Raw genomic sequence first — 56,398 nt, 5'->3', positions numbered from 1 at the left:
GGCGGACTGAAAGGCGCGCCATCGTCCGATCAGTTCGCCGAACTTGCCGCTCTGCTGCCGGAGATGACCGTGCTCGATGCGGTCGGCTCCGATCTGCCCTCGTTGGGCGCGAGCCGTCATCGGCGGCAGTTCGGCAATGCCATCGTGACCCGTTTGCCGGTTCGTCAGGTGCTGCGCCATTCTCTGCCGTGGCCCGCGGACCCCGCCAAGCCGTCGATGCTGCGCGTCGCGCTCGAAGCGGTGCTCGAAGCCGACGTCGGTCCGCTTCGTGTCATCACCACGCACCTCGAGTTCTATTCGGAGAAACAGCGGCTCGCACAAGTGGCGAGACTGCGCGAGTTGCATCAGGAGGCGTGCGCTCACGCGCGCGCTCCCGCGCGTGGCGAGAAGCCGGACAGTCCGTTTGCCGATACGGCGCGCCCGGTCAGCGCGATTTTGTGCGGAGACTTCAACAGCGCATTCGAAGACACCGCCTTTTGCCGAATGCTCGAACCGATCACCAACGCTCCGGCGTTCGTCGATGCGTGGGCCCGCGCGCACCCCGGCGAGCCGCGTGCCGCGACGGTCGGCCTATACGATCACGAGCAATGGCCCGACGGAGCATTCGCGTGCGATTTCGTTTTCGTCACGGCAGACCTGAGCGCACGCATTGCATCGTGCGATGTCGATCAGCACAGCCGCTCGTCCGATCATCAGCCGATGTGGCTGGAACTGCGTTGAAGGGACTCGGAGTTACCGCCCCGTCACTGGCGCAGGAAAATCTGACCGCGTGATTCGGCGGGATGCTTAAGGTGCTGTTAAGGGTTGCTCTGCGATGGTTGAGCCTATGTTCAAGCCATGAGAATAGTGAGCACGTCACATGAATAGCAACCCGTCGCAAACTCGCGCGCATGCACTCAGTAAAGTCCCGCAGATCACGCTGGGCTTCTGGATCATCAAAATCGCCGCCACGACGCTTGGCGAAACGGGCGGCGATTGGGTGACCATGTCGCTCAAATTGGGTTATCTGATCGGCACCGCGATTTTTGCGGTTATTTTTATTGGGCTGGTCGCAGGGCAGATCAGGGCGGAGCGGTTCAATGCCTCGCTCTATTGGGCGACCATCGTTGCAACGACCACGCTCGGTACCACGCTGGCCGACTTCTTCGATCGTTCGGTGGGAGTCGGCTATCCGGGCGGTGTAGTCATCGTCTTCGCGCTTCTGCTTGCGAGCCTGGGCGTCTGGTACAAATCGGAAGGTACGGTGGCGGTGCGGAGCGTAACCACGCCCAAAGCCGAGTGGTTCTATTGGGTGACGATCCTCTTTTCGCAGACACTGGGTACGGCCTTGGGCGATTGGGTGGCGGGATCGGACGAAGGCGGTCTGGGGCTTGGCTATGAGTACGGCGCTTTGATCTTCGGTGGGGGGCTGCTGATCGTCGGTGCGCTTTATTACTGGTCGCGGCTGTCACGGACCGCTATATTCTGGGCGGCGTTCATCCTGACGCGTCCGCTCGGCGCGACCTTGGGGGACCTGCTCGACAAACCCATTTCTCAAGGTGGGCTCGAGATCAGCCGACTCTATGCGTCGGTGATTCTGGTTTCGTTCATGGCGCTCTGCGTGATTTTCTTACCGCAACGTCCTGCTGGGCGAGCGATGCGGTAGATGGCGCGAAGAGGCTACGAATGTTCGGGAATAGCCATTGCGTGCCCGCTTCTCGGGTGGCGCCGCGTTGTTTGCCGTGTCTGCTCCTTCGATTACGGCAGCGACGAGTTTGACGCAACGCATTGGCACAGTGCCAGTTCATCCTCGCGAAGCTCGGCCTCGGGAATTTCGCTGCGCGCTCAAACTGGATGCGGTCCTGTCAACTCGGCCAAAACGGAAAAACGAAGGAGCGCGACAGTCGCGCTCCGTTCATTCATGGGTTACAGCAGGCAGGCTTACTTGATCGCAGTCAGGTAAGAGCCGGACAGGAAGCGTTGCGAACGCGGAATGGTCGCCGTGTAGGCCTGAATCGCGGCTGCCAGCTGCGGACGAATCAGGTTACGGTTGTAGTCGTAGATCGAATAGCCGTCGCCTTCGCCATTGCTCGGATCGCCGTTGCGCACGACATACCAGAACGCCTTTGCCACCGAACCGTTGTTCATCAGAACCTTCAACTGGTTGAATGCGGCCGTTTGTCCGGCGTCCGTACCGTTGGTGCCATTGTTGGTCTCGGTCAGCCAGATCGGCTTCGCGCCACTGCTGACGAGGTTCGACACCGTGGTCATGAATGCCTGCACCATCATGTCGTATTCGGCGCTGCCGAAGTAGGGGTGAACGTCGACGACATCGATCGTGGTGTTCAACGGGCTGGAAGCACTCTTGGTGTTGTTACCCATTGCCTTGATGTAGTCGGTCGCCTGGATCAGCTCGCTGCCCGCGGGCGGTTTCCAGCCGTTATTCGGGTACGCCGAGTTGTAGAAGTACGAGATGCCCTGAGTGTGCAGAACCGTTTTGTAGCCCGACTGGCTTTTCGTGTTCAGGATCTGCCTGGCTTCCGAATAGAGCGTCTTGCTGCGATTCAGAATGTATCCGGAGATACCGTTCGGATCGCCGTAAGACGGGTCCGAAGCGGAGAACGACCAGTTGGTCTCATTGAACAGTTCGATGTCAGCCGTAAAGGGCAGAACGACGTCCATGAGCGAGCCGAGATACTTCGTGAACGTCGCGTCGCAGAAGTCGAGTCGCGGTGACGATGCGGTCGGCGGATTTTTGGTGGCCGGGCATTGGTATGCACTAGACGGCGCGTACATGCCCACCTGGAAAAGAATCTTCATGCCGCGCGTGCGTGCGGCGTTCAGAAGCGACTTCAGAAAGGCCACTTTGTTGGGATCCAGCGTGCTGCCGTCGGCCAGCGTCATGAAGTCCCACGAAACGCCGAGGCGAACCGTACCCACGCCCAATCCGGCAATCAGATCCAGGTCCTTTGAGCATTCGCTCAGCGCCGTCTGATCCGCACTCCAGAGATTGCAGTTCACGTCCATTGCAAAACGGTCGTTTCCGCTTCCGGTGGGCGGCGGCTGCAGCGCCGCGAGTTGCTGGGCGGTGGCGGCGGTCGAACTCGTCTGGGAGAACGCTGGCATCGATTGCCCGCACAACAGGGCTAAAACGGCGAATAGTGAGTAGAGTCTGAGTTTCATGGCTTAGCTATAAATTGCTACTGACCGGGGATGGGCCGAGAACGTTGGAATTACGTTTGCCGATGACCATCAGTTCCTGAAGCGATGGCATACGTAACGCAAACACGTCAAACGCGTGAGTCAACGGTCGCTGACATCACGATTGAAAATGCTCTTGCACGGGATATGCTGGTTTCGTATCGATCGTCGCGAAACGGTTCAATCGCCTTGTCCCGCCCGTTGCACCAGGGCGCGGTTATAAGGCTGACCGTTCGCCTGAACCGGCGGAGAGCCATTGTCGGGGGGCACTACGCCGTTGCTGTACGGATCTGTAGCCGCGTTCGCGGCTGTGTCGGCAGGGAGGGAGTTGGCGGTCACGGACGCGGTGCTGCCATCATCGCTTGTTTCACCGCCACAACCTGCAAGGCTTAGTACGCCTGCGATAAATGCAAGCGCCGAAGCAGTTTTTGCGATCTGGGGAAGCCGACGAAATGACGGTTTCAGTCTTGGAGAGAGTCTGCTGAAGAAGGACATCTGTCTATCAAGGCCGATGGAACCTGGCCGCTAAAACGAACAACGTTCGCGTGATAAGGACGTCGCCACGAAAAAATACGCAACAACACGAAGTACAACTGAATAATGATCGGCTTTTGTCAAGAGCCGCCCGCTGCCGCACTCGCGTGGGGCACTAATCGCGTTTAATCTTCAGATTTAATGCGACCTACTGAAAACCCGCTTTCATCATTTTCAATCGGAAGATTCGGTAATTCGTCGCAAATTGCGAAGTTTTTCCAATCGAATCAAAATCGACAAGGTTTTCCCTGAGTGATCTGATGAATACGAATGATACAGAATTGGAACAAATCTTTCGCCATCGGACGTAACTAAGCGTAACAACGAAATTTGTGCTATGTGAGCCTATCGGCAACGCGTCCCTCCTCCCTTCCAACGCTTATCCAGACGCGTTCTCACGCCCGAATTAGAGATTCACAAAACAACAAAAAAGCCGTTACAAAATTGTTACTTGTCGCTTTTAGACAGTCGCGGTGCTTTATTTCCGCCAATGTATGGTTCTTATCGGGATGGCTGGGACCTAATTAAATGCTGATTAAATGTTTCGGTATGGTTTTAGAAAGAAAATAATGCTGCCGAGGCATTTATATGGGCCGCACCGGTCGCATCAAATAAATCGCGGAATGCGAATTTTGCCATGGTTTGACTTTGGGCTTTGGAACAAGGAGACGGCCGGGAGCCAGGGGCGCGGAACCTGCATATCATCGCCAGCGAAACACGCGCAATGGCTCGCCTGGTCGCGGCGAAACTCGAAGCCGCCGGAACACCGGCGCTGCTTGCTATTCGCCACCGCGGACTTGCCATCGTGCCGATGCTGAGGCCTTGTTGGGCAACCCCTTCGTGGTAGGAGCAGGGCTTGGCAGTTCGGTAACGGTCAGCCGAGTCTCTTCGGCCAGGCCGACCTGGTCCGCCTGCCCGACGCGTCTTGCCGCCACGTTTGAGCGCGCAATCCATTTTCGCGACTTCGCCATTTCCGCCGCCTCACGACGAATCTCAGGACGACATAGGGTTTTGCTCGGGCTTTCTAAAACAACCAGTTTTTGAAGTTTCATTGTTATGTGGCCGACCTCACAAAGCGCAGCAAGTCGCGGGCCTGACGCTGTCATTTTCCGGAAAGTTCTCTGCTACGCTCCCGAATGCCGTTGATTCGCAATTAGAAAGCGAACGTAGCCGTCGCGCGACTCGTGCGCATTATCGCGTGGGTAACACGCAATAAAAGATGGCGACGAATGGTTCTGCGAGCCATTACACGTTGCGGGAGATCATAGTCATGTTCCATCAACACGCGCCCACTCGCGCGACGTTGCGTGCGTGCGCGCCGGTCCGAAGTCCGGGACGCCGCGCGCTGCTGCGTGGCATATCGGCCGCGGCGTTAGCCGGCGTTTCTTTTCCGCTATACGCGCAGCACGCAAGCATAGGACTCGTCACGCCGCCCATTCGTCTCGACGACTTCTGGGTGGTCGATCAAAGCGGCCAGAAACAGTTGCTAACCGACCTGTTGCGTCAGAAAGTGACTGCGTTGCAGACGATTTACACAGGATGCACCTCAGTTTGTCCTTTGCAGGGTGCACTGTTCAGCACCGTTCAGCAACGGATATCGCAGTTACAGCACCGCTACCCCGTTCAGTTGGTGTCGATCGGAATCGATCCGCTTTCCGACTCGCCGCCCGCGCTGCACGCATGGCTCATGCGCTTCCAGGCCGGACCCGAATGGCGGGCGGCCACGCCGACGTTGCAGGACGTCGACCGGATGCGCCGAGCGCTTGCGGGCAGCACCCTGCCACTCGGCAACATTGCCGATCACTCGACCCAAATCTACTGCTTCGATGCGAACGCAATGTTGCGCTGGCGAAGTGACGACCTGCCTCGCGCGGATCAAATTTGCGATGTACTGGGCGCATTAGGGCGTGTGTAACCTACTGGACTGAGGCTATGTCACAAAACCGATCGTTTAGGATCCTCTCGCAATCGTTCGACGGGTGCGTGAAAGCGTTGCTGCTGATCACATTCATGGCGGCGCTTTCGATGTTCTCCACAGCTGCCGACGCGCAGACATCGAGCACGCTCACCGTCAACGGCACGACCTTGTGCGCCGACGTGAACGCTGAATCGAAGACGCCTGGCGCCTCGGTTATCGAGTGGACGTGCAATGGCGGGAATAACCAGCACTGGACACTGACGCAGAACAACGGGCTTTATCAGTTCGTCAACGTCAACAGCAACCTTTGCCTCGACATCTACGGTGTCAGCACGGACGCCGGCGCTGGGGCGGACCAGTGGACCTGCAATGGCCAGGCGAATCAAAGCTTTCAGCTGATCCCGCAAGGTGGCGGCTTTGCAATCGTCGCGTCGCAGAGTCACCTGTGTCTGGCTGCTGCCAGCCTCACGGCGCAGGGCTCGCAGATCACGCAGCAGGCTTGCAGCGGAACCGCTCTGCAGACGTGGCAGATCAGCGGCATGACCGCGAAAACATTGCCGGCAAAGTGGACTACACCCTATAACCTGTCGATCGTGCCGGCAGCTGCGGCGAATCTGCCCGATGGCACCGTGGTAGTGTGGTCCGCCGACCAGAAGCTGGACTTTACGTCTGGCGAAGTCACCCCCGGCAACACATACACCGCAATCTTTAACCCGACTACCGGCACGAGCAAACAGGTTCTCGTGTCGAATACCGGCCACGATATGTTCTGCCCGGGAATCGTCAATCTTCCGGATGGCCGTATTTACGTCACCGGTGGCTCGAGCAGCGACGCGACGAGTTTCTACACGCCTTCGACTGGAAAATGGTCGTCAGGTCCTCTAATGAATATTCCGCGCGCCTACCACGGCAGCGTAACGTTGAGCAATGGCAACGTATTCCTGGTGGGCGGCTCGTGGAACGGAGGCGAGGGCGGCAAGACCGGCGAAACCTGGTCACCGAGTACGGGTTGGCAGCTCAATAGCGCCATTCTCGCCGACTACATCCTCACGAATGACGCGGCTGGCATTTTCCGCTCCGACAATCATGCATGGCTGTTTGCGGTGGCAAATGGGCGAGTCTTCCACGCCGGCCCGAGCGTCGCCATGCACTGGTTCGATACCGCCGGCGCGGGCAACGTGACGCCTGCCGGCAACCGGGGCAGCGATACCGATGCGATGAACGGCAACGCCGTTATGTACGATATCGGCAAGATCCTGGCTGTAGGCGGTGCGCCGAGCTACGAGTATGCCAACGCGACTGCGGACGCCACGCTAATCGACATCAGCAGCGGCACCGCGGTGACTCAAACGCTTACGCCGATGAATTACCGCCGCGCCTTCAACACCAGCGTGGTCTTGCCGAACGGTCAGGTGGTAGTCCTTGGTGGAGAGGCGTACCCGATAACGTTTTCGGACGACACCGCCGTGCTGGCGCCAGAGTTGTGGGACCCTACCACCAAGACTTTCTCGGTGCTCCCGCCGCAAGCCGTGCCGCGTAACTATCACAGCATCGCACTGCTGTTGTCGGACGGTCGCGTACTGAGTGGTGGCGGTGGACTGTGCGGAACCTGCTCGACAAACCATACGAACCTCGAAATACTGACGCCGCCGTACCTGCTCAACGCGGACGGCTCGGCGGCAACACGACCGACCCTCACAGCCGCGCCCACTACGGCACAGCTCGGGACATCGATCGCCGTAACGGGCAGCAGTGGCATCAAGGCCTTTGCGTTGATGCGCATGTCTTCGTCGACCCACGCGGTCAACAACGAGCAGCGGCGGGTACCCGTGACTTTCACGGTAGGAACGGCGGGCGAATATCTGATCAATATTCCTTCCGATCCGGGTGTCGTCGTGCCTGGCTACTACATGCTGTTTGGCCTGAACGCGAAGGGCGTGCCGAGCGTTTCGCGCACGGTGCAGATCCAGTGATGGCGTTACGGTCACGGCGAACCGCGGCGCGTGCGCTGGCGCTGGCGCTGGCGAACATCACGTATGTCGCGCATGGCGCGCCGCCTTGTGAGTCGAACGATCTCGGGTGTTCGATCTTCAACGGGCAGCATTCGGTTGAGGCGCAATTGCGCGACGACGATCGTCTGTTGCCCGGCTCGACCACGCGTTGCGCGAACTGCCATTCGCAAACCGGCTCGGGCGACGCATTCGCACCACCCTTGACCGCCGGGAACCTGTTTCCTGCGAAGAGTCGAAGGGACGGTCCGGCGAGCAGTTACGATCAGGCAACGTTCTGCAGGGCGCTGAGGGAAGGCATCGACCCGGTCAACGTGATGTTGCGCAAAGCCATGCCTCACTACCGGATATCCGAGACCGAGTGTGCGGCGCTCTGGCATTTCGTGACGAAGCGCTAGCACCTTTGCGCGCGGTTGCGCGAATTCGGCGCCGTTTGCTCCACCAGCTTTTGTCCGTGTTTTCACGCTATACCGGCGCTTGTTCGAAATGATCGAAATAGCGACATCGCAATTGCGCATGACCCCGTTGGGGCGAAAAACGCGAATGTGCGGCAGCGTACGGAGGTGCGGCAAGCCGTCAGATAGGCTGCGATGACTTCTGCTATGAATAACTCGATTTCTGTTTGCTGGCGCAATACATCGGATGCGGAAAAATTAGAAGTCTGCGCCAGACCCGGCGGAAGTCTCTTTTAGACCATAAGACGATTCATTTCGAGCACGCTTGCGAGCAGGACTGACGTACTCGGCCTGTGCCTCCGATTTCAGCCGTGACAAGAAGCGAGATCTGGCAACGCCGCATCGCCTGCACATTAAATCGAGCTTCCACCCTTTTCGTACACCCGCCCTGGGGTTTCGATGAATCAGAACTCTCTGCTTACGAATGCTGCCGTGCTCCGGAATAACGATGTCAGTCTTTCGCGTTATTTCGACGTTCTAATGGCCAACCGCTGGCTGGTCGGTGGAATCGCCGGCGGCGTGCTCGCCGTGGGCGTGGCCTACGCGTTTATCGCGCCGTCGGTGTACCAGGCCGATATTCTCGTGCAGGTTGAAGACAGCATTCCGACCAACAATTCAAAAGGCCCGCTGGGCGACGTCGCCAGCATGTTCGACGTCAAAACAGAGGCGACGGCTGAAATGGAGATCCTGCAGTCGAGAATGGTGGTCGGAAAAGCGGTTGACGATCTGCACCTCGACGTCAGCGCAAAGCCGAAGCGCTTTCCATTGATCGGAGACTGGTTGGGCCGGCAAGCCCGGAGTCTTTCCGAGCCAGGTATCTTTGGATTTGGCGGATATGCATGGGGCGATGAAGCGATCAAGGTGTCCAGCTTCGACGTCCCGGAAGCATTCGAAGGCGAGAAGTTCGTTCTGACGGTTCTGGAGGGCGGACGCTACCGGCTGGAGCAGTCGGATCTCAGCGAGCCGATCGAGGGTCGCGTGGGCGAAAAGCTCGACACGAAACTGCCCGATGGCGCGATCACGCTGCAGGTCGATTCGCTGAACGCAAAGCCGGGCACGCAATTCATTCTGGAGAGACAGTCGCGCGAGAAGACGGTGGAAAGCCTGCAAAACCGGCTGACGGTCTCGCAGAAGGGTAAAGACAGCGGCATCATCGGCGCGTCGCTGATGGGCTCTGAGCGGCTGCTGACGGCCAGCACGCTCGCCGAAATCGGCAATGCGTATGTTGACCAGAATCTGAAGCGCAAGGCGGCGGAAGCCGAGAAGTCGCTTGCGTTCCTGAGCGCGCAGCTGCCGCAACTCAAGAGCGACCTGGAGCGCGCCGAGGGACGCTATAACGACATGCGCAACCGCATGGGCGTGTTCAATCTGAGCGAGCAGGGCAAGGCCTATCTGGATCAAAGCGTAGCCACGCAGCGCAGCCTGCTCGAACTGAAGCAGAAGCGCGCGGAGATGGGCGCGATCTACGCGCCGGGTCACCCCGCGATCCAGGCGATCGATCAGCAGATCGGCATGCTGAGCAGCAGGATCGGAAGCTTGTCGCAGCAGGAACAGGCGTTGCCGGACCTGGAGCAGAATGCGGTGCGCCTGACCCGTGACATGAACGTGAACAACGAGCTTTACGTCGGCATGCTGAACAACATGCAACAGCTCAGACTGGTTCGCGCCGGCAAGGTTGGAACGGTGCGGTTGATCGATAACCCGGTGGTGCCGAAAGAGCCGATCAAGCCGAACAAGCTTCTGGTGATTGTCTATGCTGCGTTGGGCGGCCTGATTCTGGGCGTGGGTGCGGCGTTCGGGCGTACGGCGCTGTATCGGGGCGTGACCGACGCGCAGGAGATCGAGGAGCAAACGGGCCTGAACGTCTATGCGAGCGTGCCGCTGTCGCAGGCGAAAGTCGCGCGAATCGGCAAGACGCCGAAGCTGCCCGCTGGCGAGAAGTTCCTGCTGGCGAGCGAGTTTCCGCGCGACCCGTCGATTGAAAGCCTGCGCCGACTCAGAACCGCGCTTCATTTTGCAATGCTGGAATCGGAATCGGGCGACAATCGCGTGCTGCTGACGGGGCCGACGGAACAGGTGGGCAAGTCGTTCCTGTCGGCGAATCTGGCGGCGGTCGTATCGGCGGCCGGCAAGCGGGTGTTGCTGATCGACGCGGACCTGCGCAAAGGCCATCTCGAGCAATACTTTGGTCTCGACTCGACACCCGGCCTGGCTGACTATCTGACGTCGGACGTGACGTCCGACCCGGTGATCATGCGTGACGTGCGTCCGGGCCTCGACTTCGTTGCGCGTGGAGCGATACCGGAGAACCCGGCCGAGCTTCTGGTGAGCGAACGCATGCAGCAATTCCTCGCGAAGACGAGCGAATACGACATCGTGCTGATCGACACGCCGCCGGTGCTCGCCGTCTCCGACGCGACCGCGCTTGCGGATAGCTGCGGCACCGTGCTGCTGGTGACCCGCTTCGAGACCACTTCCATTGCGCAGGTGCTGGAGGCGACCGCGCAGCTCAAGCAGGCGAATGCCCGGGTGAAGGGTGTGATCTTCAACGGGATCGATACGGATGTCTATCGCTATAGTCTGGGCGCGCGCGCAGACCTCTATCGCAGTGCTTCCTATCTCGATGCACTGCCCGCCAGTGGAGAGACAAAGAAAGACTAGCCTTCACGGCGCGAGGGCCGTCGTCACGAATGGCGATGAAAAATCAGCCGACTTTCGGCGTGGATGATTGGCGGATATCAAAGACTCATTCGTCAGTGTCGCTGGAGTTGTACTGAGTCAGGCGCTCAATTTCGTTTCGATTCTATTGATCGGGAAGTTCTGCGGGCTGACGGCTCTCGGGTACTTTTTATCCGCTCGTTAATCGGCTTGCGTCCGGAGGTTGCGTGCATGGCGGCGGACAACGCCCAAGCCGTGCGTGCAATGACGAGTTGCAGCGCCGTCGTCATACCGATCGGCCCCGCGCTTGGTGGCCACGATCATTTCCGCCCCTCCGATTCGATCCCGGTGATCGCCCTCGCATTCGGCGTATTTCTGCAGCAGACGCTGGGTGAAGCGCTGACCAGCTGAGCGCACGGGCACCGGCGTCTTCATCTATGGCGGGATCTTTCCGACCTCTCTGTTTGTGCCGGCCGGCGTCTGCCATTTTGATGCTGATGATATTCGTCCATCGCGACGCCGGCAGCTTCGCGCTCGCCTACTGCGTCGGCTATTTTCGTACGTCACGTTCTTCTGAACCCGCGCGCCGCCGGCGATGCAATGCGCTTGCCATTCTGAAGTTTGGCGCCGAAAGCGTGGCTAAACCCGTGGTATAGTGAGTTCGATTATTAGGTCGGCATCCATCCGCAAGCGGGACATTGCGCCCTTGTCAATCTCTGCCGGACTTTGGATCGCCTTCATCACACTGTCCGGTGCAGCTAGGGAAGATCTCAAGCCATAGCTAAGCCACCGATGACATCGTGCTGTTCAACTTCTCGAAAATTCGATGTGGTCGTAAAGGGAGTGGAAGATGGTAACTTTCTTGACGCATGCCGCCTGTCTGCTGATCGGCGTGGCGATTGGGGTCTTCGCGTGTGCGCTTTGCGTTGCGCGCGCGAGAGGATCAAAGGAGGATAATTAGTCTTATCGCCCTCTTATGATCCATCCGTCATTGCGGATGTCCGCTGCTTCCTCTTTGCAACACCATCAAGCACGCTGGAGCAGGGCAGAACAGCAAAATGACGCAGACGGCGGAGTCGGCGTTCGCGTTCATCTCATCGATTGCAATTAGACGCCTTCACTGGACCGGGGTCAGGTAGGGACCCGATAGGAATCGCTGCGCTCGCGGGATGCTCGCGGTGTAAGCCCGAATAGCGGCGGCAAGTTGCGGACAAATCAGGTTACGGTTGTAATCGTAGATCGAATAGCCGTCGCCTTCCCCGTTGCTCGGATCGCCGTTACGCACGACATACCAGAACGCCTTTGCCACCGAACCGTTGTCCATCAGCACCTTCAACTGATTGAATGCCGCGAGTTGTCCGGCGTCCGTACGGGTCGTCCCGTTGTTGGTTTCCGTGATCCAGATCGGCTTGGGACCGCTAGCGACCAGATTCGAAACGGTCGTCTTGAACGACTGCATCAGCGTTTGGTAGTCGGCGCTGCTGAAGTACGGGTGAACGTCGACGACGTCGATCTCGATGTTCAACGGGCTGGAAGCACTCTTGGTGTTGTTACCCATTGCCTTGATGTAGTCGGTCGCCTGGATCAACTCGTTTCCTGCGGGCGGTTTCCAGCCGTTATTCGGGTACGCCGAGTTGTAGAAGTACGAGATGCCCTGAGTGTGCAGAACCGTTTTGTAGCCCGACTGGCTTTTCGTGTTCAGGATCTGCCTGGCTTCCGAATAGAGCGTCTTGCTGCGATTCAGAATGTATCCGGAGATACCGTTCGGATCGCCGTAAGACGGGTCCGAAGCGGAGAACGACCAGTTGGTCTCATTGAACAGTTCGATGTCAGCCGTAAAGGGCAGAACGACGTCCATGAGCGAGCCGAGATACTTCGTGAACGTCGCGTCGCAGAAGTCGAGTCGCGGTGACGATGCGCTCGGCGGATTTTTGGTGGCCGGGCATTGGTATGCACTAGACGGCGCGTACATGCCCACCTGGAAAAGAATCTTCATGCCGCGCGTGCGTGCGGCGTTCAGAAGCGACTTCAGAAAGGCCACTTTGTTGGGGTCCAGCGTGCTGCCGTCGGCCAGCGTCATGAAGTCCCACGAAACGCCGAGGCGAACCGTACCGACGCCCAATCCGGCAATCAGATCCAGGTCCTTTGAGCATTCGCTTAGCGCCGTCTGATCCGCACTCCAGAGATTGCAGTTCACGTCCATTGCAAAACGGTCGTTTCCGCTTCCGGTGGGCGGCGGCTGCAGCGCCGCGAGTTGCTGGGCGGTGGCGGCGGTCGAACTCGTCTGGGAGAACGCTGGCATCGATTGCCCGCACAACAGGGCTAAGACGGCGAATAAAAAGAAAAGTGTGAGTTTCATTTCTCAACTATAAATGCTGTCGCGTGGAATTGGTCCGAAAACGTCAGAGTTAAGTGTGCCGATGAACATCAATTGTTGAAGCGACCGCATTGACGACACGGATATGTCGAACACGCGCATCGAATACCGTGTCGACGCCAGAGTCCCGCACTGACACTACACTTCCGAACAGAGCGACTCAATCTTCCTAAGGATGCGCCCCCCTTGTTCGGCATCAGTCCAAGCTGAAGTTTGTTGTGTGACGCAATGCCTCACTATCAGATTTCCGACGCCGGTTGCGCCACGCTTGTCGGCATATCACGAAGTTTTCGCGTCGAACTCCGCAATGAGCGAATCGTCCGATCATGTACGGGAACGCACATCGATTCGTAGTGCCGAGCCGGGATACTTGCGACTTCGATGTGCAGCGCGAGTCATCGCATAGACCTTGCCGAGGTCAGTCATTACACAAGTTGTTCCTTCATCAAATGTTCTTTTTTCCTAAAGATGAAAACTGTCGTCTCTCTTTAGACAAATTCGCAATCACGAGCTTTCGAAAGAACGGTACACCTCTGATAAAAGCATGCGTCTGACCTGAACGCTTTGTCATGATATTTACGAGTGATACCTGGCGATAAGACCAATCAAAGAACGAACCATGATTCGAATTCTGCGTATTTGATTGGCAGAAGAACTGTTGGTGCACCTGATGAAGGGCGACGTGTCTCGATCGAACTGTACGATGGCGACTTTATGCGCTATTGCTAACATTCGGTCTTTGAGTGAGATGTTACGCTCGTCGTGACTCGTCAGTGAATCAATGAAATTAGCTTCACTAAACGATTCACTTCCACACCAAAATCTGTTTTGCAAGCGCAGGGTGCCTACGGCGGCATCGTTCCCCACGAGTTTCCGAACTGAGGAGATAGTATGTTCGAATCCAACGCCACCGCGGATCCGAAACTGAAAGAGGCGTGCCTTGAGGCGAATTCAAAACAGGTCGCCCTGGATGACTCGAACCCGCAAAGCGAGAACATCTTCGTCGCAAGGTGGGGCGACGCAGTGAAGAGAACGATGGACGTTTGCGGGGCGTCGGTTCTACTGATCCTGCTCTTCCCGGTTCTTCTGATAATTGCGCTGGCAGTCATGAGAGATCACGGAAACGCCGTATATGGTCATCCAAGAATTGGCCGAGGAGGACGTACTTTCAAGTGCCTGAAGTTCCGCTCCATGGTCAAGAACTCGGATGAAGTTCTCGCCAAACTGCTCGCAACCGATCCGCAGGCTCGTGCGGAATGGGACCGCGATTTCAAGCTTAAAAACGATATTCGTGTGACGCCGGTTGGCCGCATTCTGCGCAAGACGAGCCTCGATGAGTTGCCGCAACTATGGAACGTGCTGCGCGGCGATATGAGCCTGGTGGGACCCCGTCCTATCGTGCAGAAGGAGCTGGTGCGATATGGCCGCGATGTTCGTTACTACCTCGCGCTGAAGCCTGGAATGACAGGCTTATGGCAGGTCAGCGGCCGCAACGATGTGGACTATCCGACGCGGGTTTCGCTCGATGTTAAATACGCAATGAACCGCTCGCTGACATTCGATATGACGATTCTTCTGAGAACCGTCAAAGTGGTGTTCGCGAAAGACGGTGCCTACTGAGCCGGCTGAGGTCCTTTCCCTGTCGTAGATTGCATGTCGTCCCGATCGCCGTGACCGATCGGGGATGTGTTCCGCTATTGCTGCGCAATTCACGAGAAACATGTTATGAGAGTGGTCCACGTAATCGAATCGACTGCTACAGGAACGCTTGCAGTTGTGAGCACGCTTGCGACGCGCCTCGCCAAGGAAGGTCACGAGGTGTATGTGATCTATTCAGAGCGCGAGGAAACACCGAAGAATTTGCGCGCGATGTTTCACTCTGACGTCGTCCTGCAGCATCTGCAGATGAAAGGGCCATCATTGGCACGGGTCATGCCTGTCTTGCGCCAACAACTCATCGAATTGAACCCGGATATCGTCCATCTGCACTCGTCATTCGCAGGTTTCCTGGGACGAATGTCGACCTTGTTTGCGTTGCCGTCGACGGCGCTTCTTTATAGCCCGCACTGCATCTCTTTCGTACGGCGAGACATAGGCAGGTTGAAGCGATACTGTTTCGCCGCGTTGGAGTTGCTTGCGTGTGTGAAGAACTGCACATACGTTGGCTGCTCCGAGAGTGAATGCGCCGCTATTCGCCGCTATCTTCGGCGAGATGCAGTACTGGTCGAGAACGCGATCGATCGGGCTGTCAGTGTCCAGGGCAACAATCGTTTGGAAAACGCCGGAAAAGTCGGATCGACGAAAAGGCGAAAACTTGTGACTGTCGGCGGCATTCGTGTGCAAAAGAATCCGCGATTGTTCGCGGAAATTGCACGCTCGTTTGATCGGGACGGCGTCGAGTTCGTATGGATCGGCGACGGCGACGCAGATCTCAGGAGGACGCTCGAGGACGCCGGCGTGCGTGTGACCGGTTGGCTTACGCGTGCTGACGTAATCGCGGCTGTGGCGCAAGCGGATATCTATTTGTCGACAGCTTCCTGGGAGGGAATGCCGATTTCTCTGATTGAAGCAATGACGCTCGGCACTCCCGTTGTGGCGTCAGATTGTCCGGGCAATATAGACACCATTCGTCACAATTCGACCGGCGTTCTTTATCGGACGGCTGCGGAAGCGACTTCGCTGATCCGGAAGATGATAGCCGAGGATAAATTTCGTGAAGGTTTATTGCGGCGCGCGCAGGAAGAAGCGCGCAACAGATTCAGTGAAGATCGTTTCTTCAACAACATCGCGCTGCTTTATTCGGCCCAGTTGAGAAGCATTCGCCAGGGCCGTTCGGTGCTGAGCGAGTGACTACTGCGCGATTTGCAGCAGGCCGTCGTCTGGGACCGATTGCATACAGTGCTCTTGCCGAAGTGAAGAGTAGCGGACAAAAGCCTCTTCACGCGTGTGACCATCAACTCTTCATCGATTCGCGCAGTCGGGACGGGCGAAGAACTGGCCCGAACGTGCCGATGGGGCGCGGCAAGAATCGAAGCACCACTCCGTAACCAACGTTCACGGAACGCGATCGCGACGAGACTGACTTTTGAGAAATGGTTTGCGCGTGTCATCGCGCAAACCATTTTAATTTTTAGAGCCGCGCGAGATATCGCTCCACGCCCGAGGCGGCGATTATATCTGTCCACCGCAAATGCAGCAGCGTGGAGGGGTCATTTTTCGGCACCATATCGCCGTGGAAATTGCAGATGCTAGAGAATACGTCTGGGCCCGTTACTTTACATTGAATTCCAAACTTGGCGGCGGCGTTCAGATTCGAAGGCGAGTCATTGCAGATGATTCTTTTGCCGAGCGCAGCATATTCCAGAAGCTTGGTCGGCGTCTGCACGTCGTACGGACGCTTGTACGGGATGGTTGAAATAGCAATCTCGCAGTTGCGAACCACCGCGAGGGCATCGCGTTGCGCAAGACGTCCCGTGAACAGGATGCCGGGCGATCGAAGATATGCGTCGGAGATTTCCTTTTCAACAGGCCCAATCAGAACGAGGGTATCCGAGTCGCGCTTGGCGGCCAGGAAGTCCCTGATGAAGCCGACAAAGCCGCGTTCCCGTGTTATCTCGCCCAGATAACAATACGTTCCCGACGGAAGCGCCTGGTTGCGGTCAGCATCCGTCGTGAAAATCCAATCTGGTACGCCCATCGGCAGGAAAACGGTATCTACGCCGTCGCGGAAGCCCATGACTGCACTCATTGAGTCGTTCTGAAATATTCGAAGATCGGGCCGTGGTTGAAACGTTTTCTTGATGCTGTCCTTTAGCGCACTGTTACGCCCGACAGACAGCGAGCGGTAATCGTGGATAACGTATTTTGCAGCAGGGATCCTGGGGTAAAAGCCCATGATGCACCAGAGAATGTACTCTTCCGGATTCTTGACTTTTTTGTAATCATCCAGTGTCCCTGACGTTACCTTACAGTCGTTTCTCACGAAATACTTCGTGTAGGCGTCTATCTCAGGATAATTCGCCTTGCCGGGGTGAAGAATGAATATCTGCATGTCATTACCACCGTTCAAATGTCGTCTCTTCGGCTGACTCAGTGCTACCAAGGGCAGTTCGAGTCGCATTCGTTGAAATGTCGCACCTCAATGGATTGGTCAAGCGTTGGTTAGCTTGATATCCGTCGGCAGAAATGTCGCGACGTTGGACTGCTCTATCACCCGGTCCCAAATGAGGTCTGCGAAGTCCGTCCGACGATTCGCTGTCGCACCGCGCGCGGCGTCTTCATCGATTCCGTCAAAGATGTTCGCCGTGGTGATCACACTATGGATGCCCATCTCTTCACAGCATCTGATATTCGACGGCGAGTCGTTGCACACGATTTTCTTGCCGAGCGCAGCATACTCGAGCAGCTTGGTCGGCGTTTGATAGCAGTGCGGCCGGTGATAGGGGAAATAGCACACCGCAACATCGGATTCGACCACGTGCTTCAGCGCCTCACGCTGCGGCAAGGGCCCAGTGAAAATGATATTTTTTGCATTCGAAAATCTTTCGTAGATGCGCGGGTCCGGTTTTCCCACCAGGAGGAGGGAGACGTCGCGCTTCTGAAAGTTGTTTATAAATGCTTCCAGCACGCGATCGAAGCCCCGCTCGACGCTCATTTCGCCGATATAACAGAAATCAGCTTTCTTTTCGGTCTGACCGCCATCCTGTACCTCGAAGATCCAGTTCGGCACGCCCATGGGCAGGATCACACTGGGTACGCCGTGACCGAAACCCATGATCTCCTGTTGCCGTTTGTTCTGAAAGATCCGCAGATTCGGCTGGCAATTGAAATACCGCTTCGCGACGTCTTTCATCGCCGGCCAGCCGCCAACGGAGAGAGAACGGTAGTCATGGATGACAAAGTCGGATTCAAACCGGTTCGGATAAAAACCCATGATTTCCCACAACACGAAATTTCGTTTGTTATCGAGGGCGCGGTAATCGCTGATTGTTCCGACCACCACGTCCACGCCGCGCGCTTTAAAATAGTTTTGATATGCAGTAATTTCCGGATAATTGGCGGTACCCGGAGACGTGATGAAGATTTTACGCATGCCGCCTTCCTTTTTAACCGTGGAGATAAGGAACAATAAGGCCGTTACGAATAGTGCACTGGCGGTCCGGTTGCGCCTTTGATTGACAGGTGCTCGAACGTTGACCGCTTGTTCTGCTCGAAGCCGAGATCGCGCGCGATAGTATTTGTATTAGCGAATACCTTATCGTGACGATTCGCCGCCCTGGGTTGGATGCAGCGCGGTGCACGACGGTGTCGTACGCCGCTGCGCGAGCTGTCGCGTCGGCGCTGTGCTTTCTACGCCTGGTTCAATGCACGTGGCCTGCTAAAGATGCGCTGAGCGAGGCGCCTGACGCGTCCCAGTCGCAGATAGCGCGGCACCAACGTCAGGCCCGTGAGCTGCGCGGCGAACCACGACACGGAAGAGTCATCGTCAATGTCGAACGCCTTGAGTCGGAACGGGTCGCTTCCTTCGTCATTCCAGCCCACGTCGGTCGTGCGTGCGGTCTTGTAGCCGGCGGCCTTCAGCAGCTCGACTTCGCGCGGACCATAAATGCCATAGGGATACGCGAAATGCTCGCAAGGCTTACCTACGATCCGTTCTACCTCCGACTTTGATAGCGCAAGCTCTTCAAAGCATTCGTCATCGTCACAGAAGGTTAGTGTCGGGTGATAGCGTGTGTGAGACTGAAAGTCGACATAGGGGCGCATCTCTTCAATATGGGCGGCGCTGAGGCCACTAATCGTCGCCGCTGGGTCTGGCAAGTCCTGACGAAAGCCTCGCGCGTCGAGTTCAGCCAGGCGCTCGTGGTTTTTCATGCGAATCAGCCGCTTCACACCTGCATCCCTCGCGACAGGATGCAGGAACCAGTGAGTACGATCGTGCGCCACGACACTGCTGCAGATGTAAATGGTCGGGTACACGCCGTACTTGATGAATACGGGCAGCAGATTTGCATTGCCGATATGGCCGTCGTCAAACGTGACGGCCACGCGCGGGCGACCACTACCTGGCGAATTTGCCTGCGACAACGGCACGAACTCGACCTTGTCTTTCAGGTACTCAAAATGAGCCTCGAGCGTGGCGGGCGACGGATCGTGATAGAGCAGAATCGCGGTGCGATCGCGCCAGAGAAAGGCTCGAATCGCCGCGGGGGTTCCACTGAAAAGCAGCGCGCGTGTGAATATCTCACGCATCAATTGTTTCATATGCATCCCAAGCTAACGGCGTTGAATGGGATTGTGCCGTCACGGCCACAAAAGCGATGTGCGTTAGCGTACGGAGGTGATGACCGTCTTCAGATAGTCTGGGATACTTGTTAGTGTGAAATATACGCTAATTTTCCACCGAGAAATCTACTGCGGGGAAACAGTGGTTCAGCGGAGAATTAGGCAGTCTTATCTTTGTACGGTAAGACGATTATTCTGAAGTTGGTGGCGCGCAAAGCAGAGGAATTGTTGACAGATTGCGTTGCACACCGAACTGACGCGCGCAACTCCAGCACCCAAAATGTTGCCGTCCCGTGACAAAAAGCGAGATCTGGCAACGCCGCATCGCCTGCACATTAAATCGAGCTTCCATCCTTTTCGTACACCCGCCCTGGGGTTTCGATGAATCAGAACTCTCTGCTTACGAATGCTGCCGTGCTCCGGAATAACGATGTCAGTCTTTCGCGTTATTTCGACGTTCTAATGGCGAACCGCTGGCTGGTCGGTGGAATCGCCGGCGGCGTGCTCGCCGTGGGCGTGGCCTACGCGTTTATCGCGCCGTCGGTGTACCAGGCCGATATTCTCGTCCAGGTTGAAGACAGCATTCCGACCAGCAATTCAAAAGGCCCGCTGGGCGACGTCTCCAGCATGTTCGACGTCAAAACGGAGGCGACGGCTGAAATGGAAATCCTGCAGTCGAGAATGGTGGTCGGAAAAGCCGTCGACGATCTGCACCTCGACGTCAGCGCAAAGCCGAAGCGCTTTCCCTTGATCGGAGACTGGTTGGGCCGGCAAGCCCGGAGTCTTTCCGAGCCAGGTATCTTTGGATTTGGCGGATATGCATGGGGCGATGAAGCGATCAAGGTGTCCAGCTTCGACGTCCCGGAAGCATTCGAAGGCGAGAAGTTCGTTCTGACGGTTCTGGAGGGCGGACGCTACCGGCTGGAGCAGTCGGATCTCAGCGAGCCGATCGAGGGTCGCGTGGGCGAAAAGCTCGACACGAAACTGCCCGATGGCGCGATCACGCTGCAGGTCGATTCGCTGAACGCAAAGCCGGGCACGCAATTCATTCTGGAGAGACAGTCGCGCGAGAAGACGGTGGAAAGCCTGCAAAACCGGCTGACGGTCTCGCAGAAGGGTAAAGACAGCGGCATCATCGGCGCGTCGCTGATGGGCTCTGAGCGGCTGCTGACGGCCAGCACGCTCGCCGAAATCGGCAATGCGTATGTTGACCAGAATCTGAAGCGCAAGGCGGCGGAAGCCGAGAAGTCGCTTGCGTTCCTGAGCGCGCAGCTGCCGCAACTCAAGAGCGACCTGGAGCGCGCCGAGGGACGCTATAACGACATGCGCAACCGCATGGGCGTGTTCAATCTGAGCGAGCAGGGCAAGGCCTATCTGGATCAAAGCGTAGCCACGCAGCGCAGCCTGCTCGAACTGAAGCAGAAGCGCGCGGAGATGGGCGCGATCTACGCGCCGGGTCACCCCGCGATCCAGGCGATCGATCAGCAGATCGGCATGCTGAGCAGCAGGATCGGAAGCTTGTCGCAGCAGGAACAGGCGTTGCCGGACCTGGAGCAGAATGCGGTGCGCCTGACCCGTGACATGAACGTGAACAACGAGCTTTACGTCGGCATGCTGAACAACATGCAACAGCTCAGACTGGTTCGCGCCGGCAAGGTTGGAACGGTGCGGTTGATCGATAACCCGGTGGTGCCGAAAGAGCCGATCAAGCCGAACAAGCTTCTGGTGATTGTCTATGCTGCGTTGGGCGGCCTGATTCTGGGCGTGGGTGCGGCGTTCGGGCGTACGGCGCTGTATCGGGGCGTGACCGACGCGCAGGAGATCGAGGAGCAAACGGGCCTGAACGTCTATGCGAGCGTGCCGCTGTCGCAGGCGAAAGTCGCGCGAATCGGCAAGACGCCGAAGCTGCCCGCTGGCGAGAAGTTCCTGCTGGCGAGCGAGTTTCCGCGCGACCCGTCGATTGAAAGCCTGCGCCGACTCAGAACCGCGCTTCATTTTGCAATGCTGGAATCGGAATCGGGCGACAATCGCGTGCTGCTGACGGGGCCGACGGAACAGGTGGGCAAGTCGTTCCTGTCGGCGAATCTGGCGGCGGTCGTATCGGCGGCCGGCAAGCGGGTGTTGCTGATCGACGCGGACCTGCGCAAAGGCCATCTCGAGCAATACTTTGGTCTCGACTCGACACCCGGCCTGGCTGACTATCTGACGTCGGACGTGACGTCCGACCCGGTGATCATGCGTGACGTGCGTCCGGGCCTCGACTTCGTTGCGCGTGGAGCGATACCGGAGAACCCGGCCGAGCTTCTGGTGAGCGAACGCATGCAGCAATTCCTCGCGAAGACGAGCGAATACGACATCGTGCTGATCGACACGCCGCCGGTGCTCGCCGTCTCCGACGCGACCGCGCTTGCGGATAGCTGCGGCACCGTGTTACTGGTGACCCGCTTCGAGACCACTTCCATTGCGCAGGTGGTGGAGGCCACCAAGCAGCTCAAGCAGGCGAATGCCCGGGTGAAGGGCGTGATCTTCAACGGGATCGATACGGATGTCTATCGCTATAGTCTCGGCGCGCGCGCAGGCCTCTATCGCAGTGCTTCCTATCTCGACGCATTGCCCGCCAGCGGAAAGACGCAGAAAGGCTAGCCTTCAGACGACAACCATCGTCGTGTAGAGCGATGAAAAATTCACCCGGACTTCGACGTAGATAAATTGTGAATATCAAACATTCGATCGTCAGTGTCGCTGGAGTTGTACTGAGTCAGGCGCTCAATTTCGTTTCGATTCTATTGATCGGGAAGTTCTGCGGGCCGACGGCTCTCGGGTATTTCAGCCAGCTCATGGCCGGTGGTCTTTTTATCGGGTCGGTGATCGGCTTGCGTCTGGAGGTTGCGTGCATGGCGGCGGACAAGGCCCAGGCCGTGCGCGCAATGACGAGTTCCAGTGCGGTCGCCATAGGGATCGGCGTGGCGCTCGTGGTGGCCACGGCAGCGGCCGGGCATACGGAATACATACCTGTTATCGGTCTGGCACTTGGCGTGTTCCTGCAACAGGCGTTGTGCGGAGCACTCACCACCGAAAGAAAGTACGCGCAAATCGCGACGATCCGGTTCTTCCCTAATGCTGCGTTCGCCGTCTACTTCGTCTGCATGATGATGTTTTCGAAAGGGGAGTGCACAGGCACCACCGTATTCAACATCTATAGCTGGATTTTTCTGGCCTCGACCGTTGTGCCGGCCGCGATCTGCCTTTACTCGGCGCGCCGGATGATCCCGTCGGCCTTCCTCAGGTTCTCCGCGCTTCAGATCCAGTATGCAAAATTTGGTGTGCCGACCACTACGCTGAATTCATTCGTGATCTATGCGTCCGCCATTTTGATGCCGATGATCTTCGATCATCGTGAAGCCGGCATCTTTGCGCTGGCGTATCGTGTGGGGTACTTCCCTGCGTCCCTCTTGTCGCAAAGTTTGGGCGCTGTCTTCCGCCGCGATCTGATCGATTATTTCGACGGCCACAGAAAAGACAGAGTGAATCCCTCGAAACAGTTTTTTACTATGCTGACGTTTATCAGCATTTCTCTGGTGGCAGCGTGCTATGCAGGCCTTAGCCTGATTATCCACATGAAGATGGGCGACGAATGGGAACCGTCGATGTCCGTGTACCTGATCTTTGTTCCCTATTTCATCACGATGGCGATCTATGGCTCGATGGCTCAGGTATTCATTGTCGCGAACCGGCTGAAGATCGACTTGATGATTCAAGCAGTCAATGCCGTATCGATCTTCCTGATCTTTGCGACGGCTCAATTCCTCGGCGTCGGGTTCATCCACTCGCTTCTTCTGCTCAGCGTCTGTGGAACGATCGTGGCAAGTGCGGGTACTTACCAGGCGCTCAAGATCGGCAAGGAGCCGGACGCTTATTTGAATCGCCAACCTAGTTTTGAAGCGCCGTGATCTCTGCGCTCAAAAATCAGCGACGCTGCAAGTTTAGCTCCTCCACCGCGAGGCGAGTCGCTCACTTGTTCAGGGAAAGAGAATGCGCATTGTAAAACTCCCCGGCATCATCGGCAGGAATGCGAGTCCAGGCGTGTCGGCCGTGGTCTGGTTCATTCTGGTCATCGCACTTTATGCGATCTCCGCGTTTCACGAGAGCACGTTGCCGGCGCGTTTTCTGTTGGATGAACTGGTGATCTTCGACCGGATGAAGACCGTCACGGCTTTCAGGGCGTTTGGCGACTCATTTGACAATCTCGCGTGGCTGTTCAACTTCTTCGGTCTCCAGAGTTTCTCCATTTCTTTGATAGGATTTCTCGCATCGACTATCGGCATGTTTGTCGCCGTCTGGCGTTCCGGTGTCACTTCGCTAAAACCGGCCGAGTTCTTTCTGGTTGCGTTCTGGCTCGCCAATCAGACCGTCTACATCGGCGTTCCATCGAAAGAAATCATCATTTCGGTTCTGGTTCTTCTGATGCTGTTTTACAACTCGTCGCGTGCGATATTGGTTTTGTTTGTCGTCCTGGCAGCGCTGGTAGCCGTGTACTTCAGATCGTACTGGGGCATTACACTGGCCGCAACCGTGTTTCTTTATTTCGCGCCAAACGGCTTCAGAAGGCCGGTTTCATTGATCTTTTTCGCGCTGGCCATGTTTGTGATGGTCGCCTTCGTGTTCCAGAAGGCCTATGGCGAATCACTGGATTTCGCAAGGCAGAACGCCAATGAGTGGCGGGACCCGGAGGAAGTGGGGTCGATGATCGTACAGTTCATTCCAGGCAGTGGTATGTTCATTGGCGTGGCGAACGTCGCCATCACACTGGCGACCTTCGTTTTGCCGGTGCGGTTGATTACGTCGGGTTCTCCGCTGCAAATGCTGGGCGGCATTGGCGTGTTTTTCACTTTTGCGATTGTGTTTATGCGTTATCGCTCCGCGGCGGCGCTATTTCCGGTGGGCCGATTCGAGACGCTTTGTTTTTGTTTTCTGGTCAGTTTCCTGTCAACGCAAGCTATTTTCGAGCCGGACTACGGGTCATTTCTGCGGCATCTTTCGCCGGTGTCGCCGATGATCATGTTTCTCGTCCTGCGGCTCTCGTACGATGAACACATAACGGTATCGGCGCAGAGTGCGTCGCGAGTGAACGACGGCGCCCATCGCCAGTCCACATTGTCGAAGCATCGCAGCGCCTCCTGAATCGCAATGAAGGTCCGCTGATTCAGTAGGCCGTCGATGAAGCACATGATCGTAAACATCGGGGCGAACTATCTGACGCGCATCGGTGGGCACGACGTGACGCTGCGCGCGGCGATCGACAACATCACGAATCGCCGCTACTGGATGTTCCAGTACTCGGACTACATCGCGCCGGGCGATCCGCGCATGGTCAGCGTGAACGCGAAGATCGATTTTTGACCTGAGTTGCGCGGTGTCGCGGGCCGTGGCGGGCTCACTGTGCGCCGCCGGCGCGCATGGCCCGGTATTCCCGCTGCACGATGTCCATCAGCTCCGCCACCGAAGTCAGCGCGCTCTGTTGCTCGTAGGTCACGCGGCCTCGCTGCATCAACATGATGCGATCCGCGATATCGAGCGTCTGCGCATAGTTGTGCATGATCATGATGATCGAGAGGCCGCCTTTTTCCTTCAAGCGCATCAGTAGGTCGATGATGAGTCCCGCCTCGCGCGCGCCCATCGCGGCGAGCGGTTCGTCGAGCAACAGGATTTTCGCGTTCGAATGCACGGCGCGCGCCACGGCGATCGCCTGGCGCTGGCCGCCCGAAAGACGCTCCACGGGCAAATCCACCGAAGGCACGTGCACGCCGATATCGTCGAGGCATTGCGCCGCGCGCTCGCGCATCCGTTTGTGGTCGAGCAGCCTGAACGGCCCGCGCCGCACGATTTCGCGGTTCAGGAACATGTTGTGGTAAATACTCAGCGAATTCGCGAGCGCGAGATCCTGATACACGCATTCGATGCCGAGCGAACGCGCATGATCGACCGAGCGCAACAGCGTCTCCTCGTCGTCGATGTGGAGCGTGCCGCTCGTTTGCTGATGAAAGCCCGTGAGGATCTTCACGAGCGTGGACTTGCCCGCGCCGTTGTCGCCGAGTATGCCGAGGATCTCGCCCTTGCCGAGCGTGAGCGAGACGCCATCGAGCGCCGTCACCGCGCCGAAGCGCTTGACGAGGCTGTCGCCGCGCAGCGCGAGCGGGGCGTTCGGCGCGCTGCGCGCAGCGGCCGTGGCATTGGCGCCCGCGGAGGAGGTTTGCGATTGGTCCATCATCGTCCACCCTTGCGGCGAATGCGCCCGACGTGGATGTTGAAGATCATCGCCGCCAGAATCGCGGCGCCAAGAATGATGTTGAACGTAAACGCGTTGATACCGATCAGTGTAAAGCCGTCGTTCAGAATGCCGAGCACCGCTGCGCCGATGAGTCCGCCCACGATGGTGCCCGAGCCGCCCGTGAGCGGCGTGCCGCCGATCACGGCGGCGGCCACGGCAAGGAACATGATCTGGTTGCCGCCGGCCTGCGGGTCGATCGAGGTAATGCGAAAGGCTTCGAGCATGCCGGTGAAGCCCGCCAGCACCGCGGCGAGGACGAAGTTGCCGAGGCGCAGTCGCTTCACATGTATGCCGGCCTCGCTCGCGCCGAGCGGATTCGCACCCGCGGCCTGCGTATGCAGGCCCCAGCGTGTATGTCGCAACAGCACGTGCATCGCGGCCGCGATCACCAGGGTCCAGATGATCTCGCTGTAGCCCCACGCGCCCATGAACGCGGCGAAGGTGGGCGATCCCGGCGTGGCGGCGGGCGTGCCGCGCGAGATCGTGAGCGTGATACCGTTGATCAGAAAGAGCGTGCCGAGCGTCGTAACGAACGAGGGCAGCCGCAGCCAAACCGACACCGCCCCGTTCACGAAGCCGACGATTCCCGCGGCCACGAGCCCCGCGATCACGGCGAGCCACATCGGCGCGCCCGCGTCATTCGCGAACACCATCATGAATGGCGCGAACGCGAACACCATGCCCGCCGACAGATCGATGTCGCCGCCGATCATCAACATGATTTCGCCGAACGCGATGATCGCCACCGGCGCGATGAACTGCGACAGGTTGACGAGGCTCGCGTTGGTGAGCAGGAAATCGTGGTTTGCGAATTCGAAGTAGGCGGCCAGCAGCACGGCCACGAGCAGGATGCGCAGCTCGGCCGCCCATTGAGACGCGAAGGAAACGCCCGCGCGCCGGGACGCGCGGACCGCTTTGCTGGTTTCGTTCACTGTATTCATCAGGACTTGATTGCGCCGGATCTCGGAACGATTTGCTCCTTGTCGGTCTTGCCTTCAAAGCGCGTCGAGGTATTCAGGTACGGCTCGACGTTATCCTTCGTCACGAATTTCAGGCCGGTGTTGATGTCGGCCGGGCCGACGAGGCCGCCGGAGCTGAGGAACACGAACGCCTCCATCACCGTATAGAAACCCTGGACGTAGGGCTGCTGATCGATGGTGAAGTCGAGGAAACCTTCGTGGATCAGCTGGATCGTGCTCGGCAGCAGGTCGAAGCCGCCGCCGTGCACGCCTTTGGACGGCAGGTTCGACTCTTTCATCACCTGCGCGACGCCCTGCGTGCTGCCCGCATCCACCGCGAACATGCCTTTCAGGTCCTGGTGGCCCAGGTAGAACGCCTTGATCTTCGACAGCTCCTCGTTGACGGTCGCGCCCGTGGCCACGGTCTGGATGTCGATCTTCTTGCCGGACTTCTTGATGGCGTCGCTCGCACCGTCCAGACGCGGCTGGATGTTGAGCTGCCCCGGCGTGGCGATGAACAGCCCGACCATGCCGCTGTCGATCAGACTGACGATGCGCTCGCCCATCTGGTAGCCCGACAGATACAGGTCCTGGCCGATATACGCGAGGCGCGGATTCTTCTTGCCGCGCGGCGCGTCGGCGTTGTACGCGAACACCGGAATTCCGGCGTCGAGCGCGGCCAGGATGGGCTTGTCGAAAGCGCTCGGATCGACGATCGGCACCGCGATGGCGTCGGCCTTCGCGGCAATCGCCGAGTTCACGGCGCGGACCATTTCGCCGGCATCGGACGTGGCCGAGCCGGTCCACTGATAATCCATGTCGAGCAGTGAGCAGGCATCCTGAATGCCGTACTGCGTGGGCACGAAGAACGGGTTGGTGGTGACGTGATTGACGAACACGATCCTCCACTTCTTGTGCGACGGAAAAGCCGTCTGCGCTGCCTGCGCGGTGCCGATCAGACCGCCCGCGCCGCCTAGCGCGCCCATCAGCGAAAGCGCTGCGCCGAGTCCCGCGCCCTGCATCAGCCCCCGCCGCGCCGTGCTGAAACCGTTGCCGCTGCTTTTCTGATCGTCATCCCGTTGCTGTGCCATCTGATCCTCCGGTTCTTGTCTTCATTGGTCGATGTGGTCGACGTTGCGTCGATTGCGTGCAGATGCTGGACGGCACCGGGAGTTCGCGGGGCAGCGCGAGAGTTTGGCGTGGGACGTGCAACCCCGATTCGGAAGCGCTCGATGCGAGCCGTGCGGTACCGCAAAAATGTTAGTGCAGTGCGGTAGCGACTCCTAATCCATGTATACCCGTAACCGTTCCGAAGATTGGGACGCCGGGTCAGGATGCGTGTTTACCACGAGCGGCTGATCGCGCGGATGGGTGCGCGGCGCTCAAAGCTCGCCGCCCGCCAACACCGTCGCCACGTGCTCGCGCAACGTCGGCAGCACCGCGCCCTCGAACCAGGCATTGCGCTTGAACCACGCGATATTGCGCGGCGACGGATGCGGCAGCGGCATCACATGCGGTCCAAACTCGGCCCACCTGACGAGCGTTTCGGTCGAGGTCGGGCCAAACGCGTCGCCGAGGCCAAAGCGCTGCGCGTATTGTCCGATCAGCAGCGTCAATTTCACCGAACGCATTTGCGCGAGCAATTCGCGGTGCCAACGGCCGGCGCACTCGGGCCGAGGCGGCAGGTCGCCGCTCGCGCCGCGGCCCGGAAAACAGAAGCCGATGGGCACGATGGCGAATCTGGAAGCGTCGTAGAAGGTCGTGTCGTCGACGCCGAGCCATGTCCGCAGACGCGCGCCGCTCGCGTCGCTCCACGGCACCCCCGACGCATGCACGCGCGCGCCTGGCGCTTGCCCGATGATCAGAATGCGCGCCCGCGTGGACGCGGCGAGCACGGGGCGGGGCGCGTGCGGCAGCATGGGTGCGCACAGCGTGCAGGCGCGGATGTCGCGAAGCAGCGTGTCGAGTTTCGACGGACGTTTGGTGCTAACAGCCATAAAGCGGTGCGAGGTGACTGGTGCGCAGTCGTGTCGTGAGTCGGCTCAGTTCTGCGCCTGAGCCGGATAGATCAGCGTGCCGTCGGCCTGGGGCTCGGCGCCCGGTGTCATCGTGGCGGCGTTCGTGTGATGTGCGTCCATGATGTGCAGCACGGTTTCATCGTGCATCAGCAGATAGTCCGTAATGATACGCCGGTGGCAGCGCCACCAGACCGCCTCCGAGCACATGATCGCGCAGCGCTGCCGATGACCGAGCGTCAGAAGTTGCGCCAGTCCCTCGCGGAACGCGTCGCTCATTGCATAGTCGGCATAGTTGCGAAAGGCCGGATGCGTCCAGTACGCATTCGGCGACGGCGCGTCATCCTTGCGCCTGCTGCGGCGTCCGCCGAGCGCGGCGAGATGCATGTAGTCGATATGTTCCGGTGCGAGCGAGGCGGGCAGCGTGTCGCGATTGAACTGCGGGTTGGTCCGCGAGCGCGGGATGCTGCGCACGTCGACGAGCAAGGCGATCTGCTCGCCTTTCAGTAAGTCGACGAATTCCTGCAACGGACGCGTCGAGTGGCCGATCGTGAAAAAAGGGCGTTTCGTTTCCATGCGTGCTTCGCCGGCGCCGATAGCGGCGACGATCCCTACAGACTTACAACGTGCGGCGCAGTAACGTCAACTGTGTCCCGATTCAGGGGTTGCACGTGTCATGCCTGACGAGCGCGCGTATCCACGCGCTCGCGAATCGCAAGACCCCGGGGAGACAAGCCGGGTAGCCATCATTCCGGTATCGAGTGCAACCTTGCTCCCGCGAGTCGGAGTTGCAACAATGCACCCGCGACGGCGCCCGCGCCGCACGCAGTCGCCCGCGCATTTTCTTTCGACCCGCTTGCACCATGACCGACGGCCTGCCCAATCCCCAACGTGCGTTTGCGTACATCGCGATCGCCATCGCGATGACGATGTCGGTGCTCGACACCTCGATCGTCAACGTCGCGCTGCCCACCATCAGCAACGACCTCGCGGTATCGCCCGCAAGCGCGATCTGGGTCGTCAACGCGTATCAGCTGGCGATCACGGTGTCCTTGCTGCCGCTCGCGGTGCTCGGGGACAGCCTCGGCTACAAACGGGTCTACTGCTACGGACTCGCACTTTTCACGCTGGCGTCGTTCGCCTGCGCGAATGCGCACACGCTGCTGGTGCTTGCGGTCGCTCGCGTGTTTCAGGGCTTCGGCGCGGCCGGCATCATGAGCGTGAATATCGCGCTGGTGCGCTTCGTCTTCCCGAAGGCACGGCTTGGCGTCGGCGTCGGCTATTCGTCGCTGGTGGTGGCCGTTTCGTCGGCGGCGGGGCCGAGTATCGCGTCGGCGATTCTGTCGGTCGCGCACTGGCAGTGGCTGTTCCTCGTCAACGTGCCGCTCGGCGTGCTGGCGCTGTCGATCGGCGCGCGCACGTTGCCCGCAACGCCGACCTCGGGGGCTCGCCTGAGCGGCCTGAGCGTCCTGCTCAACGCGCTCACATTCGGCCTGCTGATCTCCGGTCTCGCGGCATTCAACCAGGCGGGCGCGACGCAGCGCGGCGCCGCGATGGTCGCGATCGCACTGGTGGCCGGCGTGCTGTTCGTGCGACGCGAAAGCCGGCTCGCGACACCGATGCTGCCCATCGACCTGCTGCGCATGCCGGTGTTTTCATTGTCGATGGCGACGTCGATCTGCTCGTTCGCGGCGCAGACGATGGCGTACATCATGCTGCCGTTCTACTTCGAGCAGACGCTGAAGCTGTCGGAAACACAGACAGGCATTCTGATGACGCCGTGGCCGCTCGTGACCGCGTTGATCGCACCGGTCGCGGGCCGGCTGTCCGATCGGTGGGCGCCGGGACGCATCAGCAGCGTCGGGCTCGTCGTGTTCGGGTGCGGACTCGCGATGCTCTGCCAGCTCGGCGAGACGGCGACGCGTTTCGACATCGTGTGGCGGCTCGCGGTCTGCGGCCTCGGCTTCGGTATCTTTCAGTCGCCGAACAACCGCGTGATCATCGGCAGTGCGCCGCGGCATCGCAGCGGCGGCGCGTCCGGCCTGCAATCGATGGGTCGTCTGCTCGGCCAGTCGAGCGGCGCGGTGGCGGTGTCCATCGTGTTCGGACTCGTGCATGGCCGGCACCTCACGTTGATTGCCGGCATTGCCGCGGCGCTCGCGTTGATCGCGGCCGGCGTGAGTTCGGTGCGGCGTATGACGGAGCACAGCGACGCCCCGCCGGAACAGCAGGCTACGCCAACGCGGTCGGTCTCCGAGCGTTGACGCGGGTGCGGCGTCGTTCCGCCGCCCATACGCCTACGCGAGATTCGAAGGCGCCGCCTTCAGCACGTCGACGTGCTTCGGAATCAGGCCGAGATCGAGGAACGTATCGGCGATCTGTTGCTGCTCGCCGAGAATCGCGCGGGTAATCGGCTGCGTGCCGAACTGCTGACGCTGCACCGCCACGTCCACGACCTGCTTCGGCAGACCCCATAGCCGCGCGAGTTCGCTGGCGAGCTGATCCTTGTTCTGCTTGCCCCACTGATCGACCTTGTCGAGTTCTTCGATCAGGATCCGGACTACGTCGGGATTGTTCGCCGCATAACTCTGCGACGAGAAGTAGAATCCCCGATTGCCGACTACGCCGCTTGCATCGGCAATCACGCGAGCGCCGAGCGATTGCTCCGCCGCGGCGAAGAAAGGATCCCAGATGACCCACGCGTCGATCGACGCCCGCTCGAACGCGGCGCGTGCATCGGCGGGCGCGAGGAACACGAGCTTTACGTCGCCGTATTGCAGGCCATGCTGACGCAGTAGTTTGACGAGAAAGTAGTGGACGTTGCTGCCTTTGTTGAGCGCGATCCGTTTGCCCTTCAGGTCCGCGACCGAGCGGATCGTCGATTGCGGCGGCACCAGCACCGCTTCCGACCGCGGCCGCTTGACGGTCGCCGCCACATAGGCCAACGGTGCGCCGGCGGCCTGTGCGAAGATCGGCGGTGCTTCGCCGACGTCGCCGAAATCGATCGAGCCGACGTTCAGTGCTTCCAGTTGCACGGGGCCCGCCGCGAACTCGGTCCATGTAACCGATACGTTCAGCGGCGCGAGCCGTTTTTCGAGGGTGCGGCGGCCCTTCAGCAGATTCAGGTAACCCTTCTGATTGCCGACGCGCAGCGTGCGCGCGTTGCCTTGCGCGAACGAAAGCGGTGCTGCCGCGGCCGCTGCGGCGCCGAGCGAAAGTTTCAGGAAGGTGCGGCGGTCGTGGAGCGTTCTGTTAATGGACATGACGGACGATACGATCAGGAGGGCAATGAAGAAGGCAGGATGCGCGGCGGCCGAAGCGCCGCGGCGTGAGTCGTGCGTTGTTCGTGCGTCAGGTTAGTGCTGGGGCGCGCCATCCCATGCCGGCAGCGTGGCGCCGTGATAAACGGTCAGGATCGCCGCGGCGACGTTGGTCTGCTGGTAGCTGTCGACGATCGTCTTCACCCACACAGCGTTCGCGTCTTTCGCGTTGACCGCGATGAAGTTGCGGTACGGGTTGCCCGGCACTTTCTCCTGCGCGATGCGTTCCTGCGGAATCTTGATGCCCGCTTTGATCGCCCAGTCGGTATTGACGACGGCAGCGTCGAGGTCGCCAATCGCGCGGCCGACGATGCCGGCGTCGAGTTCCTTGATCTGGACGTGCTTCGGATTCTCGGCGATGTCGCGCGCGGTCGGCAGCAGGCCGACGTCGGGGCGCAGCTTGATCAGTCCATTCGCCTGCAGCAGAAGCAGCGCGCGGCCTTCATTGCTCGGATCGTTCGGCACGCCGATCGCCGCGTCCTGCGGCAGCGCCGCGACCGATTTCACCTTGCGCGAGTAGAGACCGATCGGCTGCAGGTAGGTATAGCCGACCGGCACGATCCGATAGTGGCGCGCCGCGATCTGCGCGTCGAGATACGGCTTGTGCTGGAACGAATTCGCATCGAGGTCGTGTTCCGCGAGCGCTTCGTTCGGCTGCGTATAGTCGGAGAAGGTCGTGATCTTGACGGTGACGCCCTGCCTGGCGGCATTGGCCGCGACCGCACGCCACACGTCTTCGTCCTCGCCGGACATGATGCCGACTCGCACCGTTTGTCCCGCCGCGAGCGCCGGTTGCGCGCTGACGATGCCGCATGTAACGAGAACCGAGAGGAGTGCGGCCTTGAGCGCTTTTGTCGTAGCCATGTTTTGAAAAGAGATCGAAGTGTAGGTCCGGAGATCGTAGAGAGGCGCTCGGTAGTGCACAAATAATATCGAGCGCTATCGTTATCGCGCTTGAGCGTAAGCGGCGGTACGACGTGCATGGCGCTGCTGGAATAAGCCAAGCGCGATCGCCGCGCTGGCATGAAGCGAGCCGCAGCGGGGTTGGCGGATGCCGGATCGTGCGAATGTCCGCTGGCGCGGTTTTCGTTTCAGGTTGCGTGCCGGAACAGATGTGCGGGCTCGCGTGCGTCGTCCGTCATTTGTTCTGGAAAGGCACCCGGTTCTAACCAGGTGGCGGCGGGGAGGGGGCTATGGGAGCCGAAATGGAGGCGCTGTCTGGCAGACCGCGACGGCAGGCGGTCTTCAGGAGCAAGCGCATCAAGCCCGCGGCGGCAACAGTGCCGAAAGCAGCCGGCGCAACTGCGCCAATTCGCTTGCCGTCAGTCTTTCAGTGAGAATGCGCTCGACCTGCTCGACGCGCGGACGCAAGGCCGAGAGTTGCTTCTTACCGGCAGTGGTGAGAAACAGCACATAACTGCGCTTGTCGACAGGATCGTCGGCGCGCTCGATCTGGCCATTGCGCACCATGCGTGCAACGAGATCGGCAATCGTCGAACGATCCACGTCGAGTTTGTCTCCGAGTTGCCGCTGACTGACGCCAGGCGTCTCGTGCAAGACCTCGAGCGCCGCGTACTGCACGCTCGTGATCTCCGCGGAAACCTCGCTCAGCCAGACCGCTGCATGGCGCTGTTGGGCACGGCGCACCAGGCTGCCAGTAAATTTGGGGAGCGCGCCGGCGTCTTCGGGTTTGATCGGCAATTTCGGAGGTTTGGGTTTCGTTGTGGTTTAACGCACGCGAAAGATGGGCCGAAAGAAGGCGTTCAACTCCGCATACGCATTCAATGGGAGAACATGGGCCACGTATTGATCGGGACGTACCACGACGAGTGCACCTTGTTCGCGATCGATGCCGCGCTCGTCGAAGATATCAGCCGTCGCGTCGCTCGTAAATGCCTTTTCGTAGTCGATGAGGCCGTGGCGACCCTTGCGCGGCAGCAGGAGGGCGGGGACGTCTTCGAGGCGGACTTCGCGATGCGGCTGTTGCAGCACCGCGCGCAGATCGAGAACGCTGTCCACGTCGGCGTCCTTCGGCGTGAAGAGCCTCAAAACGGAATCGGGCGACTTGTCGAGATGCTCGCACAGCGCATCCAGCGCACGATGCGACGCGTCCGCGAAAGCGTACAGGCGCCAGCGGCCGTCCGCTTGCGCGGCATGCCCTAGATGGAACGGTTTTGCATCAGCGAGGCGAACGACAGGCGACGAGTGAAAGCGCGTACCGATCGCAAAGCCTTTGGCGAGCGCTTGATGCGTCGCTTCACCGGTCAGGGTGGCCGGCCGGTAACGCGTTGCGACGCCAGCCGTGTAGCGGCCAGCGCGAACGAAGTACGCCTGAAGCTCCGCGGGATCGACGCCGCCTGCCTCGGGCCGGTTGGGATCCTTCGGCGGCGCGGCCATCATCGCCGACCATTCCTTGTCGAAATCGATCAGCTCCTGCGCAATAGGTTGGCGCTCGTCCGAATACGTGCGCAACAGAGCGGCGTCGCTGCGGCCCTCCAGCACCGCGCCGAGCTTCCAGCCGAGATTGAAGCCGTCCTGCATCGACACGTTCATGCCCTGACCCGCTTTGGCGCTATGCGTGTGGCAGGCGTCGCCCGCGATGAACACGCGAGGCTCGCGCGAAGTGCCGTCGGCGGCGATGGCATCGTCGAAGCGGTCGGTGAGGCGCTGCCCGACCTCATAGACCGAGAACCACGCCACTTCTTTTACGTCGAGCGTATAGGGACGGAGGATGCGCTGCGCCGTCTCGATGATGCGATCGACCGTGATCTGCTTGATGCTGTCGCGGTTCTCCGGGGTGACATCGCCGAGGTCGACGTAGAAGCGGACCAGATATCCGCCTTCACGCGGAATGATCAGCAGGTTGCCCCTGCTCGCGGACTGAATCGCCGCTTTCAGCCGGATGTCCGGAAAGTCGCTGACCGCCAGCGCATCCATCACGCCCCACGCATGGTTGGCCGCGTCACCGCGCAGCGTTTGTCCGATGGCGGTGCGTACGCGGCTGCGAGCGCCGTCGCAACCGACGACATAGCGTGCACGCACGGACATCGTCTCGTCGAGCCGCGCGGGATCGGTATGGCGCAGCGTGACCAGCACCGGGTATTCGTGCGTATCGTCGCGCTGAACGTCGACCACTTCGAGGCCGTAGTCCGGTTCGATCCGTCGCGCGGAGCGGCGCATCACGTCGAGCAGATATTCCTGGATGCGGGCCTGATTGACGATGACGTGCGGAAATTCCGAAAGGCCTGTTTCGGTATCCTGAACTCGGCCGGTACGACTGATCGCGCCGCGGTCATTTGCATCGGGTCGCCAGAATACTGTTTCATTGACCCAATAGGCTTCTTGCAGCAGGCGGTCACTGAGGCCGAACGCATTGAACATCTCGACGGTACGGCACGCCACGCCATCGGCCTGACCCATCTGCAACGGTCCGTCGCGACGCTCGACGACGCGCGTGCCGATCGACGGGAATTGCGACAGCTGCGCCGCCAGTACGAGTCCGGCAGGGCCGCTGCCGACGATCAGCACGTCGACCGTCTCGGGCATCTGCGCCGCATGCGCATTGCCGATGACTGGCTCGATCGTCGGATCGCCGACCCGGAAACCGTTGAGATGAAATTGCATGACGTCCTCCTCCGTTCAGTAGATATTTGCTGAACGCGAATATACTCCGTACACCAACCATTTTGAAGTACTTCGTGGGAGGATGGATGTTTACCCTGGTTCGGTAGAGCGCTCGTGGACTTTCGGGAACGGCTGTTTCAATGACCGTGCCAATGGCCCCCATGGTCACCCCAGTAGCCGCCAATGCCGATGCCGAGGCTCACGGAGGGCGCGACGTAATACCCGGGGGCATAGCCATAGGCGGGCGCTGGCTCATAACCGTAGCCAGAGCTGGGCGGCGGCGGGGCGACGACGCAGCCCGCCAGGCCGACTGCCACGATGATTGCAAAGAGTAGTCTGGTCATGATCGTTTTCCTCCAATGATTGAGGAGACGCAAGATTCAGTCCAGCCGTCTTCTGCCACCATGTCGACAGTGTCGTCCTCGGCAATGGCACCCAGAAACTCAGCGTCAGCGATGCACGTCGTTAATCACGGATGACCTCGCGCAGCACATGACGCGTGTCGAGCTGTTCGGACAGGCACTCGCTGACCCATTCGCTCATCTGCTGGAAAGAGGGATCGTTGGCCATTTCTTCGCCGAACTCGCGCAGCAACAGCAGGTCGACCACGGCACGAAAGAACTGCCGCTCGTCGTCGACACCTGCCGCGCGTAACGTGTCGATCCGCGTTCGAATCGCATCAGGCAGACCTTCGGCAGTCGGCGGCGGTCCGCCAGGCTGCATGGAAGATGCCCCCTTGCGGCCGGAGGCCGTCCGTTCGCCCCGCTGCTCCTTTTCGGCGAGTTGTTGCCGTAGCACCTGCATTGTCTGATTGAGCGTCGAAATGGGGTCCATGGCGCGGCCGCGAATCAGTGACGGGTCTGATTGTTCTGATAGCCCGACAGCAGCAGATGGTCGTGTTGCGCCGCGGAGCCTTCTTTCGCCTGATCCGCAGGCTCGGCCTCGGCAGTCAATGTCGCGATCAGCGCGCCGACATAGGCGTTGATCAACGGATACTGCCGATTGAGCTCCATGCCGAGATTGAGCTTGTCGAGCGCGTCATCGAACTGATCGTCGGCAAACCTCAGCAGCCCATCTTTGAGCACGCGCAGTGCGTCGTACTCAGCCAGGCGATCGAGTGGCAACCAGCTTCGCGACGCCTGCGCGACGAGCCCGTTTTGCAGTTCGAGAAGCCCCAGCATGAAGCGGGCGACGTGAAGATCCGGCACGAGCGTCAACGCCTGAACGAAATCAGTACGCGCCTCGCCGTGTCGACCCTGGTTGGCGTACACCGAGCCGCGCAGGAACCACAGGCGTGCATCGAGCGGCCAGCCAGCGAGCGTCTCGTTCAGCACATCGAGCGCATGTTCATCGGTGCCCTGCATCGCGGAGAGGACGGACGACATGACGCCATCGTTGCAGTGCGTAGGAGAATCGTGTTCATGAGTCATAGTTCTAGCCAGTGATATGCAGATGCTGGGTATTGCCAAGAAGGTTGCGCAGATCGAGCAGCGCACCGCGATGCAACTGTGAGATGCGGCCCTTGGTTACGCCGAAAATGTCGGCGATTTGCTCGAATCCCAGTCCATGAAAATAATGGTAGCGGATAATCTTCTGCTCGCGCGTGGATAATCGTGCGACGGCCGAATGCAGTTGCTCCGTTGTCTGCCTCCAGGCGATGATTTGATAAGCGGTTGCATACGGCGCGGCCTGTGCGGCGGATTCCTCGACGATGCCGGTATCGTCGAGCATGAAGCCGATCGCGAGGCCCGCGGCGAGCGTCGCGAGAGCCTGGAACGTATCGGACTGCTTGCTCGCGCGAGCGGGCGCTTCTAGTGATGCAACACGCTCGCGCCGTATCCGTTTGCGCAGCGCGATTTGTTCCTGCGCATCGCTCAGGCGCTGTACGCCGGTCAAAACGTTGCCTCTGAGGCGTGGGGTGCAGAAGGTGCGAAACGACACGCCGCGCCCGGATTCGAAGCGGTCGATTGCTTCGAGCAGACCGACGCAGGCAAGTTGCAGAAAGTCCTTGAACTCGACGTCGTCGCGGTGCCGGCCTGCGTATAGTTGCGCCGCGAGCGCCTGTGCGTAGGGCAGAAAGTGCGCGAATACGGCTTCGCGCGCGCTTGCGGACCGCTTTCGTCGCGTAGCGCTGACCATAGGCTCTCCTCCACTGCGGACGCCGCGGCGCCACCGTGGGTCTCGTCGGCATTCGCATACTCCGCCGGCAAGTTCATTTGAAGCTACCCAGCACGCCGCGCAACACGAGGCTCCAGCCGTCCACCAGCACGAACATCAGCACTTTGAGCGGCAATGAGATCGTTGCGGGCGGCACCATCAGCATACCGAGCGACAGCAGCACGCTCGACACGACGAGGTCGATCAGCAGGAACGGCAGCAGGATCACGAAGCCGATCTGAAACGCAACGCGTAATTCGTTGAGGATGAACGCGGGCGTCAACTGCACCAGGCTGACGTCGGCCGGCGTCTGCGGCAGTGCCTGTTGCGACATCTCGTACATCAGCCTTAGCTCATCCTCGCGCACCTGGCGCAGCATGAAATCGCGAATCGGCGCGGTACTGCTGTCGAGAGCGTGAGCGAGGTCGATCTGGCCGTGCATGAATGGCTGCAGCGCGTCGTGATTGATCACCTGCAGCGTCGGCAGCATGGCGAATGCCGTCAGGAACAGCGCGAGGCTGATCAGCACGGGTGTCGGCGGCGTTTCCGGCATGCCAAACGCGTGCCGGATCATCGCCAGCACGATCGCGATGCGGATGAATGCCGTCATCGACACGATCAGTGCAGGGGCGACACTGAGTAGCGTGAGCAGCGTCGCAATGCGTACCGCTTCAGATACGCCCTTACTGTCCGCGATGACTCCGGATGCGGAACCGGAGAGCGACAGCATGCCTGCGTCACCGCTGTGCGCGATTGGCGCGATGGGCGCAGCGTCGACGAATCCGGCATACAGGCAGAAGACTCCTGGCAGCAGCGCGATCAGCCAGCGCCACGCGTGAAACCGACTTCGTTGCATCATGCTTCGCGCGCTCCGTCAGGTCGATCGCGCGCGTCCAGCAGCTTGACACCGGTTGCATCCGAGGCGAGCAGGACGACGCGGCTATCGTATTCGATCAGATGAAGCGTCGTGCGCGGGCCCAGACGCAGCGATGCGGCTGCGGTGATCCGCCGCGTGAGGCTCGACGACGAACCGCACGCGCCGACCCGATGGCTTCGCCGCAAAAGCAGAATCGCAACGATACCAAGCGCGATGCAACACACGAGTGTGATGCCGACGCGCATGACGTCGACCCCCGCGAGTGCGAGGCCGGTTGCCGATAACGCATGTTGGCCTGCGGTCGCGTCGCTTGCGCCTTGCAGCCATGAGGCCGGGGTTGAAACGGTCATGGGTGCGTCGAGATTTCAGTGATTCGAATGCCGAACTGCTCGCCAAGCGCGACGATCTCGGCGCGCGCAACGCTCTTGTCGTTGAGCAACACCTCGACGGCATCGCCGAGATGACGATCGAGTTCGACCACAGCGCCGGATTGCAGCGCCAGCAGTTCCTTGATCGACATCTCGGCTGAGCCGAGGCGGATATCGACGGTGACCTTCACTTCTTCGAGCAGCGCCAGCTGCGGGCGTGTCGTGTTGCGGTCGTCGAAGACCGGTTCTTGTTCGGGAAGATCGACACGCATGACGAGCGGTCGGTTGGGTGGGGCACTCAGAGTCATGGGGTATCGGGCCCGGCTATCGAAGTCAGTTGAATGGATAATTTGCCGCCGTGTTGTCCAGGCGTGCCGGCGGCGATGGGGGTGAGTCGTCCGCAATCGGACTGCGCCAACAGCAACGGGATCGGCTCGGAAATCGTCTGGTCGAGTCGGATGACGTCGCCAACGGCGAGCGTGGCCAGTTGCGGCACGCTCAGTTCGCACTGCCCGAGCATCGCCCAGAGCGATACGCGGCTCGATTCGACGGCCGTGCTGCGACGCGTGGTGGCCGGTGAGTTCGCTCCATGAACCGTCGGCTTGCTGACGGGCAAACACGACCACAGCGCCGGCGCGCCGCAGACGAGCGTCAAGACGGTCTCGCCGCTCGTGTTCCGTATTCGGAAGCAGGCGCCGCCAAAACGAAGACGCGGTGTATCGGTGTTTCCTGTCGTACGGACGCGGGCAGCGGACTGTTGCCCAGGAGATAACGCCGCACCGATCGCATCGAGCAGTTCGTCGACAAGCTGCTTGCCGACGTCCGCGAGCAGGGGCGCGCGAGCGTCGTCGGTCAGGGCGAACGTCTTCGGCAGATCGAGCGTCTCGTTGACCAGCATGACGATCTGCCGAGGCTCGGTGAATAGCCAGACGTTGTCGCCGATTGACCACGACTCGCATTGGCCCGAAGGCGGCGCGCTGTCGAACGGATCGAGCAAGTCCACGGCTTCGACAGTGAGCTCGGGCGCGGCCAGCCACGCCTGCCGCCACGGATCGATTGCGCGCGCAAACCACGCCGCGCCGGCTGCGAGATCGCGCGCGCCGAGCGGCCGCCAGCGGATTGGCACGACGCTCATCCCTGACCTCGCATCTGGAACAGCTGCATGATCATTTCGTTGGCGGTACTGATAACCTGCGACGACGCCTGGAAGCCGCGCTGAATCAGGATCAGTTGACCAAACTCCGTCGATAGATCGACGTTCGACGCCTCGGTCGCGCCCGCGAGCAGTTGCCCAACGCCCGCGCCATTGCTGGTGCGATATTGCGGCGGCGACGCGTGCGACGCATCGAATAGACCATTCCCCTGTTGCACCAGTTGCTGCGGATTCGCAAAGCTCGCGAGCGCGATCGTGCCGAGCTCATCGGTTTGTCCGTTCGAGTATTGCAGCACCAGTCGCCCATCGACGTCGACGTTCATCGACGACAACGTACCGGTCCCATAGCCGTCCTTGTCCGACACACGCAGGCTCGAGAAGCTGCCGGCGGAGAAGCCGGTGACGCCGGTCGAGAAATCGAGTGTGACGGTGAGCGGCGGCGCGTCGGCGGAAGTCAGCGTGAAGTCGATCCGGTCGCGTCCGGGCTCGGGAATACCACCGTTGAACTGCAGCGTGCCCTGCTGGACCGGTATGTTGTTTTCGTCGGAGACGGTCACCTGCCAGCGCCCGGGAACGATGCTCGAATCGGGCGCGAACGCGATTGTCAGCGTGTGCTTGCCGCCGTTCGCGTCAAAGACGTCAACGTCCGGAATCGAGAAGCTGGTCGAACCCGTCGACAGATTGTCGGAAAACCTGATCACCGTCGTCGCCTGCGGTGGGCTGATCTGTTTGCCGGCGAGCGAAATCGGACCGAGGCTGCCCGATGCGCTCAAGGCCGCGAGTTTCAATCCCGTCGCCTTGTCCTCGATAAAGCCGTCGTTGCCGACCGCGAACTGACCGGTGCGGGCGTAACGTGCGGTGTCACCGTCGAGCAGCGTCAGAAAGCCCTTTCCCTGAATTGCAAGATCGAGCTGGCCGTTACTCACGCGCAGATCACCCTGCGCGAAATTCAACGACGAGTAACCGTACTCGACGCCGCTGCCGAATTGCATCGTGTTCATCGCGCCTGGTTCGCCCCGCGCGAACTGCTGGCCGTAATACAGATCGGCGAACCCCGGCGTCGAGGTCTTGAAGCCCGCGGTGTTCAGGTTCGCGACGTTATTGCTGATGGTTTGCAGGCCCTTCGCGTACGCTGTCAACCCGCTCATGCCGATGTAAATGCTTTCCAGCATGGAAACTCTCCTTTAAGAACCACTCGTCTGGCGCACTGCGACGATCTGCGAAATATTGGCGTTCGTCAGAAATTCGCCGCTCTCGGTTTCGATCGTCAATTGCGGCTGAGAATCCTTGAACGACACGCTCTTCACGATGCCGCTCAGCAGCGCCGTGTCGGTCTGCACGTCGACGTTGCGGCCGAGCAGGCCGAGCGTCTGCGTGGCTGACTGAACCGACAGCAGGTCGTCGATCTTGTCCGTGATCTGGCGTGTCTGTTCGAGCGAGGTGAACTGCGCGAGCTGCGACACGAACTCGAAGTTGTCGACCGGCTTTAGCGGGTCCTGATAGGTGAGCTGCGTCAGGATGATCTGCAGCAGCGATTGCATGTCGAGACCGATCGAATCGATGCGGTTGCCGACGTCGCTGCTCGAGCTGATCGGATTAGTGGCCATGAGCGATGCCTTGCGATGTAGTCGGAAAGTGTTCGACGCCGTTGACGACGACTCGCACGGCGCGCGGTACGGCGCGGCGCAGCTCGTCGAGGGCGCGCTGGGCGCGGGCGTCGGGTTCGTCCGCGTTCGTGATCGCATGGTTGATGCGTAATGCGATCGACACGCCGGCTTCGCCGGTCATCACGGTCAGACGATAGGGCGCTGGCGCGCTCCCGGCGCTGGCGCCGCTCTCGGTATTAGCGGCCTTAGCGGCTCGTGAGGCGATCGATGCGGCGGACGAAGTGATACGAGCGGCCCTGTACGGTACGGCCTGTTCGCGCGACAGTGCGTCGTGAACCGTGCTGCCCGATGCTGAGAATGACGAACTGGCGACCGTGACCGGCGACCCGGTGACGTGCCCGGCGTGAGCGCCATCGTGGTCAGGGAGCGCAGGCTCGGTGTCGCGCGCATGCGATTCGACACCGATGCGAGCGGATCTCGCCGATGCACAGCCGCGCGGCTCGCTCGCATGGTCAACGGACGTATCGCGAGCATAGGAGCGGGCGTCGAATGCCGGCGCGTTGTCGTAACGTTCCGCTGGCGTGCGTCGCTGTCGTGCGGGCGTAGGATCTTCGTTCAACGCGCCGGCCTTCGCGCCCGACCACATGACTTTCTCCATCACCCGCAATACCTGATCGAACGCCGCGTGCCTGGCATCGGGCTTGGGCGAACTTGCTGTGGACATCGGCGCATTGCGCCACGTTGGAAATACGGTGAGCTTCATTGGCGCTCCTCCCGCGACAGATACATGTCCTCGATCCGGCTCGCACGCTGCTCGTCGCGCTGAAGTTCGAATTGCCGCTCGACCCTGGCGGCCACGCCGCAAGCGTGCTCGGTTTGCTGTTCGTGGCGCGCCAGCACTGCGCGCTGTCGTTCGACACGGCTTGCGGCATCGCGTGTGTCCTGTTGCGCGTGCAGATGGGCGGCGCGAGCCGAGGCGAGCGCGCCTGCCCAATTGGCCGCGAGCGCAGGCGACAAGCCGTCCGGCGCCTGCAACGCGTCGCGCCATTGCGCGACATGGGCGTCGAGGCTCGCACAAAGCGATTGTTCGCGTGCGTGGCTGCGCTGATGGAGTTGAATGACTCGCACGGTATCCAGGCGCGCGCGTTCCAGTTGCAGTCGACGCAAGTCGGCGATCTCTCGTGCCGTTTCAAACTGGCGGCGTTTTTTCATGAATGACTCGTCATGCAACTTCCCGAAGCAAAGCAGCGAGCGCGTTGATGGTCGTCGCGCGCGGCGTCGTCGCATCAGGGGCCTGACGCAGAAAATCGATTAGCGCGGCGCGCTGTTGCAGCGCGCGATCGAGCGCCGGGTTGCTGCCTGGCGCGTAAAGCCCCGATTCGACGAGCGCGCGCGACGCTTCGTACGCTGCAAGCTGCGCGACGGCTTCGGCGGCGAGCCGCCGTTCGTTGGGCTCAGCGACGTACTGCATCACGCGGCTAATGCTTCTCGGCACCTGAATCGCCGGGTAATGACCCTGTTCGGCGAGTTCGCGCGTCAACACGATATGGCCGTCCAGCAGCGCGCGCATCGTCTCGGCCATCGGATCGTCGATGTCGTCGGTCTCGGTGAGCACGGTCATCAGCGCGGTGATCGCGCCACTGTTCCTGATTGCGCCGCACCGCTCGACGATTTTCGGCAGCGCGGCGAACACGCCCGGTGTGTACGCGCGAACGGTCGGCGGCTCGCCGGCGGCGAGGCCGATCTCGCGCAGCGCGAGCGCATAGCGCGTGACCGAATCGAGAAGCAGCAGCACGTGCGCGCCCTGCGCACGAAAATACTCGGCGAGCGACAGCGCCACCTGCACGCTGCGGGCGCGCATCACGGCAGGCTGGTCGGAGGTTGCGACCACCATCGTGGAGCGGGCGCGCGCGCTGTCGGACAGCGCACGCTGCCAGAACTCCTCCGCTTCGCGGCCCCGCTCGCCGACGAGGCACAGCACGCAGACGTCGGCTTCGACGTGGCGCGCGAGGCTCGCGAGCAGGGTCGTTTTGCCGACGCCGCTGCCCGCAAAAATGCCCACGCGCTGGCCGACGCCAAGCGTTAGCAGGCCGTCGAGCGCGCGAATGCCGGTCTCCAGCGGCTCGACCGGCGACAGGCGATCGAGCGGCGGCGTGCAGACGCCGGCGAGCGGCCATGAGGCGTCGTTCGCGGGAAGCGGTGCACCGCCGTCGAGCGGCCGGCCCAGGGGATCGACGACGCGTCCGAGCCAGCGTGGCCCAACGGGGATCGTTGCTCCCACTCGCATCGCGCACACCGGGTCGCCGACGCAGATCCCTGCCGTCGACGTGTACGGCGCCAGCGTGACGCGGCCCACCTCGACCTTGACGACTTCCGCCTCGCATTGCTGCGGACCCGGCGCGCCGAGTGAGCAGCGCGAGCCGAGCGGCACGCCGGGTCCGTCCGCTTCGACGAACGTCGGCATTACGCGCGTGATCGCGCCGACCCGGGTCGCCGGATCGACCTGACGCATTGCGGCAAGATAGCGGTGTAGCGAGGGACGGTCAGTCATCGGCGCGAAGTTCGTCGAGCGTGCGATTGAAATGCGAGAGCTGCCGCGGCAGGCTCACGTCGAGGCGGCCGAGTGTCAGATCGATCAGGCACGCGCCGGCAGCCAATTGCGGATCGGCGTCGACCGTCAGTGCGGTATCGCGCGTGAGCGTGGCGAATGCGTCGCGCAGCGCATCGGCGTCAGGAAAGTCCTTCGCGGACACGCGCACGCCGATCGCCGACCCCGCCGCGATCTGCGCGAGATGATGGCGCGCGGTTTGCACGACGAGCGCCGCACACGCAGTGGTGTCGCCGAGGGTTTTCCGCAGCGCGGCTTGTGCGACATCGAGCGCGAGGCTTTCGACTGCTTGCAGGCGGTCGCGCAACGCAGCGAGCGCCGCGTCGATACCGGTGGCGAGTGCTTCGATCCGCTGCACGTGATCGAGCTTGACGCGCGCTACCCCCTTTTCGATGCCTTCTTCGATGCCTCGCTGATAGGCGGCGCGTTCCCGTTCCTCGAAGTCGCGGATTTGCTCGGCATGCGTTTGCGCGAGTTCCGCCAGTTCGCGTCTGAGTTCGTCGATCTGTGCGTCGGTTTGGAAAGTGTGCTGAACTTGCCCCGGCACGTGTTCGGACGGCTCGGCGGCTACGGCAACCAGCGTGGTTCGACCGAGCGTCTTGCGTCCGCTGCCCAGCGTGACCTGCGCGGCTTTGAGCAGCAGACTCATGCGGACCGCCCCATCCAGCGGCGAAGCTTCTGGTGGAGCCGCAATGGTTCGACCTGCGGCGGCTTGCCGTCATCATCAGAAATATCGCCGAGTTGCGCGCTGGCTGTGAGCGCCGCGGCCTGCAACGCCTTACGCGCGCGCTCCGTGATGTCATATGCACGACCATGTGGCGCGAGCATTGCGCGGCGCTCGGGCGGCAACGCAGCGATCACGGCCTCGCGGGTCGGTGCGTTCACGCAAGACATCAACCGGCAAAGCAGTTCATGCGGCAAGGTCTCGGCGAAACGCGCAAGCCGTGATGCGGCGAGTCGCGCGTCTTCAGGCGAATGGCCGTCGCTGGCAATCGCAACGCGGTCATCTGTCGCCGGGGCCGTTATCGCCGCCACCAGATTTCCGGGTGCGACGCGCGCCGCGTCAGCGAGCAGCGGTCGCAAGCGCGCGCGCTCGTCGTGCGAGAGCGCGCTCCAGATCGCCTCGATATCGTCGATCGCAAGCCCGCTCAGATCGGCAACCGCGCGCCTCAGACGGCGTTCGCGCGATGCGTCGCGCTCAGGCGTGTTCATGCTGCTCTCCTTCTTCGGCGAGCAGCGCACGCAAGCGCAGCACGTAGGCTTCGCGCTGATGCAGACTCAAAGCACGTGACGGCGAGCGGCGGGAAGCACGACGCCGGCGCATCGCGAGCAACGCACCAATGATGCCGACGAGCAACAGGGCAGAGCAAACGCCGGCGGTCGGATGACTGGCCATCCATTGCGCGAGGTGTTGGACCACAGCCTCCAAGCGCCGTGCGTCGGCGTCGCGTGCAGCGGACTTTGCGACGGCCAATGCGACGGGTTCGGATGCGTCGCGAATCGTGGCGCCGGCCTCCAGATCCGCGCTCGCATCGGGCTCGACTGGTGCCGCAACGCCGGCGTTCGCGGGCGTCGTTTGCGCAACCGCACTCGTCGCTACGTCGGCGGAGTGACGCACATAGATAGACAGCACATCACCGCGCGCCGCGTCGAAACCGATCGACGCGCCCAGCATCGCGTTTATGCGTGTCATATCGTCTTGCGGCAAGGCATGGTCGAGCACGATGCCGACTGATAGCCGGCGGATCGAACCGGGTTCCGACACGATCTGCTCGAGACTGCGATCGGTCTTTGTCCCCTCCACGGAGGGCATTGCGGGCAGCGGTGGCGTGCCAGCGGGCGGCAACGCATTTGCGTTTTTCGTTGACGGCAGCGGCGGCGTGGCGCTGGCCGCGCCGTCGGCGTTGACGATGGGCCGGGTGACACCCGACTCGCGCGTCGTGCGCGTCTGCGCGAAGTCAAGCGCCGCGTCGACGCTGACGCTCACATGACCGTCGCCGACCAGCGGCGCAATCTGCGTAAGGATCTTACGTTCGTAGCGTTGCTCGATCGCCTGCTTCAACGTGAAATGCGGGTCGTCGGTCAGCGCGTTTTCGCCGGCTTTCGTGCCCGCGACGCCGCCGCGTTGATCGAGCACAGTGACGTCGTTGGCGGACAGCTCGGGCACCGCGGCGGCCACGAGCCGCTGGATGCCGCGCACCGTTTCGGGAGCGAGCGCCTGGCCGTCGCGCATGAACAGCGCGACCGAGGCCTTGGGCCGCGCCGCATCGCGCCGGAACAGCGACGACTCGGGCAGCGTCAGATGCACGCGCGCGAGGTCGATCTCGTCGAGCGTCATGATCGTGCGCGCGAGTTCGCCTTGCAACGCGCGCTGATAGTTGACCTTCTGCGCGAACTCGGTGAGGCCGAGATCTGAGTTATTGAACAGCTCGAAGCCGACCGCGCCGTGCAGGCGCAGATCGCTGCTCATCAGCTTCAGACGCAGTGCGCGCGTATCGCCGGCGGGCACCAGAATCGCGGAGGTCTCGTCGTCGATCCGGTAGGGTACCTTCTGTTTGTCGAGTTCGGCCACGAGCGCGGACGCGTCCTGCGGCTTCAGATCGCGGAACAGGACCTGATAGCCGGGCCGTGACAGGAAGAACGCGGCTGCCATCGCGCCGCACAGCAGCAGTGATAGCGCGCCGACCATCAAGAATTGCCGCTCGCGCGGCGCATCGGCAAAAAACGACTTGAAGCGGGACATGCTGGCTTCCATTTCAGAGTTGCATCCGCATCAGTTCCTGGTAGCCCTCGACGAGGCGCGAGCGGATCTGCAACGCGAATTGCAGCGATATGCGGGCCTGTTCGAGCGCCATCATCACTTGATGCGGCGGCAGGTCCGCGCCGAGCGCGAAGTCGGCGATCGCTGCATTGGCGGTGCTGACCTGCGTGTCGACCGATTGCAGGCCATCGACGAGTAGAGCGCCGAAGCCGGGTTGAGTGGTCGCGCCGAGGCCTTGCTCCACTTGCGACGCGAGCGACGGCGCCAGGCCGGTTTGCCACGTCGGCGCGAGAAAGCCCGGTTCGAGCGCGGAGATGACGGCGATGCTCATCAGTGGCTCCCCATTTCGAGGGCACGCATATACATCGAGCGTGCCGCGTTGAACATCACCGTGTTGGCTTCGTACACGCGCAACGTCTGCACCATGAGCGCCATCTCGCCGGCATGATCGAGACCGGCGTAGGACACGAAGCCTTTCGCGTCCGCGTGCGGATGCGACGGGTCGTAGACGAGGCGCGGCGGCGCGTCGACCGTCTCGATGCCATACGTCTGCACGCCCCCGAGCCCATGCGTGGTGGGAAGTCCCGCGGCGCTGTGCGCACCGGGCGTGCCGCCGTTGCCGAGCAGACTGGGGAAGTCCCCTGCGGCCAGGCGCGGCCCCGACACGAGCCGCAGCGGCTGATAAGACGCGCCGCTTGCCGTGCGCGTCGTGCTCGCATTGGCCAGGTTCTGCGCAATGACTTCCATGCGTTGGCGCTCGACGTCGAGTCCGGAGCGCGCAATCGCGAAGATGGAATCGGTCATCGGTTCAGCCTCCGCCTATTGCGAGTTTCTCGATCTGCATCGTGCGATCGAGCATGCCGGCCAGCATCGCGTAGCGTGCCGAGGTTTCAGATGCCGTAGCAATTTCGTCGTCGATTCGCACGGTATTCGAGGCGAGCGGCAGCGGCGCGTCGATGCGGGGCGCGACACCCGCGACACGCGCGAGCACGCTGGCCGGCGTGTCGCCGGGGTGCAACGCGGCGGCGTCGCGCAAGGCATCCTCGAACGACACCCGCAGCGGCGTGAAATTCGCCGAGCCGGCGTTGGCCACGTTCTGCGCGGTGGCCGTTTGCCGTGCGAACAGCCCGTCGAGGGCCTTGCCGGCGATGGCGGCGACGAGGTTGATCGTCATAGCGGTTCCTCCTGTTATTGAACGATGATGTCGGCGTGCAACGCGCCCGCCGCCTTGATGGCTTCGAGAATCGCGATCACGTCGCGGGTGCTGACACGACTGCGCGAGAGCGCTTGCACGAGTTCGCCGACCGAGCCGTAGGGGAACGTTGCGGCGACGGTCTGGCCGGGTTCGTCGACGGAAAGATCGCTGTTGCCGATCACGAGGCTGCGCACGCCGCGGCCCGCAATGCCGATCTGCTCGGGTTGCGACGCCGAGTATTCGGTCGTGACCGTCACGCGAATGTCGCCGTGCGAAATCGTGATCGGCGAGATGTGCGTGTCGCCGCCAGCGACCACGGTGCCCGTGCGTTCGTTGATGACGACACGTGAGCCCTGATCGGGCACGACGCCGAGCGTCTCCACGCGCGCTACGAAACTGTTGAGCGCGCTGCCTTCACCGGGCGCGCGGATCTGGACGGTTTCCGCGTCGAGCGAGCGCGCGCTGCTGGCGCCGAACGCCTGGTTGATACGCTGTGCGATGCGCTCTGCCGTGGTCGCATCCGCGTTGCGCAGGACGAAGTTCAGATAGCCGTCCTGCGTGACGAGCTCGGCGCGCACCGGTACTTCGACGATCGCACCTTGCGGCACGGTACCGACCGTCGGATGATTTTTCTGGCGCAGATTGCCGTTGGCGTCGAAGCGGTAGCCGCCGACCGTTATCGGTCCTTGCGCGAGTGCGTACGTCTTGCGGTCGGGGCCGCGTAGCGGCGTCATGATCAGCGTGCCGCCCGACAGGCTGCGTGCATCGCCCATCGACGTGACGTTGATGTCGATCCGGTCGCCGATGTTGGCGGTCGGCGGCAGCGAGGCCGTAATCATGACCATGGCGACGTTGCGGCTCTGGATCTGGTCCTGGGTCAGATTCAGATCGAACTGCGACATCATGTTCATCATGGCCTGACGCGTGGCCTGATTGCGCGGCGTGTCGCCCGAGCCCGCGAGACCCGACACGATGCCGTAGCCGACGAGCATGTTGTCGCGCCAGCCGAGAAAGCGTCCGAGGTCTTTGAGGCGCACTTCATTTGCCGCGTGCGCTGGACCGCTGCCCGCGGCCATCGCGCATACGAGCAGCAGTACGGCCTGGATGACCCGCATCGTGCGAGAAGAGAGCCGCATTACCATAAGCCCAACCATGCGAGAAAGCGGGGAATGAGGCCGGGTCTCGACCGATCGGTGATGAAGCCTTCGCCGACGTAGTCGATCTTCGCGTCCGCGAGGCGGTTCGACTGCACTGTGTTGTTCGCGGCGATGTCGACCGGACGCACGCGGCCTTGCAGATGGATGCGCGTCTTTTCGCCGTTGACGTCGATGGCCTGTTCGCCGGCGACGATCAGGTCACCATTCGGCTCAGTCACCTCCACACGCGCGCTGATCTGCGCGAGCAAACGGCCCGTGCGCTGGATCTGTCCGCGTCCGCCGTAGTTATCGCCGAGGCCGATCTGCGCAGCATTGCTGCCGGCCCACATCGTCGACACGTTGCCCTGCACAGCCACGTTCGTTTTGGTCGACGTGTCCGCAGTATTGCTCGCGGTCGAGTTCTCATAGACGAGGATCGTGACGATGTCGCCCGGGCGCGAGGCGCGGCGGTCCGAGGTCAGCGACTGGTAGGCGTCGCTGTGGAAGAGGTCAGCGGCGTGGGTGGGCGTGAGCGCGCACCAGGCGATGCCTATCGTTGCCAGCGTTGAACGGATCTTGGGTTGCATGACTGAGTTACTTCGACAGCGAGGTGGTAGCAGGAATGGCCAGGATGTCGTGATCGCCTGTCGCGATCATGGTTACGCGGCCACTCGCGCTGTCCGTTAATGCGATGCCGGTTCGCCAGACGGTGACGGCACCCGTTCGTACGACGGCCACAATGCGTTCGCCGCGAATGACCTGGGCGAGACGTTGTGAGGGGATGCCGGTTATTACGTCGCCGCGCGTGAGGTCCTGAGCCGCGCGCGCGAGGCGCGCTTTGTCGTCGTAATGAACACCACGTGTAACCGCGTCCCGCGGGCACGCGATATCACGCACCCCGTCGAACGTGATTGCATCTCCTTTCGAGAGATCACGAAGTAGTTCGACGCAGCGTGCCGCCGGCACAGACCGGACTTCGCGCGCTGGATCAGGCGTAGCGCGAACAGGTCGGCTGATGATGACGGCCGGCTGTCCGTCCTGCGTCGCAAGCCACGGCGTGAGAGCCGGAATCTGCCGTCGGGCCGCTTCGGTCAGACGCCGCGGCTCGATGGCAACACTCGCATCCGCTTCGCGTAACCTTGCGACGACGAGATCGGCCGCCTGCTTTTGCAAGGCGACAGGCAAAGCGCTCACCTCCGCGACATCGCCGAATCGCACTATGCTGCTGTCGAAGTCGGCGACGTTTCGGAATGTCAGCGTTGTACTGGACGCGTGAACCGCCGCGCTCGCCGCCATGCAGGCAAGCGCGATGGCTAACGGGTCGAGCCGGCGAAAACGGATAGGCGACATGAGATCGGGCACGCCTGGATCGAACACGGGGCGGCCTTATCTGATCGTGAGTGCGAAGCCGGCGACGACCTCACTGAACGGAAAGGTCGACCAGTTGGTGTAGTTCAGTACTCCACCAATTTCCTCGCCTTTGGGGCCGTAGAACCGGCCGCTGATCCGTCCGGTTGATGGATAGCCGTCGTTCGATTTGAGATCGCACGAGAACGCGTTGTTGACCACATCGATGTCGGCGTCGCAGGTGAACAGAGGCGGTGACATTTCGGCTTCCGCCACGCTCCAGTCATTTGCCACTGAGATCTTGGTCACCTTCGGCACCTGAAAAGAGATCTTCCTCGCGTCCATATCGGCCACGCCCTGAATAACAGCCCCGGCGAGCGGATAGCTCGGCGAGCCTACCCAGTCGGTCTGATAGCGCAACTTGCCGACCAACGCTCCGGCATACGTGCGCGAGTGAATCTGGCCAAAGTCTTCCGGGCGAGTCTGGCTGCCAAATGCGAATCCGCCCGAGGTGACCCAATAGTCGGTGACGTAGATAGCGGTTCGGCTCGCCTCCCAGGCGCCGGCCGCGACATAACCGCTACCGTTCTGTCCGCGTACGAGCGCGAACCTCAACGGATTGCCGGATGAGATGTCGTAGTTGATTCCGAGGATCCGCTTCTGACTATTTATCAGGGAAACCACGAGTTCGTCGAATGACGGCGCGGTCGGTGCACCGTCGACGCTGGCCGTGGCCGACATGCTTGCGCCGATCTGCGAAAGATAGCCGCCGGTGACCGACGATTTGGAAACGAGCCGCAGTTTGATATCCCCGGAAACCGGGTTCGTAATCGAATCGATCACAGCAACAGGGTCTGGCGGGAAGGTATAGCTGAGCTTCGAACGAGCGTTCATCGCGACGCTTTGCACGCCTTCGATGGACCCGAGAGGGAGGTCGGCGATCTTCACGTAGCCCGGCGTCGGCGGCCCGACTTCGGCGTCGGGCGGGGGCGTCGCGCCTGCGTTGTCGGGCGGTGAGGTTGGCTCGCCGGGTAGCGTCTCCGCAGACGTTTTCGGGGCGGACGCGTCGACGCTGCCCGAATCGCGATCGGGATTCGACGCCGCGTTTTGTTCGCTGGCGTTGGACGAACTCGCATTGTCCGAGTTACCTCCGCCCCCGCAGCCGATGAGAGTGAGCGTGCAACACGCTGCGAGCAGCGTTTTTTTGAACGTAAATTGCATGGTGTGTTTTTGGGTTCGTCTCACTGTTGAATGTCGGTCGATGCATTCCAGCGCTGATTACCGCTTCAACCCATTCGCAATCGCCATCAACTCATCGCCGGCCTGCACGAGTCGCGCATTCGACGCATACGCACGCTGATACAGCATCAGACTGACGAGCTCATCCGACAGCGACACGTTCGAGGCTTCGCTGAATCCTTGCGCCAACGTCCCAGCGTTGTCTTCGCCGGGACGCACGCGGCTGACAGTGATCCCGTCGTCCTGAATGCGATAGATTCCGTCGCCGGCCGATTGCAGCGCGCGCACGTCAGTCGGCATCACGAGTTCGATTTCGCCGAGATCAATCGGGTCGGTCTGGTTCGGCAGAACCGCCTGCACCTGGCCGGTCGCCGAAATGGTGATGCTGGAGGCGTCGCGCGGAACGGAAATCATCGTTTTGAGCGGCAGGCCGTTCGACGCAGTCAGATAACCGTCGGCCCCGACGTGCAGCGTGCCGCCGCGCCACAACGTGGCCGGTCCCGAGTCCGACGCCAGTTCGATGAAGCCGTCGCCCCGAATCGCGAGATCGAGCGCGCTGCCGGTCGGGCGCAACTCGCCCGCCGTGAAAACGTGCAGCGACGGGTCGGCCGCCACGCCCGGGGCGATGGTGACGGTTTCGTTGGCCGGGGCGCGGCTGAGTGGGGCGACCGCCGACGTCAGTAACTCGCTGAAGGACACCGTGCCGCGCTTGAACGCCGGTGTGTTCATGTTCGCGATGTTGTTCGCGGTGACGTCGGCGGCTGTCTGCTGCGCGTTCAAGCCCATCGCGCCGATATAAAAAACGTTGTTCACGCTTACATGTCTCCCAAACGCTGCAAAACGGCGCCGAGCATGTCGTCGTACGCATGCACGAGCTTCTGGCCGGACTCGACGCGGCGCATTGCCTCCATCATCTGCATCATGTCGTTGCCGAGCGCGACGTTCGACGATTCGATAAAGCCCTGCGCGATGTGCGGCTGTTCGGCGTCGACGGCCTGCGCGTCCGTGGCATGGAACAGGCCGTCCGCGCGGCGCTCGAGTTGGGTCGGATCCGTAAAAGTTGCGACGCGTATCACGGCCGAAGGCGTGCCGTCGTCAATCAGCGTGCCGTCGCTGGCGATCTGCCAGTTGCCCGAACGCAAGACCACGTCGCCGCCACCCGCGGCTTGCAACGCCCAATTCTGGGCCGTGACGAGACGTCCGTCGGCATCGCGATGGAACGCGCCGAGCCGAGTGTAGGCCGGACCGCTCGCTGTCATGACCTCGAAGAAGCCGGAGCCGCTGATCGACAGATCGAGCGGATTGCCGGTGTGGACCAGCTTGCCGGCGGAGAAGTCGGTGGCGATGCCGGTTGGAGGCGGCACGAGCATGGCAGACACAGGGACCGTCCCGGTGCGTCCGGCTGCCAGCACGTCGTCGAACGCGATCTGCCGCTTGTAGCCGGGCGTGGCCACATTCGCGAGGTTTTGCCCAGCGGTTTCGATCCGGCGCGTTTCGTGCGAGATCAGGCTGGCCGCGACAGTCATCATGTTATCCATCAGGAATCCGTTTCAATTTGGCAGGCAGGTGGCAAGCTGCTCGACACTCAGGCGGCGAGCGCTGTAGCGTTCGAGGGCTGCGCGGCGCGCGCGGGAGCCCGAGCCGCAGTTGTGTCGAGACTGACCATCGCGAACGATCTCAGGCTGATCGAGTGCGGAACCTCGTTCATCGACAGCACGGCGAGCCGTGGCGCAACACGATGCGTGAAGGTTTTCAGATGACGACGAATTTCCGGGCGGCACAGCAACGCAGGTTTGAGGTTCTGCCGCATCATCGCGTCGACCTGCGCGGCGAGCCGGGCGAGGAAGCTTTCGGCCAGACGCGGATCGAGCACGAACGCGCCTGCGCCGTCAGCACCCTGCAGGTTCTGCACGATCGCGTTTTCGAGCGCGGGGTCGAGCGTCAGCACCGCAAGCGCATCGTGATCGCTCTGGATTGCCTGACAGATGCCGTGGCCGAGCCGCTGGCGCACACGCTCGCTCAACGCGGCAGGGTCTTTTTCATGGCGACCCGCGTCGACCAGCACTTCGACGATCAGGCCGATATTGCGGATCGCGACCTGCTCGGTCAGCAGATTCTGCAAGACGTGCTGCACGTCGCTGACGGCGAGCACGTTCGGCACGAGTTCCTCGACGAGGCCGGGTGTGCGTGAACGCACTCCTTCGAGCATCGCGACGACTTCGGTGCGCGACAGCAACGCGGGTACGTTGGCCTTGATCACCTCGGTGACGTGCGTGATCAGCACGGTCAGCGGATCGACCGCGGTGTAGCCGAGCGAGCGCGCGCGCGACAGGTCGGCCGTATCGATCCATACCGCGGGCAGCCCGAAGGCCGGATCGTGAGTGGCGATGCCGGGCACCTTCTCACCCTTGTCCGACGAGTGAATGGCGAGTGTTTTTTCCGGATACAGCGTTGCCTGACCGAAGCGGTCTCCGAACAGCAGGATCCGGTAGTCGTTGGAGCCAAGCTGCGCGCCGTCGCGGAACACCACGGGCGGAATGGACACGCCCATCTCGGCCGCGTACTGTTTGCGAAACGCCGCAATCCGTTCGGCCAGCAAGCTTTGCGTCGGGATCCATGCGGCCGTCAGCGCGGCGCCGAACGACACTTCGACGGCCGGCAGATCGGTGGCCTGGGTGGCCGCGGCCGCGTCGCTGTCGTCTCCGTCCGTCGCGGCCTGGTTATCCGGCGCCGCACTTCGTTTGCGGCGCGCGATCCACCAGGCGCCACCCGCAATCGTTGCAAGGATCAGCACGGGCCACTTCGGCATGCCCGGCAGCGCGAGCAGGCCGGTCAGCGCGACCATGACGAGGATCTGTATCTTCGGGAATTGCACGAGCTGACGCAGCACCTCGTTGCCGAGCTCCCCGTCCGCAGACGAGCGCGTGACGATGATGCCGGTCGCGACGGAAATGATCAGCGCGGGCACCTGCGTGACGATGCCGTCGCCGATCGTCAGCAGCGTGAAGGTCTGCATTGCCTGGCTGAGCGGCATGCCCATCTGCGCGACGCCGACCGCCCAGCCGCCGAGAATGTCGATCAGCAGGATCATGATGCCGGCTACCGCATCGCCTTTGACGAACTTGCTCGCGCCGTCCATCGAGCCGTAGAAGCCGGCTTCCTTTTCGAGCGCCTTGCGTCGGCGCTTCGCTTCGTCCTGATCGATGAGACCCATGTTGAGGTCGGCGTCGATACTCATCTGCTGGCCGGGCATCGCGTCGAGTACGAAGCGCGCGGCGACTTCCGACACGCGCTGCGCGCCGGTCGTGACCACCACGTATTGCACGACGATCAGGATGAAGAAGACGATCAGGCCGATGACGAAGTTACCCTGCACGACGAATGCGCCGATTGCCGCGATGACCTGGCCCGCTTCGGCGCCGGACAGGATCAGACGGGTCGCGGCGATGTTCAGCGACAAGCGGAACAGCGTCGCGATCAGCAGCAGGGAAGGGAACGTCGAGAACTCGACGGGTCGCGACACGTAAAACGTCATCAACAGGATCGTGAACGCGAATGCGAAATTGACGATGATGAACAGGTCGAGCGCCCCTGCCGGAATCGGTGTAAACAGCAGCAACAGGATCGCGACGACGGCGAAGACGAGCGCGAGGTCGGAATGATTGCGCAGGCGGGATCGAAGCGTCATGCGGACATCACCTGCGACGGCGCACGTCGCGCCTGCAAATACATCGCCGCGGTATCGCGATACAGATCGCCCGGCACCTCGCGTTCGAGCACTGCCTTGAAATAGAGCGCGCGGGCGAAACGTGGCGACTCGATGACCGGCACGCCATAGATGAAGGCGAGCTTCTTCAGACGCAGTGCAAAATCGCCGGCCCCTTTGGCGACGACATGCGGCGCGGCCATCCGTGACGGATCGTATTTCAGACCGACGGCATAATGCGTCGGGTTCGCGACGATCACGTCCGCACTACGCACCGCCTTCATGCTGCGCGAACGCTGCAGCAATTCGCGCTGCAACTGGCGGCGCCGCTGCTTGATGCGCGGATCGCCCTCGCGCTGCTTCATTTCCTGCTTCTGCTCGTAGCGGCTCATACGCATCTTTCTCGCGAATGAGCGTCGCACCAGCACCTGGTCGAGCAACGCGAACACCGACGCGGCCGCGAGCAGCATGAAAAGCAGGTGGACGCCGCTAGCGAGCAGCGTCTGCGCAATGCGTACCGCGGACAGGTCCTCATGTGCGAGGGAGACGGCCGCATCGACGATCGTGAAACGGATGATCGCCACA

At 61.2% G+C, this 56,398-nt stretch carries 54 protein-coding genes and 2 pseudogenes (2 of these 56 only partly in view); 14 read left to right on the top strand and 42 right to left on the bottom strand.

What is annotated here, in order from left to right; translation table 11 throughout:
• Positions 1-720: the 3' portion of an endonuclease/exonuclease/phosphatase family protein gene (locus OKW26_RS18810; RefSeq protein WP_429354730.1), read on the top strand. The gene continues 153 nt to the left of window position 1, outside the view; only the last 720 of its 873 coding nucleotides appear in the window; its start codon lies off the left edge, out of view; the stop codon is at positions 718-720.
• A gap of 139 nt (positions 721-859) precedes the next feature.
• Positions 860-1,645 carry a COG4705 family protein gene (locus OKW26_RS18805; RefSeq protein WP_429354729.1) on the top strand — a complete coding sequence of 262 codons (786 nt, stop codon included), beginning with the start codon at positions 860-862 and terminating at the stop codon, positions 1,643-1,645.
• A gap of 275 nt (positions 1,646-1,920) precedes the next feature.
• On the opposite strand, the gene OKW26_RS18800 is transcribed toward OKW26_RS18805, so the two are convergent.
• Entirely contained in the window at positions 1,921-3,105 is a 1,185-nt protein-coding gene (locus OKW26_RS18800) for a glycoside hydrolase family protein (RefSeq protein WP_260321077.1), read from the bottom strand.
• Positions 3,106-4,493: 1,388 nt separating this feature from the next.
• Complete coding sequence (locus tag OKW26_RS18795; RefSeq protein WP_429354728.1) at positions 4,494-4,766, bottom strand: hypothetical protein; 273 nt, start codon at positions 4,764-4,766, stop codon at positions 4,494-4,496.
• Between the two features lie 218 nt (positions 4,767-4,984).
• On the opposite strand from OKW26_RS18795, the gene OKW26_RS18790 reads away from it, so the two are divergent.
• From OKW26_RS18790 to OKW26_RS18770, 5 genes are all read left to right on the top strand, one after another.
• Positions 4,985-5,629, top strand: coding sequence for an SCO family protein (locus tag OKW26_RS18790; protein WP_429355254.1), 645 nt, complete (start codon positions 4,985-4,987; stop codon positions 5,627-5,629).
• A gap of 17 nt (positions 5,630-5,646) precedes the next feature.
• On the top strand, positions 5,647-7,605 hold the full coding sequence (locus OKW26_RS18785; protein ID WP_429354727.1) for an RICIN domain-containing protein: 1,959 nt from the start codon (positions 5,647-5,649) through the stop codon (positions 7,603-7,605).
• Positions 7,605-8,039: a hypothetical protein gene (locus OKW26_RS18780; RefSeq protein ID WP_184074558.1), complete on the top strand. Its 435-nt coding sequence runs from the start codon at positions 7,605-7,607 to the stop codon at positions 8,037-8,039. Before OKW26_RS18785 ends, OKW26_RS18780 begins: the two co-directional genes overlap by 1 nt.
• A 456-nt stretch (positions 8,040-8,495) precedes the next feature.
• Positions 8,496-10,757: a polysaccharide biosynthesis tyrosine autokinase gene (locus OKW26_RS18775; protein ID WP_429354726.1), complete on the top strand. Its 2,262-nt coding sequence runs from the start codon at positions 8,496-8,498 to the stop codon at positions 10,755-10,757.
• A 228-nt stretch (positions 10,758-10,985) separates the two neighbouring features.
• Entirely contained in the window at positions 10,986-11,165 is a 180-nt protein-coding gene (locus OKW26_RS18770) for a hypothetical protein (protein WP_429354725.1), read from the top strand.
• Positions 11,166-11,871: 706 nt separating this feature from the next.
• Here the strand turns inward: OKW26_RS18770 and OKW26_RS18765 are convergent.
• Positions 11,872-13,056: a glycosyl hydrolase gene (locus tag OKW26_RS18765; RefSeq protein ID WP_429354724.1), complete on the bottom strand. Its 1,185-nt coding sequence runs from the start codon at positions 13,054-13,056 to the stop codon at positions 11,872-11,874.
• Between the two features lie 1,098 nt (positions 13,057-14,154).
• Between OKW26_RS18765 and OKW26_RS18760 the strand changes: the two are divergent.
• A pseudogene (locus OKW26_RS18760) lies at positions 14,155-14,751 on the top strand (sugar transferase); the annotation flags it as partial.
• 105 nt (positions 14,752-14,856) lie between these two features.
• Complete coding sequence (locus OKW26_RS18755; protein ID WP_429354723.1) at positions 14,857-15,981, top strand: glycosyltransferase; 1,125 nt, start codon at positions 14,857-14,859, stop codon at positions 15,979-15,981.
• A gap of 280 nt (positions 15,982-16,261) precedes the next feature.
• On the opposite strand, the gene OKW26_RS18750 is transcribed toward OKW26_RS18755, so the two are convergent.
• The 3 genes from OKW26_RS18750 to OKW26_RS18740 form a co-directional block, all read right to left on the bottom strand.
• A complete protein-coding gene (locus OKW26_RS18750) occupies positions 16,262-17,182 on the bottom strand; it encodes a glycosyltransferase (protein ID WP_184059026.1) in 921 nt (306 codons plus the stop codon).
• Between the two features lie 99 nt (positions 17,183-17,281).
• The gene (locus tag OKW26_RS18745) at positions 17,282-18,223 is read right to left on the bottom strand and encodes a glycosyltransferase (RefSeq protein WP_429354722.1); all 942 of its coding nucleotides are present in this window, start codon (positions 18,221-18,223) and stop codon (positions 17,282-17,284) included.
• A gap of 257 nt (positions 18,224-18,480) precedes the next feature.
• Positions 18,481-19,392, bottom strand: coding sequence for a polysaccharide deacetylase family protein (locus OKW26_RS18740; protein ID WP_429354721.1), 912 nt, complete (start codon positions 19,390-19,392; stop codon positions 18,481-18,483).
• A 402-nt stretch (positions 19,393-19,794) separates the two neighbouring features.
• On the opposite strand from OKW26_RS18740, the gene OKW26_RS18735 reads away from it, so the two are divergent.
• From OKW26_RS18735 to OKW26_RS18720, 4 genes and pseudogenes are all read left to right on the top strand, one after another.
• Positions 19,795-22,056, top strand: a complete 2,262-nt coding sequence (locus OKW26_RS18735) for a polysaccharide biosynthesis tyrosine autokinase (RefSeq protein ID WP_429354720.1) — start codon at positions 19,795-19,797, stop codon at positions 22,054-22,056.
• A 68-nt stretch (positions 22,057-22,124) separates the two neighbouring features.
• Positions 22,125-23,363, top strand: a complete 1,239-nt coding sequence (locus tag OKW26_RS18730; RefSeq protein ID WP_429354719.1) for a lipopolysaccharide biosynthesis protein — start codon at positions 22,125-22,127, stop codon at positions 23,361-23,363.
• 82 nt (positions 23,364-23,445) lie between these two features.
• Positions 23,446-24,594 carry a hypothetical protein gene (locus OKW26_RS18725; RefSeq protein ID WP_429354718.1) on the top strand — a complete coding sequence of 383 codons (1,149 nt, stop codon included), beginning with the start codon at positions 23,446-23,448 and terminating at the stop codon, positions 24,592-24,594.
• Between the two features lie 45 nt (positions 24,595-24,639).
• Positions 24,640-24,813, top strand: a pseudogene (locus OKW26_RS18720) (hypothetical protein); the annotation flags it as partial.
• 34 nt (positions 24,814-24,847) lie between these two features.
• Here the strand turns inward: OKW26_RS18720 and OKW26_RS18715 are convergent.
• The 5 genes from OKW26_RS18715 to OKW26_RS18695 form a co-directional block, all read right to left on the bottom strand.
• Positions 24,848-25,678 carry an ATP-binding cassette domain-containing protein gene (locus tag OKW26_RS18715; RefSeq protein ID WP_187613076.1) on the bottom strand — a complete coding sequence of 277 codons (831 nt, stop codon included), beginning with the start codon at positions 25,676-25,678 and terminating at the stop codon, positions 24,848-24,850.
• A complete protein-coding gene (locus OKW26_RS18710; RefSeq protein ID WP_090811666.1) occupies positions 25,678-26,682 on the bottom strand; it encodes an ABC transporter permease in 1,005 nt (334 codons plus the stop codon). The genes OKW26_RS18715 and OKW26_RS18710 overlap by 1 nt, the downstream gene beginning before the upstream one ends.
• Complete coding sequence (locus OKW26_RS18705) at positions 26,682-27,791, bottom strand: sugar ABC transporter substrate-binding protein (protein ID WP_429354717.1); 1,110 nt, start codon at positions 27,789-27,791, stop codon at positions 26,682-26,684. The genes OKW26_RS18710 and OKW26_RS18705 overlap by 1 nt, the downstream gene beginning before the upstream one ends.
• 291 nt (positions 27,792-28,082) lie before the next feature.
• Entirely contained in the window at positions 28,083-28,697 is a 615-nt protein-coding gene (locus tag OKW26_RS18700; RefSeq protein ID WP_184059010.1) for a uracil-DNA glycosylase family protein, read from the bottom strand.
• Positions 28,698-28,742: 45 nt separating this feature from the next.
• Positions 28,743-29,291 (bottom strand): DUF488 family protein, encoded by a 549-nt coding sequence (locus tag OKW26_RS18695; RefSeq protein ID WP_429354716.1) that lies wholly within the window; start codon positions 29,289-29,291, stop codon positions 28,743-28,745.
• A gap of 287 nt (positions 29,292-29,578) precedes the next feature.
• Here OKW26_RS18695 and OKW26_RS18690 point away from each other — a divergent pair, with 287 nt between their 5' ends.
• Positions 29,579-30,979 (top strand): MFS transporter, encoded by a 1,401-nt coding sequence (locus OKW26_RS18690; protein ID WP_429354715.1) that lies wholly within the window; start codon positions 29,579-29,581, stop codon positions 30,977-30,979.
• 33 nt (positions 30,980-31,012) lie between these two features.
• Here OKW26_RS18690 and OKW26_RS18685 read toward each other — a convergent pair whose 3' ends face one another.
• The 31 genes from OKW26_RS18685 to OKW26_RS18535 all read right to left on the bottom strand — a co-directional run.
• Positions 31,013-31,978: a sulfonate ABC transporter substrate-binding protein gene (locus OKW26_RS18685; RefSeq protein WP_429354714.1), complete on the bottom strand. Its 966-nt coding sequence runs from the start codon at positions 31,976-31,978 to the stop codon at positions 31,013-31,015.
• 93 nt (positions 31,979-32,071) lie between these two features.
• The gene (locus OKW26_RS18680; protein WP_429354713.1) at positions 32,072-32,899 is read right to left on the bottom strand and encodes a MetQ/NlpA family ABC transporter substrate-binding protein; all 828 of its coding nucleotides are present in this window, start codon (positions 32,897-32,899) and stop codon (positions 32,072-32,074) included.
• 396 nt (positions 32,900-33,295) lie between these two features.
• Entirely contained in the window at positions 33,296-33,736 is a 441-nt protein-coding gene (locus OKW26_RS18675) for a MarR family winged helix-turn-helix transcriptional regulator (protein ID WP_018422184.1), read from the bottom strand.
• 27 nt (positions 33,737-33,763) lie between these two features.
• The gene (locus OKW26_RS18670; protein WP_429354712.1) at positions 33,764-35,659 is read right to left on the bottom strand and encodes an FAD-binding monooxygenase; all 1,896 of its coding nucleotides are present in this window, start codon (positions 35,657-35,659) and stop codon (positions 33,764-33,766) included.
• Between the two features lie 137 nt (positions 35,660-35,796).
• Entirely contained in the window at positions 35,797-36,003 is a 207-nt protein-coding gene (locus OKW26_RS18665) for a hypothetical protein (protein ID WP_090811655.1), read from the bottom strand.
• Between the two features lie 121 nt (positions 36,004-36,124).
• Positions 36,125-36,493 carry a hypothetical protein gene (locus OKW26_RS18660; protein ID WP_429354711.1) on the bottom strand — a complete coding sequence of 123 codons (369 nt, stop codon included), beginning with the start codon at positions 36,491-36,493 and terminating at the stop codon, positions 36,125-36,127.
• Positions 36,494-36,507: 14 nt separating this feature from the next.
• The gene (locus OKW26_RS18655; RefSeq protein WP_429354710.1) at positions 36,508-37,044 is read right to left on the bottom strand and encodes a tetratricopeptide repeat protein; all 537 of its coding nucleotides are present in this window, start codon (positions 37,042-37,044) and stop codon (positions 36,508-36,510) included.
• A gap of 49 nt (positions 37,045-37,093) precedes the next feature.
• Positions 37,094-37,798, bottom strand: coding sequence for a sigma-70 family RNA polymerase sigma factor (locus OKW26_RS18650; protein WP_429354709.1), 705 nt, complete (start codon positions 37,796-37,798; stop codon positions 37,094-37,096).
• A gap of 73 nt (positions 37,799-37,871) precedes the next feature.
• Positions 37,872-38,675, bottom strand: a complete 804-nt coding sequence (gene fliP, locus OKW26_RS18645; RefSeq protein WP_429354708.1) for a flagellar type III secretion system pore protein FliP — start codon at positions 38,673-38,675, stop codon at positions 37,872-37,874.
• Positions 38,672-39,043: a flagellar biosynthetic protein FliO gene (locus OKW26_RS18640; protein WP_429354707.1), complete on the bottom strand. Its 372-nt coding sequence runs from the start codon at positions 39,041-39,043 to the stop codon at positions 38,672-38,674. Before OKW26_RS18640 ends, fliP begins: the two co-directional genes overlap by 4 nt.
• The gene (gene fliN / locus OKW26_RS18635) at positions 39,040-39,369 is read right to left on the bottom strand and encodes a flagellar motor switch protein FliN (RefSeq protein ID WP_429354706.1); all 330 of its coding nucleotides are present in this window, start codon (positions 39,367-39,369) and stop codon (positions 39,040-39,042) included. The genes OKW26_RS18640 and fliN overlap by 4 nt, the downstream gene beginning before the upstream one ends.
• Positions 39,366-40,196 (bottom strand): FliM/FliN family flagellar motor switch protein, encoded by an 831-nt coding sequence (locus OKW26_RS18630; protein ID WP_429354705.1) that lies wholly within the window; start codon positions 40,194-40,196, stop codon positions 39,366-39,368. The genes fliN and OKW26_RS18630 overlap by 4 nt, the downstream gene beginning before the upstream one ends.
• Entirely contained in the window at positions 40,193-41,386 is a 1,194-nt protein-coding gene (locus OKW26_RS18625; RefSeq protein WP_187613027.1) for a flagellar hook protein FlgE, read from the bottom strand. The genes OKW26_RS18630 and OKW26_RS18625 overlap by 4 nt, the downstream gene beginning before the upstream one ends.
• Before the next feature lie 12 nt (positions 41,387-41,398).
• Entirely contained in the window at positions 41,399-41,821 is a 423-nt protein-coding gene (locus tag OKW26_RS18620; RefSeq protein WP_429354704.1) for a flagellar hook assembly protein FlgD, read from the bottom strand.
• Complete coding sequence (locus tag OKW26_RS18615) at positions 41,811-42,584, bottom strand: hypothetical protein (protein ID WP_429354703.1); 774 nt, start codon at positions 42,582-42,584, stop codon at positions 41,811-41,813. Before OKW26_RS18615 ends, OKW26_RS18620 begins: the two co-directional genes overlap by 11 nt.
• Positions 42,581-43,033 carry a hypothetical protein gene (locus OKW26_RS18610; protein WP_429354702.1) on the bottom strand — a complete coding sequence of 151 codons (453 nt, stop codon included), beginning with the start codon at positions 43,031-43,033 and terminating at the stop codon, positions 42,581-42,583. The genes OKW26_RS18615 and OKW26_RS18610 overlap by 4 nt, the downstream gene beginning before the upstream one ends.
• 10 nt (positions 43,034-43,043) lie before the next feature.
• Positions 43,044-44,372 (bottom strand): FliI/YscN family ATPase, encoded by a 1,329-nt coding sequence (locus OKW26_RS18605; RefSeq protein ID WP_429354701.1) that lies wholly within the window; start codon positions 44,370-44,372, stop codon positions 43,044-43,046.
• Positions 44,365-45,078, bottom strand: coding sequence for a FliH/SctL family protein (locus OKW26_RS18600; protein WP_429354700.1), 714 nt, complete (start codon positions 45,076-45,078; stop codon positions 44,365-44,367). Before OKW26_RS18600 ends, OKW26_RS18605 begins: the two co-directional genes overlap by 8 nt.
• Positions 45,075-45,641, bottom strand: a complete 567-nt coding sequence (locus tag OKW26_RS18595) for a hypothetical protein (RefSeq protein ID WP_429354699.1) — start codon at positions 45,639-45,641, stop codon at positions 45,075-45,077. The genes OKW26_RS18600 and OKW26_RS18595 overlap by 4 nt, the downstream gene beginning before the upstream one ends.
• Positions 45,628-47,172, bottom strand: a complete 1,545-nt coding sequence (gene fliF, locus OKW26_RS18590) for a flagellar basal-body MS-ring/collar protein FliF (protein WP_429354698.1) — start codon at positions 47,170-47,172, stop codon at positions 45,628-45,630. The genes OKW26_RS18595 and fliF overlap by 14 nt, the downstream gene beginning before the upstream one ends.
• Before the next feature lie 13 nt (positions 47,173-47,185).
• Entirely contained in the window at positions 47,186-47,521 is a 336-nt protein-coding gene (gene fliE / locus OKW26_RS18585; protein ID WP_429345991.1) for a flagellar hook-basal body complex protein FliE, read from the bottom strand.
• The gene (gene flgC, locus OKW26_RS18580) at positions 47,521-47,994 is read right to left on the bottom strand and encodes a flagellar basal body rod protein FlgC (protein ID WP_429354697.1); all 474 of its coding nucleotides are present in this window, start codon (positions 47,992-47,994) and stop codon (positions 47,521-47,523) included. Before flgC ends, fliE begins: the two co-directional genes overlap by 1 nt.
• 4 nt (positions 47,995-47,998) lie before the next feature.
• Positions 47,999-48,364, bottom strand: a complete 366-nt coding sequence (locus OKW26_RS18575) for a flagellar basal body rod protein FlgB (RefSeq protein WP_184058966.1) — start codon at positions 48,362-48,364, stop codon at positions 47,999-48,001.
• Positions 48,365-48,378: 14 nt separating this feature from the next.
• Positions 48,379-49,521, bottom strand: coding sequence for a flagellar basal body P-ring protein FlgI (locus OKW26_RS18570; protein WP_260321072.1), 1,143 nt, complete (start codon positions 49,519-49,521; stop codon positions 48,379-48,381).
• Positions 49,521-50,108: a flagellar basal body L-ring protein FlgH gene (locus tag OKW26_RS18565; RefSeq protein ID WP_184011937.1), complete on the bottom strand. Its 588-nt coding sequence runs from the start codon at positions 50,106-50,108 to the stop codon at positions 49,521-49,523. The genes OKW26_RS18570 and OKW26_RS18565 overlap by 1 nt, the downstream gene beginning before the upstream one ends.
• A 7-nt stretch (positions 50,109-50,115) precedes the next feature.
• Entirely contained in the window at positions 50,116-50,898 is a 783-nt protein-coding gene (locus OKW26_RS18560) for a hypothetical protein (RefSeq protein WP_429354696.1), read from the bottom strand.
• 9 nt (positions 50,899-50,907) lie between these two features.
• On the bottom strand, positions 50,908-52,089 hold the full coding sequence (locus OKW26_RS18555) for a transferrin-binding protein-like solute binding protein (RefSeq protein ID WP_429354695.1): 1,182 nt from the start codon (positions 52,087-52,089) through the stop codon (positions 50,908-50,910).
• Between the two features lie 57 nt (positions 52,090-52,146).
• On the bottom strand, positions 52,147-52,920 hold the full coding sequence (locus tag OKW26_RS18550) for a flagellar hook-basal body protein (protein WP_429354694.1): 774 nt from the start codon (positions 52,918-52,920) through the stop codon (positions 52,147-52,149).
• Between the two features lie 2 nt (positions 52,921-52,922).
• Positions 52,923-53,645: a flagellar hook-basal body protein gene (locus OKW26_RS18545; protein ID WP_429354693.1), complete on the bottom strand. Its 723-nt coding sequence runs from the start codon at positions 53,643-53,645 to the stop codon at positions 52,923-52,925.
• Between the two features lie 47 nt (positions 53,646-53,692).
• A complete protein-coding gene (locus OKW26_RS18540; RefSeq protein WP_429354692.1) occupies positions 53,693-55,795 on the bottom strand; it encodes a flagellar biosynthesis protein FlhA in 2,103 nt (700 codons plus the stop codon).
• A protein-coding gene (locus OKW26_RS18535; protein ID WP_429354691.1) for an EscU/YscU/HrcU family type III secretion system export apparatus switch protein crosses the window boundary here: on the bottom strand, positions 55,792-56,398 show its 3' portion. Its footprint extends 464 nt past the window's final position; the window shows 607 of its 1,071 coding nt (coding positions 465-1,071); the start codon falls outside the window, past its right edge — the gene reads right to left on this strand; its stop codon occupies positions 55,792-55,794. Before OKW26_RS18535 ends, OKW26_RS18540 begins: the two co-directional genes overlap by 4 nt.

The organism is Paraburkholderia sp. 32 (assembly GCF_050435345.1).
Taxonomy (GTDB): domain Bacteria; phylum Pseudomonadota; class Gammaproteobacteria; order Burkholderiales; family Burkholderiaceae; genus Paraburkholderia; species Paraburkholderia tuberum.
The sequence above is the reverse complement of the archived record's forward strand: the minus strand, read 5'-3'. Positions and strand labels throughout refer to the sequence as shown.

Bases quoted from the DNA above. Each gene is read 5' to 3' on its own strand.
- OKW26_RS18805 (WP_429354729.1), top strand. From the start codon at position 860: ATGAATAGCAACCCGTCGCAAACTCGCGCGCATGCACTCAGTAAAGTC.
- OKW26_RS18800 (WP_260321077.1), bottom strand. From the start codon at position 3,105: ATGCCAGCGTTCTCCCAGACGAGTTCGACCGCCGCCACCGCCCAGCAA.
- OKW26_RS18795 (WP_429354728.1), bottom strand. From the start codon at position 4,766: ATGAAACTTCAAAAACTGGTTGTTTTAGAAAGCCCGAGCAAAACCCTA.
- OKW26_RS18790 (WP_429355254.1), top strand. From the start codon at position 4,985: ATGTTCCATCAACACGCGCCCACTCGCGCGACGTTGCGTGCGTGCGCG.
- OKW26_RS18785 (WP_429354727.1), top strand. From the start codon at position 5,647: ATGTCACAAAACCGATCGTTTAGGATCCTCTCGCAATCGTTCGACGGG.
- OKW26_RS18780 (WP_184074558.1), top strand. From the start codon at position 7,605: ATGGCGTTACGGTCACGGCGAACCGCGGCGCGTGCGCTGGCGCTGGCG.
- OKW26_RS18775 (WP_429354726.1), top strand. From the start codon at position 8,496: ATGAATCAGAACTCTCTGCTTACGAATGCTGCCGTGCTCCGGAATAAC.
- OKW26_RS18770 (WP_429354725.1), top strand. From the start codon at position 10,986: ATGGCGGCGGACAACGCCCAAGCCGTGCGTGCAATGACGAGTTGCAGC.
- OKW26_RS18765 (WP_429354724.1), bottom strand. From the start codon at position 13,056: ATGCCAGCGTTCTCCCAGACGAGTTCGACCGCCGCCACCGCCCAGCAA.
- OKW26_RS18755 (WP_429354723.1), top strand. From the start codon at position 14,857: ATGAGAGTGGTCCACGTAATCGAATCGACTGCTACAGGAACGCTTGCA.
- OKW26_RS18750 (WP_184059026.1), bottom strand. From the start codon at position 17,182: ATGCAGATATTCATTCTTCACCCCGGCAAGGCGAATTATCCTGAGATA.
- OKW26_RS18745 (WP_429354722.1), bottom strand. From the start codon at position 18,223: ATGCGTAAAATCTTCATCACGTCTCCGGGTACCGCCAATTATCCGGAA.
- OKW26_RS18740 (WP_429354721.1), bottom strand. From the start codon at position 19,392: ATGAAACAATTGATGCGTGAGATATTCACACGCGCGCTGCTTTTCAGT.
- OKW26_RS18735 (WP_429354720.1), top strand. From the start codon at position 19,795: ATGAATCAGAACTCTCTGCTTACGAATGCTGCCGTGCTCCGGAATAAC.
- OKW26_RS18725 (WP_429354718.1), top strand. From the start codon at position 23,446: ATGCGCATTGTAAAACTCCCCGGCATCATCGGCAGGAATGCGAGTCCA.
- OKW26_RS18715 (WP_187613076.1), bottom strand. From the start codon at position 25,678: ATGGACCAATCGCAAACCTCCTCCGCGGGCGCCAATGCCACGGCCGCT.
- OKW26_RS18710 (WP_090811666.1), bottom strand. From the start codon at position 26,682: ATGAATACAGTGAACGAAACCAGCAAAGCGGTCCGCGCGTCCCGGCGC.
- OKW26_RS18705 (WP_429354717.1), bottom strand. From the start codon at position 27,791: ATGGCACAGCAACGGGATGACGATCAGAAAAGCAGCGGCAACGGTTTC.
- OKW26_RS18700 (WP_184059010.1), bottom strand. From the start codon at position 28,697: ATGGCTGTTAGCACCAAACGTCCGTCGAAACTCGACACGCTGCTTCGC.
- OKW26_RS18695 (WP_429354716.1), bottom strand. From the start codon at position 29,291: ATGGAAACGAAACGCCCTTTTTTCACGATCGGCCACTCGACGCGTCCG.
- OKW26_RS18690 (WP_429354715.1), top strand. From the start codon at position 29,579: ATGACCGACGGCCTGCCCAATCCCCAACGTGCGTTTGCGTACATCGCG.
- OKW26_RS18685 (WP_429354714.1), bottom strand. From the start codon at position 31,978: ATGTCCATTAACAGAACGCTCCACGACCGCCGCACCTTCCTGAAACTT.
- OKW26_RS18680 (WP_429354713.1), bottom strand. From the start codon at position 32,899: ATGGCTACGACAAAAGCGCTCAAGGCCGCACTCCTCTCGGTTCTCGTT.
- OKW26_RS18670 (WP_429354712.1), bottom strand. From the start codon at position 35,659: ATGCAATTTCATCTCAACGGTTTCCGGGTCGGCGATCCGACGATCGAG.
- OKW26_RS18665 (WP_090811655.1), bottom strand. From the start codon at position 36,003: ATGACCAGACTACTCTTTGCAATCATCGTGGCAGTCGGCCTGGCGGGC.
- OKW26_RS18660 (WP_429354711.1), bottom strand. From the start codon at position 36,493: ATGGACCCCATTTCGACGCTCAATCAGACAATGCAGGTGCTACGGCAA.
- OKW26_RS18655 (WP_429354710.1), bottom strand. From the start codon at position 37,044: ATGTCGTCCGTCCTCTCCGCGATGCAGGGCACCGATGAACATGCGCTC.
- OKW26_RS18650 (WP_429354709.1), bottom strand. From the start codon at position 37,798: ATGGTCAGCGCTACGCGACGAAAGCGGTCCGCAAGCGCGCGCGAAGCC.
- fliP (WP_429354708.1), bottom strand. From the start codon at position 38,675: ATGATGCAACGAAGTCGGTTTCACGCGTGGCGCTGGCTGATCGCGCTG.
- OKW26_RS18640 (WP_429354707.1), bottom strand. From the start codon at position 39,043: ATGACCGTTTCAACCCCGGCCTCATGGCTGCAAGGCGCAAGCGACGCG.
- fliN (WP_429354706.1), bottom strand. From the start codon at position 39,369: ATGACTCTGAGTGCCCCACCCAACCGACCGCTCGTCATGCGTGTCGAT.
- OKW26_RS18630 (WP_429354705.1), bottom strand. From the start codon at position 40,196: ATGAGCGTCGTGCCAATCCGCTGGCGGCCGCTCGGCGCGCGCGATCTC.
- OKW26_RS18625 (WP_187613027.1), bottom strand. From the start codon at position 41,386: ATGCTGGAAAGCATTTACATCGGCATGAGCGGGTTGACAGCGTACGCG.
- OKW26_RS18620 (WP_429354704.1), bottom strand. From the start codon at position 41,821: ATGGCCACTAATCCGATCAGCTCGAGCAGCGACGTCGGCAACCGCATC.
- OKW26_RS18615 (WP_429354703.1), bottom strand. From the start codon at position 42,584: ATGAAGCTCACCGTATTTCCAACGTGGCGCAATGCGCCGATGTCCACA.
- OKW26_RS18610 (WP_429354702.1), bottom strand. From the start codon at position 43,033: ATGAAAAAACGCCGCCAGTTTGAAACGGCACGAGAGATCGCCGACTTG.
- OKW26_RS18605 (WP_429354701.1), bottom strand. From the start codon at position 44,372: ATGACTGACCGTCCCTCGCTACACCGCTATCTTGCCGCAATGCGTCAG.
- OKW26_RS18600 (WP_429354700.1), bottom strand. From the start codon at position 45,078: ATGAGTCTGCTGCTCAAAGCCGCGCAGGTCACGCTGGGCAGCGGACGC.
- OKW26_RS18595 (WP_429354699.1), bottom strand. From the start codon at position 45,641: ATGAACACGCCTGAGCGCGACGCATCGCGCGAACGCCGTCTGAGGCGC.
- fliF (WP_429354698.1), bottom strand. From the start codon at position 47,172: ATGTCCCGCTTCAAGTCGTTTTTTGCCGATGCGCCGCGCGAGCGGCAA.
- fliE (WP_429345991.1), bottom strand. From the start codon at position 47,521: ATGAGCATCGCCGTCATCTCCGCGCTCGAACCGGGCTTTCTCGCGCCG.
- flgC (WP_429354697.1), bottom strand. From the start codon at position 47,994: ATGACCGATTCCATCTTCGCGATTGCGCGCTCCGGACTCGACGTCGAG.
- OKW26_RS18575 (WP_184058966.1), bottom strand. From the start codon at position 48,364: ATGACGATCAACCTCGTCGCCGCCATCGCCGGCAAGGCCCTCGACGGG.
- OKW26_RS18570 (WP_260321072.1), bottom strand. From the start codon at position 49,521: ATGCGGCTCTCTTCTCGCACGATGCGGGTCATCCAGGCCGTACTGCTG.
- OKW26_RS18565 (WP_184011937.1), bottom strand. From the start codon at position 50,108: ATGCAACCCAAGATCCGTTCAACGCTGGCAACGATAGGCATCGCCTGG.
- OKW26_RS18555 (WP_429354695.1), bottom strand. From the start codon at position 52,089: ATGCAATTTACGTTCAAAAAAACGCTGCTCGCAGCGTGTTGCACGCTC.
- OKW26_RS18545 (WP_429354693.1), bottom strand. From the start codon at position 53,645: ATGGATAACATGATGACTGTCGCGGCCAGCCTGATCTCGCACGAAACG.
- OKW26_RS18540 (WP_429354692.1), bottom strand. From the start codon at position 55,795: ATGACGCTTCGATCCCGCCTGCGCAATCATTCCGACCTCGCGCTCGTC.